Origin of the sequence: Kitasatospora sp. NPDC057500 (genome assembly GCF_042802195.1) — a bacterium.
Lineage (GTDB): Bacteria > Actinomycetota > Actinomycetes > Streptomycetales > Streptomycetaceae > Kitasatospora.
In genome coordinates, this window is the sequence record NZ_JBHVER010000026.1 from 1 (window position 1) to 57,065 (window position 57,065).

The 57,065-nt window shown below is 75.0% G+C and carries 48 protein-coding genes; 25 read left to right on the forward strand and 23 right to left on the reverse strand.

Annotated elements, in window-relative coordinates; all coding sequences use genetic code 11:
- Positions 1 to 51: 51 nt before the first annotated feature.
- A complete protein-coding gene (locus tag ACFU74_RS08610; protein ID WP_380753832.1) occupies positions 52 to 408 on the reverse strand; it encodes a hypothetical protein in 357 nt (118 codons plus the stop codon).
- 219 nt (positions 409 to 627) lie between these two features.
- Between ACFU74_RS08610 and ACFU74_RS08615 the strand changes: the two genes are divergently transcribed.
- From ACFU74_RS08615 to ACFU74_RS08695, 17 genes are all read left to right on the forward strand, one after another.
- Positions 628 to 822, forward strand: coding sequence for a hypothetical protein (locus ACFU74_RS08615; protein WP_380753834.1), 195 nt, complete (start codon positions 628 to 630; stop codon positions 820 to 822).
- A 104-nt stretch (positions 823 to 926) separates the two neighbouring features.
- Positions 927 to 2,606, forward strand: a complete 1,680-nt coding sequence (locus tag ACFU74_RS08620; protein ID WP_380753837.1) for a hydrogenase maturation protein — start codon at positions 927 to 929, stop codon at positions 2,604 to 2,606.
- Positions 2,607 to 2,738: 132 nt separating this feature from the next.
- Positions 2,739 to 3,794 (forward strand): hydrogenase expression protein HypE, encoded by a 1,056-nt coding sequence (locus tag ACFU74_RS08625; protein ID WP_380753839.1) that lies wholly within the window; start codon positions 2,739 to 2,741, stop codon positions 3,792 to 3,794.
- A gap of 78 nt (positions 3,795 to 3,872) precedes the next feature.
- On the forward strand, positions 3,873 to 5,657 hold the full coding sequence (locus ACFU74_RS08630) for a nickel-dependent hydrogenase large subunit (protein ID WP_380753842.1): 1,785 nt from the start codon (positions 3,873 to 3,875) through the stop codon (positions 5,655 to 5,657).
- Complete coding sequence (locus tag ACFU74_RS08635) at positions 5,654 to 6,145, forward strand: thioredoxin (RefSeq protein WP_380753844.1); 492 nt, start codon at positions 5,654 to 5,656, stop codon at positions 6,143 to 6,145. The genes ACFU74_RS08630 and ACFU74_RS08635 overlap by 4 nt, the downstream gene beginning before the upstream one ends.
- Positions 6,142 to 6,795: a DUF5947 family protein gene (locus ACFU74_RS08640; protein WP_380753847.1), complete on the forward strand. Its 654-nt coding sequence runs from the start codon at positions 6,142 to 6,144 to the stop codon at positions 6,793 to 6,795. Before ACFU74_RS08635 ends, ACFU74_RS08640 begins: the two co-directional genes overlap by 4 nt.
- Positions 6,792 to 7,436 (forward strand): DUF6084 family protein, encoded by a 645-nt coding sequence (locus tag ACFU74_RS08645; RefSeq protein ID WP_380753849.1) that lies wholly within the window; start codon positions 6,792 to 6,794, stop codon positions 7,434 to 7,436. Before ACFU74_RS08640 ends, ACFU74_RS08645 begins: the two co-directional genes overlap by 4 nt.
- The gene (locus tag ACFU74_RS08650) at positions 7,433 to 8,800 is read left to right on the forward strand and encodes a hypothetical protein (RefSeq protein WP_380753852.1); all 1,368 of its coding nucleotides are present in this window, start codon (positions 7,433 to 7,435) and stop codon (positions 8,798 to 8,800) included. Before ACFU74_RS08645 ends, ACFU74_RS08650 begins: the two co-directional genes overlap by 4 nt.
- Entirely contained in the window at positions 8,797 to 9,303 is a 507-nt protein-coding gene (locus ACFU74_RS08655; protein ID WP_380753854.1) for a hydrogenase maturation protease, read from the forward strand. The genes ACFU74_RS08650 and ACFU74_RS08655 overlap by 4 nt, the downstream gene beginning before the upstream one ends.
- Entirely contained in the window at positions 9,300 to 9,401 is a 102-nt protein-coding gene (locus tag ACFU74_RS08660; RefSeq protein WP_380283557.1) for a DUF6893 family small protein, read from the forward strand. Before ACFU74_RS08655 ends, ACFU74_RS08660 begins: the two co-directional genes overlap by 4 nt.
- Positions 9,402 to 9,518: 117 nt before the next feature.
- Positions 9,519 to 9,905, forward strand: a complete 387-nt coding sequence (hypA, locus tag ACFU74_RS08665; RefSeq protein WP_380753857.1) for a hydrogenase maturation nickel metallochaperone HypA — start codon at positions 9,519 to 9,521, stop codon at positions 9,903 to 9,905.
- Between the two features lie 4 nt (positions 9,906 to 9,909).
- The gene (hypB, locus tag ACFU74_RS08670) at positions 9,910 to 10,680 is read left to right on the forward strand and encodes a hydrogenase nickel incorporation protein HypB (RefSeq protein WP_380753859.1); all 771 of its coding nucleotides are present in this window, start codon (positions 9,910 to 9,912) and stop codon (positions 10,678 to 10,680) included.
- Positions 10,677 to 12,962, forward strand: coding sequence for a carbamoyltransferase HypF (hypF, locus tag ACFU74_RS08675; protein WP_380753862.1), 2,286 nt, complete (start codon positions 10,677 to 10,679; stop codon positions 12,960 to 12,962). Before hypB ends, hypF begins: the two co-directional genes overlap by 4 nt.
- A 13-nt stretch (positions 12,963 to 12,975) precedes the next feature.
- Positions 12,976 to 13,266 carry a HypC/HybG/HupF family hydrogenase formation chaperone gene (locus ACFU74_RS08680; protein ID WP_380753864.1) on the forward strand — a complete coding sequence of 97 codons (291 nt, stop codon included), beginning with the start codon at positions 12,976 to 12,978 and terminating at the stop codon, positions 13,264 to 13,266.
- Entirely contained in the window at positions 13,263 to 14,423 is a 1,161-nt protein-coding gene (gene hypD / locus ACFU74_RS08685; protein ID WP_380753867.1) for a hydrogenase formation protein HypD, read from the forward strand. The genes ACFU74_RS08680 and hypD overlap by 4 nt, the downstream gene beginning before the upstream one ends.
- 76 nt (positions 14,424 to 14,499) lie before the next feature.
- Positions 14,500 to 15,489, forward strand: a complete 990-nt coding sequence (hypE, locus tag ACFU74_RS08690; protein ID WP_380753959.1) for a hydrogenase expression/formation protein HypE — start codon at positions 14,500 to 14,502, stop codon at positions 15,487 to 15,489.
- A 187-nt stretch (positions 15,490 to 15,676) separates the two neighbouring features.
- Entirely contained in the window at positions 15,677 to 16,498 is an 822-nt protein-coding gene (locus tag ACFU74_RS08695) for a lipase family protein (RefSeq protein WP_380753870.1), read from the forward strand.
- A gap of 38 nt (positions 16,499 to 16,536) precedes the next feature.
- Here ACFU74_RS08695 and ACFU74_RS08700 read toward each other — a convergent pair whose 3' ends face one another.
- Entirely contained in the window at positions 16,537 to 17,403 is an 867-nt protein-coding gene (locus tag ACFU74_RS08700; protein WP_380753873.1) for an alpha/beta fold hydrolase, read from the reverse strand.
- An 88-nt stretch (positions 17,404 to 17,491) separates the two neighbouring features.
- Positions 17,492 to 18,712: a CapA family protein gene (locus ACFU74_RS08705; protein ID WP_380753876.1), complete on the reverse strand. Its 1,221-nt coding sequence runs from the start codon at positions 18,710 to 18,712 to the stop codon at positions 17,492 to 17,494.
- A 210-nt stretch (positions 18,713 to 18,922) separates the two neighbouring features.
- Between ACFU74_RS08705 and ACFU74_RS08710 the strand changes: the two genes are divergently transcribed.
- From ACFU74_RS08710 to ACFU74_RS08745, 8 genes are all read left to right on the forward strand, one after another.
- Positions 18,923 to 20,788 (forward strand): peroxidase family protein, encoded by a 1,866-nt coding sequence (locus ACFU74_RS08710; RefSeq protein ID WP_380753879.1) that lies wholly within the window; start codon positions 18,923 to 18,925, stop codon positions 20,786 to 20,788.
- Between the two features lie 97 nt (positions 20,789 to 20,885).
- Positions 20,886 to 21,845, forward strand: coding sequence for a formylglycine-generating enzyme family protein (locus ACFU74_RS08715; RefSeq protein ID WP_380753882.1), 960 nt, complete (start codon positions 20,886 to 20,888; stop codon positions 21,843 to 21,845).
- Positions 21,846 to 21,940: 95 nt separating this feature from the next.
- Positions 21,941 to 22,507 carry a PadR family transcriptional regulator gene (locus ACFU74_RS08720; protein WP_380753885.1) on the forward strand — a complete coding sequence of 189 codons (567 nt, stop codon included), beginning with the start codon at positions 21,941 to 21,943 and terminating at the stop codon, positions 22,505 to 22,507.
- 122 nt (positions 22,508 to 22,629) lie between these two features.
- On the forward strand, positions 22,630 to 24,204 hold the full coding sequence (locus tag ACFU74_RS08725; protein ID WP_380753888.1) for a sulfatase: 1,575 nt from the start codon (positions 22,630 to 22,632) through the stop codon (positions 24,202 to 24,204).
- Positions 24,205 to 24,228: 24 nt separating this feature from the next.
- Complete coding sequence (locus ACFU74_RS08730; protein WP_380753891.1) at positions 24,229 to 25,587, forward strand: MFS transporter; 1,359 nt, start codon at positions 24,229 to 24,231, stop codon at positions 25,585 to 25,587.
- A gap of 36 nt (positions 25,588 to 25,623) precedes the next feature.
- On the forward strand, positions 25,624 to 27,063 hold the full coding sequence (locus ACFU74_RS08735) for a sulfatase-like hydrolase/transferase (protein ID WP_380753894.1): 1,440 nt from the start codon (positions 25,624 to 25,626) through the stop codon (positions 27,061 to 27,063).
- A gap of 6 nt (positions 27,064 to 27,069) precedes the next feature.
- A complete protein-coding gene (locus ACFU74_RS08740) occupies positions 27,070 to 27,441 on the forward strand; it encodes a YidH family protein (RefSeq protein WP_380753897.1) in 372 nt (123 codons plus the stop codon).
- A complete protein-coding gene (locus tag ACFU74_RS08745) occupies positions 27,438 to 27,710 on the forward strand; it encodes a DUF202 domain-containing protein (protein ID WP_380753900.1) in 273 nt (90 codons plus the stop codon). The genes ACFU74_RS08740 and ACFU74_RS08745 overlap by 4 nt, the downstream gene beginning before the upstream one ends.
- Before the next feature lie 74 nt (positions 27,711 to 27,784).
- Here ACFU74_RS08745 and ACFU74_RS08750 read toward each other — a convergent pair whose 3' ends face one another.
- From ACFU74_RS08750 to ACFU74_RS08845, 20 genes are all read right to left on the reverse strand, one after another.
- On the reverse strand, positions 27,785 to 29,257 hold the full coding sequence (locus ACFU74_RS08750; protein WP_380753903.1) for a DUF6519 domain-containing protein: 1,473 nt from the start codon (positions 29,255 to 29,257) through the stop codon (positions 27,785 to 27,787).
- 38 nt (positions 29,258 to 29,295) lie between these two features.
- Entirely contained in the window at positions 29,296 to 31,527 is a 2,232-nt protein-coding gene (locus ACFU74_RS08755; protein ID WP_380753906.1) for a hypothetical protein, read from the reverse strand.
- Positions 31,524 to 35,300: a putative baseplate assembly protein gene (locus ACFU74_RS08760; protein WP_380753909.1), complete on the reverse strand. Its 3,777-nt coding sequence runs from the start codon at positions 35,298 to 35,300 to the stop codon at positions 31,524 to 31,526. The genes ACFU74_RS08755 and ACFU74_RS08760 overlap by 4 nt, the downstream gene beginning before the upstream one ends.
- On the reverse strand, positions 35,297 to 38,509 hold the full coding sequence (locus ACFU74_RS08765; protein WP_380753912.1) for a putative baseplate assembly protein: 3,213 nt from the start codon (positions 38,507 to 38,509) through the stop codon (positions 35,297 to 35,299). The genes ACFU74_RS08760 and ACFU74_RS08765 overlap by 4 nt, the downstream gene beginning before the upstream one ends.
- On the reverse strand, positions 38,506 to 38,913 hold the full coding sequence (locus ACFU74_RS08770) for a GPW/gp25 family protein (RefSeq protein WP_380753915.1): 408 nt from the start codon (positions 38,911 to 38,913) through the stop codon (positions 38,506 to 38,508). Before ACFU74_RS08770 ends, ACFU74_RS08765 begins: the two co-directional genes overlap by 4 nt.
- Entirely contained in the window at positions 38,910 to 39,242 is a 333-nt protein-coding gene (locus tag ACFU74_RS08775) for a hypothetical protein (RefSeq protein WP_380753918.1), read from the reverse strand. The genes ACFU74_RS08770 and ACFU74_RS08775 overlap by 4 nt, the downstream gene beginning before the upstream one ends.
- Before the next feature lie 39 nt (positions 39,243 to 39,281).
- Complete coding sequence (locus ACFU74_RS08780; RefSeq protein ID WP_380753921.1) at positions 39,282 to 39,791, reverse strand: phage baseplate assembly protein V; 510 nt, start codon at positions 39,789 to 39,791, stop codon at positions 39,282 to 39,284.
- A gap of 30 nt (positions 39,792 to 39,821) precedes the next feature.
- Positions 39,822 to 40,979, reverse strand: coding sequence for a hypothetical protein (locus tag ACFU74_RS08785; protein ID WP_380753924.1), 1,158 nt, complete (start codon positions 40,977 to 40,979; stop codon positions 39,822 to 39,824).
- Complete coding sequence (locus ACFU74_RS08790; protein WP_380753927.1) at positions 40,972 to 41,349, reverse strand: hypothetical protein; 378 nt, start codon at positions 41,347 to 41,349, stop codon at positions 40,972 to 40,974. Before ACFU74_RS08790 ends, ACFU74_RS08785 begins: the two co-directional genes overlap by 8 nt.
- Positions 41,346 to 42,005, reverse strand: coding sequence for a hypothetical protein (locus ACFU74_RS08795; protein ID WP_380753930.1), 660 nt, complete (start codon positions 42,003 to 42,005; stop codon positions 41,346 to 41,348). Before ACFU74_RS08795 ends, ACFU74_RS08790 begins: the two co-directional genes overlap by 4 nt.
- Entirely contained in the window at positions 41,998 to 42,588 is a 591-nt protein-coding gene (locus ACFU74_RS08800; RefSeq protein ID WP_380753933.1) for a HEAT repeat domain-containing protein, read from the reverse strand. The genes ACFU74_RS08795 and ACFU74_RS08800 overlap by 8 nt, the downstream gene beginning before the upstream one ends.
- A 31-nt stretch (positions 42,589 to 42,619) precedes the next feature.
- A complete protein-coding gene (locus ACFU74_RS08805; protein ID WP_380753936.1) occupies positions 42,620 to 48,823 on the reverse strand; it encodes a DUF4157 domain-containing protein in 6,204 nt (2,067 codons plus the stop codon).
- Positions 48,820 to 49,134: a hypothetical protein gene (locus ACFU74_RS08810; RefSeq protein WP_380753939.1), complete on the reverse strand. Its 315-nt coding sequence runs from the start codon at positions 49,132 to 49,134 to the stop codon at positions 48,820 to 48,822. Before ACFU74_RS08810 ends, ACFU74_RS08805 begins: the two co-directional genes overlap by 4 nt.
- Entirely contained in the window at positions 49,125 to 51,077 is a 1,953-nt protein-coding gene (locus ACFU74_RS08815; RefSeq protein ID WP_380753942.1) for an ATP-binding protein, read from the reverse strand. The genes ACFU74_RS08810 and ACFU74_RS08815 overlap by 10 nt, the downstream gene beginning before the upstream one ends.
- A gap of 19 nt (positions 51,078 to 51,096) precedes the next feature.
- The gene (locus tag ACFU74_RS08820) at positions 51,097 to 52,365 is read right to left on the reverse strand and encodes a DUF4255 domain-containing protein (protein WP_380753945.1); all 1,269 of its coding nucleotides are present in this window, start codon (positions 52,363 to 52,365) and stop codon (positions 51,097 to 51,099) included.
- Positions 52,366 to 52,381: 16 nt separating this feature from the next.
- Positions 52,382 to 53,092 (reverse strand): hypothetical protein, encoded by a 711-nt coding sequence (locus tag ACFU74_RS08825; protein ID WP_380753948.1) that lies wholly within the window; start codon positions 53,090 to 53,092, stop codon positions 52,382 to 52,384.
- The gene (locus ACFU74_RS08830; protein WP_380753951.1) at positions 53,085 to 53,816 is read right to left on the reverse strand and encodes a hypothetical protein; all 732 of its coding nucleotides are present in this window, start codon (positions 53,814 to 53,816) and stop codon (positions 53,085 to 53,087) included. The genes ACFU74_RS08825 and ACFU74_RS08830 overlap by 8 nt, the downstream gene beginning before the upstream one ends.
- Positions 53,817 to 53,826: 10 nt before the next feature.
- The gene (locus tag ACFU74_RS08835) at positions 53,827 to 54,351 is read right to left on the reverse strand and encodes a phage tail protein (protein ID WP_344345620.1); all 525 of its coding nucleotides are present in this window, start codon (positions 54,349 to 54,351) and stop codon (positions 53,827 to 53,829) included.
- Between the two features lie 7 nt (positions 54,352 to 54,358).
- Positions 54,359 to 56,206 (reverse strand): phage tail sheath family protein, encoded by a 1,848-nt coding sequence (locus ACFU74_RS08840; protein ID WP_380753954.1) that lies wholly within the window; start codon positions 56,204 to 56,206, stop codon positions 54,359 to 54,361.
- A 217-nt stretch (positions 56,207 to 56,423) separates the two neighbouring features.
- Entirely contained in the window at positions 56,424 to 56,717 is a 294-nt protein-coding gene (locus tag ACFU74_RS08845; protein ID WP_380753957.1) for a hypothetical protein, read from the reverse strand.
- Positions 56,718 to 57,065 lie beyond the last annotated feature (348 nt).

Below are 57,065 nucleotides of genomic sequence, written 5' to 3' on the forward strand. Positions count from 1 at the left end.
GGCACCACCCGGACGGGCCACGGCGGCCCCGGGGCTCGGCGCGGCGGATCGTCAGGCAGGGATCACCCGGTAGCTCAGGGCCGCCGCGGGGAGGTCGGACTGGGCCAGCGAGCCGGAGGCCCACGGGTGGACGCCGGTGCAGCCGGCCCCGGTGAAGAGCAGCACCGAGGCGGACCCGTTGACGATCTGGACGGAGCGGACGGGCTTCGCCAGGGTGTGGCAGGTGCCGAGGTCGCCGAGGTCGACCACGCTCACCGCCCCGGTGCCGTTGGCGCCCGCGTAGAGGTACCCGCCCTCCTGGAGCGGGGGCCACCCGGCCGCGGCGTCCGCCGTTCCGGCGCCGAGGCCGACCAGGGCCGCCGTCGCGGCCGCGGCCGCCGTGCGCAGTGCCGTCCGGAGGCTGATCATGGGCAACCACTCTTCCCTTCACACGGGTGACGCGGGGCCGCCGTGCTCACCGAGCGACCGGCCTCGCACCGGCCCGACCGGGCCGGTGGCAGCAGAGCCTGGCACGGGCGACCGGGCCGCAGGGAGTGCAGAACCGGTCAAACACCCGCCTCGTCACCGTCTTGACAGGTGATGAAACGGGGGCGCATCCTGAGTCCGTCCGCAGTCCGGAGGGTGGTCATGAGCAGCAATCGCACCGACGATCCCGCCGCCGGGGCGAGGCACGCCCGCTTCGGCAGGCTCCCCGAGCGCATCCGTTTCGAGGACATGACGGAGGAGAGGCCGACCGGACCGGGCGAGGGGCCGGGCGACACCTACGACCCCGAGGGCGCCTTCAGGTTCTACAACTGCCTGGCCGTCGACTTCGGTCCGTAGCCGGGCCGCCGCCCGGGTAAACCGGCGGAGCGGCGCGGCGCGGCCCGTGCGGCCCGGGGAGATGATCGCCGGGTTCACGGGTGCCCACACCGCCGGAGGCGCACATGCGGATCCTGCTCGTCGCGAGCGCGTTCAACAGCCTCACCCAGCGGGTCCACGCCGAACTGCGCGACCGGCGCCACCGGGTGGACGTCCACCTGGCCGGGGACGACGGGGCGCTGCGCACGGCGGTGCGGGACCACGCCCCGGAGCTGGTGATCGCACCGATGCTCACCACGGCGCTGCCGCGCGACGTCTGGTCGGCCGTCACCTGCCTGGTCGTGCACCCCGGCCCGCCGGGCGACCGGGGCCCGTCCGCCCTCGACTGGGCGCTCCACGAGGGCGCGACGCGGTGGGGCGTGACCGTGCTCCAGGCCGACGAGGTGATGGACGCCGGCCCCGTCTGGGCCTCGGCGTCCTGCCTGCTGCCGCCCGCGGCCAAGAGCGACCTCTACCGGGGCGAGGTCTCCGACGCCGCCCTCGACGCCGTGCTGCGGGCCGTGCGGCGGTTCGCCTCCGGCACCTTCACCCCCCGCCCGCAGAGCGGCCCCGACTGGCGGGCGGCCGACCACACCCGCCCCTACCTGCGCCAGGGGCTGCGGCGGATCGACTGGGAGCGCGACACCACCGACACCGTGGTGCGAAAGCTCCGGGCCGCCGACTCGCGGCCCGGCGTACTGGACGACCTGCTCGGCGGCGAGTGGTACCTGCACGGCGGCCACCCCGAGCGGACGCTGCGCGGACGCCCCGGCGAACCGCTGGCCACCAGGGCCGGGGCACTGTGCCGGGCGACCGCCGACGGCGCGGTGTGGATCCCGGAGCTGCGCCGGCGCCGCCCGCCCGGCGGGCCCGCCACCGTCAAGCTGCCGGCCGTCACGGCCCTCGGCGACTCGCTGCCCCGCCTGCCGGAGCTTCCGGCGCCGCTGATGCCGGCCGCGGACGACCCGGTCTGGTCGGACATCCGCTACGCCGAGGACGGACCGGTCGGCCTGCTGCGCTTCTCCTTCCCCGGCGGTGCGATGAGCACCGCCCACTGCCGCCGCCTGCTCGACGCCTACCGCTACGCGCTGACCCGCCCGACCACCGTGCTGGTGCTCGGCGGCGGCCGCGACTTCTTCTCCAACGGCATCCACCTCAACGTGATCGAGGCGGCCGACGACCCGGCGGCCGAGTCCTGGGCCAACATCAACGCCGTCGACGACCTGGCCGAGGCCGTCCTCACCACCACCGACCGCCTGGTGGTCGCCGCCCTCGGCGGCAACGCGGCGGCCGGCGGCGTGATGCTCGCGCTGGCCGCCGACGAGGTCTGGTGCCGCCGGGGCGTCGTGCTCAACCCGCACTACCGGCTGATGGGCCTGCACGGCTCCGAGTACTGGACGTACAGCCTGCCGCGCAAGGTGGGCGCGGAGCAGGCCCGCCGGCTCACCGAACGGGCGCTGCCGGTGAGCGCCGCGGCCGCCCTGCGGACCGGGCTGGTCGACCGGGTGCTGCCCTGCGGCCCGCAGCAGTTCGAGGCCGAGGCCGCCCGGCTGGCCCGGCTGACCGCCGCCTCGCCGACGGTCCACGGCCGGATCGCCGCCAAGAAGGCCGCCCGCGAGGCCGACGAGCGCATCCGGCCGCTCGCCGACCACCGGGCGGCGGAGCTGGCCGTGATGCACGCCCAGTTCTTCGACCCGCGCGCGCCCTACCACGCGCTGCGCGCCGCCTTCGTCCGGAAGACGCCCGCCCCCGCCGCCCCCGCGTGACCCGGACGGCCCACCGGGATCGCGGCTGTTCGGACGCTCCGGGCGGCTCCGTGGACCGGCGGGACGGGCCGGGGACTGTTATGACGGTTCTGAGCCATTTCGTCCGGCTCCCGGTTCCGAGGAGGCATCCTCATGGGTGCTGCAACAACGAACGCCACCGCCACCGACGTGGTGCACATTCTCTGGATCAACGCGGGCCTGAGCTGCGACGGCGACTCGGTCGCGCTGACCGCCGCCATGCAGCCGAGCATCGAGGAGATCGTCACCGGCGCCCTGCCCGGCCTGCCGAAGGTCGCCGTGCACTGGCCGCTGATCGACTTCGAGTGCGGCCCGGTCCAGGGCGCCGACAACTTCGTCGAGTGGTTCTTCAAGGCGGACCGCGGCGAACTCGACCCGTTCGTCCTGGTCGTCGAGGGGTCCATCCCCAACGAGCGGATCAAGGAGGAGGGCTACTGGTGCGGCTTCGGCGACGACCCCGCCACCGGCCAGCCGATCACCACCAGTGAATGGCTGGACCGCCTCGCCCCCAAGGCCACCGCGGTCGTCGCGATCGGCACCTGCGCCACCTACGGCGGCATCCACGCGATGGAGGGCAATCCGACCGGCGCCATGGGCGTGCCCGACCACCTCGGCTGGGACTGGAAGTCCAAGGCCGGCCTGCCGATCGTCTGCGTGCCGGGCTGCCCCATCCAGCCCGACAACTTCGCCGAGACCCTGACCTACCTGCTCTACCAGCTGGCCGGCTCCGCGCCGATGATCCCGCTGGACGACAAGCTGCGCCCGACCTGGCTGTTCGGCGCCACCGTGCACGAGGGCTGCGACCGCGGCGGCTACTACGAGCAGGGGCAGTTCGCCACCGACTACGGCACGCCGGAGTGCCTGGTGCGGCTCGGCTGCTGGGGCCCGGTCGTCAAGTGCAACGTCACCAAGCGCGGCTGGATCAACGGCATCGGCGGCTGCCCGAACGTCGGCGGCATCTGCATCGCCTGCACGATGCCCGGCTTCCCCGACAAGTTCATGCCGTTCATGGACCCGCCGCCCGGCTCGACGGTCTCCACCAAGGTCAGCCGGACGTACGGCTCGGTGGTCCGCCGGCTGCGCGCCATCACCCTCCGGACGCTCGACAAGGAACCCAGGTGGCGCCACCCCGGGCGCACCCTGACCACCGGCTACCGCCCGCCGCGGTGACCGGACGGGCCGCCGCGCCCCGGGCGCGGCGGCCCCGCCGCCTCCCCTCCCCGCCTCCAGAAGGGCACGACAGACACGATGACGACGACGAGCAGGGCGGCCGGGGACGGCAACGGCCTGGTGGAGATGTCCTGGGACCCGATCACCCGGATCGTGGGCAGCCTGGGCATCCACACGAAGATCGACTTCAAGCAGAAGAAGGTCGCGGAGTGCTACAGCACCTCCTCGGTCTTCCGCGGCTACAGCGTCTTCATGCGGGGCAAGGACCCCCGCGACGCCCACTTCATCACCAGCCGGATCTGCGGCATCTGCGGCGACAACCACGCCACCTGTTCGGTCTACGCGCAGAACATGGCCTACGGGGTGAAGCCCCCGCACCTCGGCGAGTGGATCATCAACCTCGGCGAGGCCGCCGAGTACATGTTCGACCACAACATCTTCCAGGAGAACCTGGTCGGGGTCGACTACTGCGAGAAGATGGTCCGCGAGACCAACCCCGGCGTGCTGGACCTCGCCGAGCGCACCGAGGCGCCGCACGCCGGCGACCACGGCTACCGCACCATCGCCGACATCATGCGCTCGCTCAACCCCATCGAGGGGGAGTTCTACCGCGAGGCGCTCCAGGTCAGCCGCTACACCCGGGAGATGTTCTGCCTGATGGAGGGCCGCCATGTGCACCCCTCCACGCTGTACCCCGGCGGGGTCGGCACGGTGGCCACCGTCCAACTGTTCACCGACTACCTCACCCGGCTGATGCGCTACGTGGAGTTCATGAAGAAGGTCGTACCGCTCCACGACGACCTCTTCGACTTCTTCTACCAGGCCCTGCCCGGCTACGAGGAGGTCGGCCGCCGCCGCGTCCTGCTCGGCTGCTGGGGCAGCCTCAACGACCCCGACCACTGCGACTTCACCTACCGCAACATGACCGACTGGGGCCGGCGGATGTTCGTCACCCCCGGCGTCGTCGTCGACGGCAAGCTGGTCACCAACGACCTCACCCGGATCAACCTCGGCATCCGCATCCTGCTCGGCAGCTCCTACTACCAGGACTGGGAGGGCCAGGAGCAGTTCGTCACCCACGACCCGCTCGGCAACCCCGTCGACCCCCGCCACCCCTGGAACCAGCACACCATCCCCGCCCCGCAGAAGCGCGACTTCGACGACAAGTACAGCTGGGTGATGTCCCCGCGCTGGTTCGACGGCACCGACCACCTCGCCCTCGACACCGGCGGCGGCCCGATCGCCCGCCTGTGGTCCACCGCCCTGTCCGGGCTGGTCGACATCGGCTACGTCAAGGCCACCGGCCACAGCGTGCTGATCAACCTGCCGCGCTCGATGACGAGGCCGGAGACCACCTTCGAGTGGAAGATCCCGCAGTGGAGCAACGCCCTCGAACGCAACCGCGCCCGCACCTACTTCCAGGCCTACGCGGCCGCCTGCGCCCTGCACTTCGCCGAGAAGGCGCTGGACGAGGTCCGGGCCGGGCGCAGCCGGACCTGGGAGCGCTTCGAGGTGCCGGACGAGTCCATCGGCTGCGGCTTCACCGAGGCCGTGCGCGGCGTCCTGTCGCACCACATGGTGATCCGGGACGGAAAGATCGCCAACTACCACCCGTACCCGCCCACCCCGTGGAACGCCAGCGTGCGCGACAGCCTCGGCACCCCCGGGCCCTACGAGGACGCCGTCCAGAACACCCCGATCTTCGAGGAGAACCCGCCGGACGAGTTCAAGGGCATCGACATCATGCGCGCCGTCCGCAGCTTCGACCCCTGCCTGCCCTGCGGCGTGCACATGTACGTCGGCGGCGGACGCACCGTGCAGAAGATGCACGTGCCCACCGGCCTGAGCGGGCTCACCGCATGACGGCGGAACAGACCGGACTGCGGATCCAGGAGGCCCTCGACCGGCTCGACGGGATCGACGGGCCCGGCGGTGCCGGCGCCGCCCAGCAGGCCGGCGAGCAACTGGTGCGCGACCTCATGGACTTCTACCACGAGGGCCTCACCCGGATCGTCACGGCGCTGCCCGGCCCCGCCCTCACCGCGCTGCTGGACGACCCGGCCGTGGCCGCCCTGCTCGTCCTGCACGAACTGCACCCCGAGGACACCGCCGCCCGGATCCACCGGGCGCTCGCCGCACTGCCCGAACCGGTCGAGCTGACCGGCTTCGACCCCGCCACCGGCACCGCCAGGCTGCGCCGCACCCGCGCCGGCTGCGGCTGCTCCGAGGAGGACATCGAGGCCGCCGTCGCCTGCCACGCGCCCGAGGTGACGGCCGCGGTGTTCGAACGCGCGCCGCAGCTGCTCCAGATCGCCACCCGCCCGGACACCCCGGCGGAGGCCGCCCGGTGAACACCCGCCAACCCGCCCGGCCCGGCACCGCCCTGCTGCACCGGCTGCGCGAGCCCGCACCCCCGCAGCCCGAGCGCTGCGCCTTCTGCGGCCAGGGCGTCCCCCCGTCGCACCGGCACCTGGTCGACACCGAGGAACAGACCCTCACCTGCGTCTGCACCGCCTGCGGCCTGCTGTTCCGGCAGCCCGCCGCGGCCGGCGGCCGCTACCGCCACGTCCCCGACCGCCACCTCACCGACCCCGACCCGGAACACCGGATCGACGAACAGGCCTGGAGCGCCCTCGGCATCCCGGTCGGCACCGCCTTCCTGTTCCGCAACGCCCGGCAGGACCGCCTCGTGCTGCTCTACCCCGGCCCCGGCGGCGCCACCGAGAGCGAACCCGACGAGGCCGCCTGGCACACCGCCCTCGGCACCAGCCGGCTCGCCGCCGCCCTGGAACCCGACGTCGAGGCGCTGCTGCTGCGCCGCACCGGCACCGGCGTTCACTGCCTGCTGGTGCCGATCGACGCCTGCTACGAACTGGTCGGCCGGCTGCGGCGCTGCTGGAAGGGGTTCGACGGCGGGGCCGAGGCCAGGGCCGAGGTCGACGCCTTCTTCGCCAGGCTCGCCGAACGGGCCCGCCCGCTGCGAGAGGACGCCCCCCGGTGACCCCGCTCGCCTTCTCCTGCACCGCCGTCCGGGCCGCCGAACACGCCGCCGGCCCCACCCTGCTCTTCCGGCTGCGGATCACCGCCCCGCCCGGCACCCGGGTGCACGCCCTGGCGCTCCGCTGCCAGCTGCGCATCGAGCCCGCCCGGCGCGGCTACGACGCGGCGGAGGCCGGGCGGCTCACCGACCTGTTCGGCGAACGCGCCCGCTGGGCCACCACCCTCAACCCGGTCGAGTTCGCCCAGGTGCCGCTGATGGTCCCCGGCTTCACCGGCGAGACCGAGCTGGACCTGCCCGTCCCCTGCACCTACGACCAGGACGTCGCCGCCCCCCGCTACCTCAGGGCGCTGGAGGACGGCGACGTGCCGTTGCTGCTGCTGTTCTCCGGCACCGCCTTCGCCGGCCCCGGCGGCTTCCAGGTCTCCCCGGTGCCCTGGGACCGGGAGGCCGCGGTGCGGATGCCCGTCCGGGTCTGGCGGGAGGCGATCGACCGGCACTTCCCCGGCTGCGGCTGGCTGCGGCTGCCCGAGGAACTGATGGACGCGCTGCTCGCCTACCGCTCGCGCCGCGCCCTGCCCTCCTGGGAGGCGACCGTGCGCCAACTGCTGGCCGGCGCCCCGGTCGAGGAGACGGCCCGGTGAGCGCCTCCGCCCTCCCCGCCGCGACCGGGACCGCCTTCGCCCACGCCCGGCAGATCGCCGACGCCGTCCTGTTCGAGGGCTACGTCCTCTACCCCTACCGGGCGTCCGCCGCCAAGAACCGGCTGCGCTGGCAGTTCGGCGTGCTCGTCCCGCCCGGCTACGGCGCCGACAGCGGCGAGCACTTCCACCAGCGCACCGAATGCCTGATGGAGCCGCGCCCCGGCGACCGGCTGGCCGTCGAACTGCGCTTCCTGAGGGCACGGCGGCGCACCGTCGAACGGGCCCTGCCCGGCGGCGGCTACGAGGAGACCGACGCACTCGAACTCGCCGACCGGGTCCTGGTGCCGTGGGACGAAGGCGTCGAGGAGAGAATCGAACTCGTCGTCCCTGTCGACGAGTTGGGCGACGAGCTGGTCCGGCCCTTCCACCTCCCGGCCGGCCGGTGGACCGAACCGCTGCGCGCCGACGGCGCCGTCGTCGGCCGGCTGCTGCGCCGCTGGGAGCGGACCGACGGCCTGCTGCGGCTGAGCACCCGGGAGGTCCCCGGCCCGTACGGGGTGCGGCTGCTGACCGCCGTGGTGGAGAACACCACCGACTGGGCGCCGCGGCCGGACGACGGACGGGAGACGGCGCTGGCCCGCTCGCTGGTCTCGGCACACCTGCTGCTCGGCCTCGAACGCGGCACCTTCCTGTCGCCGACCGACCCGCCCGAGTGGGCCAGGGACGCCGCCGCGGAGTGCCGCAACGAGCACACCTGGCCGGTGCTGGCCGGCCCGCCCGGCCCCGACCGGGTGGTGCTCTCCTCGCCGATCATCCTGGAGGACCACCCGGCCGTCGCCCCCGAGAGCCCCGGCACGCTCTACGACGCCACCGAGATCGACGAGATCCTCGCCCTGCGCACCGCCGCCCTGACGGACCGCGAGAAGCGGGAGGCCCGGGGCACCGACGAGCGGGCCGGCGCGGTGATCGACCTCGCCGACTCGCTGCCCCCGGAGGTGCTGGAACGGCTGCACGGCGCCGTCCGGGGCCTGCGCGAGATCACCGGCAACGCGCCCGGGCAGCCCTGGTGGGACCCGGGCGACGACCCCGGGGTGGACCCCGAGCGGGACCGCGTCCTGGTCGACGGCCGCGAGGTCGGCGCCGGCAGCCGGGTCCTGCTGCGGCCCGGACGGCGGCGCACCGACGCCCAGGACCTCTTCCTGGCCGGCCGCACCGCCGTGGTGGAGGCCGTGCTGCACGACGTCGACGGCTCGGTGCACCTGGCGGTGACCCTGGAGGACGACCCGGGCGCGGACCTGTGGCGAGCCCAGGGCCGCTTCCGCTACTTCCAGCCGGACGAGATCACCCCGCTGGAGGGGCCGTGACACCGGGAAAGGTGCTGGTCGCCGGGGTGGGCAACATCTTCCTCGGCGACGACGGCTTCGGGGTGGAGACCGTGCGCAGGCTGCGGGAGCACCCGCTGCCGCCCGACGTCGAACTGCTCGACGTCGGCGTGCGCGGCGTCCACCTGGCGTACCGGCTCCTCGACGGCTACCGGACGCTGGTGCTGGTGGACGCCACCTCGCGCGGCGGCGAGCCGGGCACCGTCTACCTGATCGAGGCGGACGCCGGGCCGCTGGAGGCGCCGGTGCTGGACGGGCACCGGATGGGCCCGGACGCCGTGCTCGCGCTGCTCGGCACGCTGGCCGCCGGCACCGGCGGCTCACCGCCGGACCGGGTCCTCGTGGTGGGGTGCGAACCGGAGTCGCTGGAGGAGGGGATCGGACTGAGCGCGCCGGTGGCCGCCGCCGTCGAGGAAGCGGTCCGGCTGGTCCTGCGGACCGTCGGCGCGCACGCCCAAGCCAAGAGAGAGGTCTCACCGTCATGAGGAAGCTGCTGTGCGCGGCCGTGCTCGCCGCCGTCGTCGCCCTGGTCGTGCAGAACCTGGACGACCTGAAGCGCTATCTGCGCATCCGCCGGATGTGAACGGGGCGTTGGTGCGTCCGGCGTAGTCCCGGGGGCGGCGGCGGCGCGGCTTCGGGCCGCTGCCGCCGCCGCGGCCTGTAATGGGGCCCGTTGCCTCCCAGCCGGGAACGGGGCCCCATGCACGAGATGTCGATCGCGACGGCCGTCGTCGAGCAGGTGGACGCCGCGGCGCGCGAGCACGGGGCGGAGGCGGTCGCGCGGGTCCGGCTGCAAGTGGGCGAGCTGGCCGGGGTGGTGCCCGAGGCCCTCGACTTCTGCTTCGAACTGGCCTGCGCCGGAACGCTGGTGGCGGGCGCCGTGCTGGAGACCGAGGCAGTGCCGGCGCGGGCCAGGTGCCTGCCGTGCGCGGCCGAGTGGGCCGTCGGTATGCCGCCCGACCTCGGCTGCCCGCACTGCACCGGCGGCCGGGTCGAGCTGCTGGCGGGCCGCGAACTGCAGATCCTCGGCGTCGAGTGGGCCGGACGCCCGCCGGGCGCCGCGGCCGGTGCCGGACAGGAAGGCTGAACCCATGTGTCGCTCGGTGGAACTCCGGCAGGCGGTCCTCGCCCGGAACGACGACGGGGCCCGCGAACTGCGCGCCCGGCTGCTCGCCCGGGGCACCGTCGCGGTGAACCTGCTCTCCAGCCCCGGCAGCGGCAAGACGGCTCTGCTGGAGGCCGAACTCGGGCTGGCCAGGGAGCGCGGGATCGCCGTCGCCGCGCTCACCGCCGACCTCGCGACCGAGAACGACGCGGTGCGCCTGGCCCGTTCGGGCGTACCGGTGAAGCAGGTGCTCACCGACGGGCTCTGCCACCTGGAGACCGCCATGCTCAGCGGGCAACTGGCGGGCTGGCTCCCGGAGGGGACCAGGCTGCTGTTCGTGGAGAACGTCGGCAACCTGGTCTGCCCGGCCTCCTACGACCTCGGCGAGTCGCTGCGGGTGGTGCTCGCCTCGGTCACCGAGGGGGAGGACAAGCCGCTGAAGTACCCGACGGCGTTCGGGCTCGCCAACCTGGTGCTGGTGACCAAGGCCGACCTGGCGGCGGCGGTGGAGTTTGACGAGGCCGCCTTCCTGGCGAGCGTCGAGCGGGTGAACCCGGGCGTGGAGGTGGTGTTCACCTCGGCCAGGACCGGGCAGGGCGCGGGGGAGCTGCTGACCCGGGCCCTCGCGGTGCTGGACGGCGCGGACGTCCACCGGCCGGTGATGGCGGGCGCGCCGCAGCACGGCCACGGCCACGGGCACACTCACGGGCACGGGCACGGGCACTCGCACGCGGGTGCGGCGGCGGAGCGGGCGTGACGGTACGGCGCCGGGTGGCCGTCAGCGGCGTCGTCCAGGGCGTCGGCTTCCGGCCCTTCGTCCACGCGCTCGCCACCGAACTGGGACTCGCCGGAACCGTCACCAACACCGGCGAAGGCGTGCTGGCCGAGGTCGAGGGCGGGCGGGAGGCCGTCGAGGCGTTCTGCCGCCGGATCGCCGGCGACGCACCGCCGCTCGCCCTGGTCGCCGCCGTGGAGCACCTGCCGCTGCCCGCGACCGGCGAGCAGGGCTTCGCCATCACGCCCTCCCGGGACGGCGGACCGCACCGCACGCTGGTGCCGCCGGACACCGCCACCTGCGCCGACTGCCTCGCCGAACTCGCCGACCCGGCCGACCGCCGCCACCGGCACCCGTTCATCAGCTGCACCAACTGCGGACCGCGCCACACCATCGTCACCGGGCTGCCCTACGACCGCGCCAACACCACCATGGCCGGCTTCCCGCTCTGCCCGGACTGCACCCGGGAGTACACCGACCCCGCCGACCGGCGCTTCCACTCCCAGCCGCTCTGCTGCCACTCCTGCGGCCCCCGGCTCGCCCTCACCGTCCCCGGCCGGCCCGTCGTCGAGCGCGAGGCCGCCCTCGACGGCGCCCGCCGGCTGCTGCGCGAGGGCGCCGTCCTCGCCGTCAAGGGCATCGGCGGCTACCACCTGGCCTGCGACGCGCGGAACCCGCAGAGCGTCACCCGGCTGCGCGAGCGCAAGCGGCGCGGCGCCAAACCCTTCGCCCTGATGGCCCGGGACCTCGGGGAACTCGCCGCACTGGCCCGGACCGGCCCGGTCGAGGAGGAACTGCTCACCGGCCCGGCCCGGCCGATCGTGCTGCTGCGCCGCTCGGGCCCGGGCCCGGAGGCGGTGGCGCCCGGCAGCCCCGACCTCGGGGTGATGCTGCCCTACACCCCGCTGCACCACCTGCTGCTCGCGCCGCCCGGGCCCGCCCTCCTGGTGATGACCAGCGCCAACCTGTCCGGCGAGCCCATCGTGACGGACGACCGGGAGGCCCTCACCCGGCTCGCCCCGCTGGTCGACGGCTGGCTGACGCACGACCGGGCGATCCACGTCCCGTGCGAGGACTCGGTGGTCCGGGTCGTCGACGGCGAGCGGCTGCCGCTGCGCCGCTCGCGCGGCTACGCCCCGCTGCCGCTGCCGCTCCCCGTGCCGGTGCGGCCCGCGCTGGCCGCCGGCGGGGACCTCAAGAACGCCTTCGCGCTGGCGGCCGGGGGCTACGCCTGGCTGTCCGGCCACATCGGGGACATGGACGACCTCGCCACCCTGGGCGCCTTCGACCGCGCGGTGGCCCAGTTGGGGGCCGTCACCGGGGTCCGGCCGGAGGTGCTGGCGGTGGACCGCCACCCCGGCTACCGCTCGGCCCGGCACGCCCGGCGCACCGTCCCGGCGGCCGAGACGCGGACGGTGCAGCACCACCACGCGCACATCGCCTCGACGATGGCGGAGCACGGCCTCGACGGCCGCCGGCCCGTCATCGGCGTCGCCTTCGACGGCACCGGCTACGGCGACGACGGCGCGGTCTGGGGCGGCGAGGTGCTGCTCGCCGACTACGACGGCTTCCGCCGGTTCGGCCACCTGGCCTACGTGCCGCTGCCGGGCGGCGACGCGGCGGTGCGGCGCCCGTACCGGATGGCACTCGCCCACCTGTGGGCGGCGGGCCTGCCGTGGAGTGCCGCCCTGCCCGCCGTCCGGGCCTGTCCTGGCGATGAACTCGGCATTCTGGAGCGGCAGTTGGAGCGCTCGCTGAACTGCGTGCCGACCTCCAGCATGGGGCGGCTGTTCGACGCCGTCTCTGCGCTGGCCGGGGTCTGCAAACTGGCCGGGTACGAGGCCCAGGCGGCGGTCGAACTGGAGGCGGCGGCGCTGGAGCACGGGCCGGCCGAGGGGTACGCCTTCGCGCTCCGCCGCGAGGGCGGCGTCCTGGTCGGCGATCCCGGGCCGGTGCTGGCGGCGGCGGTCGGGGACCTCGCCGCCGGGGCGTCGGCCGGACTGGTCGCCGCCCGCTTCCACGACGCGGTGGCCGGCCTGGTCCGTGCGCTGTGCCGGGCCGCCCGCGCGGAGTGCGGCCTGGAGACGGTCGCGCTGACCGGCGGGGTCTTCGCCAACGCGCTGCTCTCCGCCGACTGCGGGCGCGGCCTGCGGGCCGACGGCTTCACCGTGCTGCGGCACCGCCGGGTGCCGCCCAACGACGGCGGACTGGCGCTCGGCCAGCTGATGGTGGCCGCCCGGGCCGGCGACCCGGGCGCCGGTTGAGAGGAGAGGGCCCATGTGCCTGGCGGTGCCCGGCAGGGTGATGGAGATCGAGGAGCGGGACGGCACCCGGATGGCGGTCGTCGACTTCGGCGGCGTCGTCAAGGACGTCTGCCTGGAGTACCTCCCCGATCTGGCGGTGGGTGAGTACGCCATCGTGCACGTGGGGTTCGCGTTGCAGCGGCTGGACGAGGAGTCGGCCCGGCGGACCCTCGACCTCTTCGCGGAACTCGGCCTGTTGCAGGAGGAGTTCGGCGACCCGTGGGAGGCAGTGGCCGGGCAGGCCGGAACGGAGGAGCGGAGTTGAGGTACCTGGAGGAGTTCCAGAACCCGGAGTTGGCGGGCGGGCTGCTCGCGGACATCCGGGCGACGGTGACCAGGCCGTGGGCGCTGATGGAGGTGTGCGGCGGTCAGACGCACAGCATCATCCGGCACGGGATCGACCAACTGCTGCCCGAGGAAGTCGAGTTGATCCATGGGCCGGGCTGCCCGGTGTGCGTGACCCCGCTGGAGGTGATCGACCGGGCACTGGCCATCGCCGCCCGGCCCGGGGTGGTCTTCTGCTCCTTCGGCGACATGCTGCGGGTGCCGGGCACCGACCGCGACCTGTTCCGGGTGCGCGGCGAGGGCGGCGACGTACGGGTGGTCTACTCGCCGCTGGACGCGCTGCGGATCGCCAAGGAGAACCCGGACCGCGAGGTGGTGTTCTTCGGCATCGGCTTCGAGACCACCGCCCCGCCGAACGCGATGGCCGTCCACCAGGCGAGGAAGCAGGGCGTGCGCAACTTCAGCATGCTGGTCTCGCACGTGCGGGTGCCCCCGGCCGTGGAGGCGATCATGAACGCGCCGGACTGCCGGGTGCAGGCCTTCCTCGCCGCCGGGCACGTGTGCAGCGTGATGGGCGTCGAGGAGTACCCGGACCTGGCCGAGCGCCACCGGGTGCCGATCGTGGTCACCGGCTTCGAGCCGCTGGACATCCTGGAGGGGATCCGGCGCACCGTACGGCAGTTGGAGCGCGGCGAGCACACCGTCGACAACGCCTACCCGAGGGCCGTCCGCCCCGAGGGCAACCCGGCGGCGCGGGCGATGCTGGCGGACGTCTTCGAGGTGACCGACCGGGCCTGGCGGGGCATCGGCGTCATCCCGCGGAGCGGCTGGCGGCTCTCGCCGCGCTACCGCGACCACGACGCCGAGTACCGCTTCGACGTCTCCGGCATCACCACCCGGGAGCCGGCCCAGTGCCGCAGCGGCGAGGTGCTGCAGGGCCTGCTCAAGCCCGACCAGTGCGGGGCCTTCGGCACCGTCTGCACCCCGCGCACCCCGCTCGGCGCGACCATGGTGTCCAGCGAGGGGGCCTGTGCCGCGTACTACCTCTACCGGCGGCTGGGCGTGCCGGGCGGGTCCGGTGCGCCGGGCGTGCCGGGTGTGCCGGACGCCTCCCGGGAGGCGAGCCCCGTTGGCTGACACCGGGACCCTGACCGGGCCGGACCTCTCCGGCTGGAGCTGCCCGCTGCCGCTGCGCGACCACCCCCGGGTGGTGATGGGGCACGGTGGCGGCGGGGCGCTGTCCGCCGAACTGGTCGCGGGACTCTTCGCCCCGGCCTTCGGCGGCCGGACGCTGGCCGGCCTCGCGGACTCCGCCGTGCTCGAACTCGGCGGCGCCAGGCTGGCGTTCTCCACCGACTCCTTCGTGGTGCGGCCGCTGTTCTTCCCCGGCGGCAGCATCGGTGACCTCGCCGTCAACGGGACGGTCAACGACCTCGCGATGAGCGGGGCGCGGCCCGCCTACCTGTCCTGCGGCTTCATCCTGGAGGAGGGGGTGGAGCTGGCGGTGGTGGACCGGGTGGCCCGGGCCCTCGGCGCCGCCGCCCGGGCGGCCGGGGTGGAGGTGGTCACCGGGGACACCAAGGTGGTGGAGGCCGGCCGCGGCGACGGCGTCTACCTGAACACCGCCGGCATCGGGCTGGTCCCGGCGGGCGTGGACATCAGGCCGCAGCGGGCCGTGCCGGGCGACGTGGTGATCGTCAGCGGGGACGTCGGCGTGCACGGCGTCGCCGTCATGAGCGTGCGCGAGGGCCTGGAGTTCGGGGTCGCGATCGAGAGCGACTGCGCCGCGCTCGGCGGTCTGGTCGAGGCGATGCTCGCGGTCACCCCCGATCTGCACGTGCTGCGCGACCCCACCCGGGGCGGGCTGGGCGCGGCGCTCAACGAGATCGCGGCGGCGGCCGGGGTGGGCGTGGTGGTGCGCGAGCGGTCGGTGCCGGTGCCGCCCGAAGTGGCCAACGCCTGCGCCGTGCTGGGCCTCGACCCGATGTACGTCGCCAACGAGGGCAAGCTGGTCGCCTTCGTGCCGCGCGCGGAGGCGGACGCGGTGCTCGCCGCGATGCGGGCGCACCCGCTGGGCGCGGGCGCGGCGGTGATCGGCGAATGCGTGGCCGACCACCCCGGCGCGGTCGTCGCCCGGACGGCGTTCGGCGGCACCCGGGTGGTGGACCTGCCGATGGGGGAGCAGCTGCCGAGGATCTGTTAGCCCCCGCCGCGTGCAGGGCCCCGGCGGACGGTGTGTCGTTCGCCGGGGCCGCGCCGTCTCCGGTCGCCCACGAACCACGGGCGCGGTAGCGTCACCTGCGGTCACCGGTCCGTCGCGGAGCGCATTCCCGGGGCGGGTGCGCGGGTGGCCCCGCCGTCCACCCGTCGATCCGACAGGAGCGTTCCCCGTGGCCGTACCCACCACCTTCGACCAGCGCGCGACCGGCTTCGGCCTCCCGCTCGCGTACAACCTGGCCAAGGCCGCCGAACTCGCCTACAAGGACGAGGCCACCATCGAGGCGCAGGCCCGCGACTGGGGCTTCGGGACCGTACGCCACCACCGCACCCGCTTCACCCCGCCGTTCCCGCTCCAGGACACCCAGGCCTACACGATGGCGGGGGAGCACATGATCGTCACCGCGTTCCGGGGCACCGAGGCCCAGCAGATCCGCGACTGGCTCACCGACAGCACCACCCCGCCGTGGCCCGGGCCCGCCCGCACCGGATACGTCCACTACGGCTTCGCGGAGGCCCTGGACTCCGTCTTCCCCGACGTCGCCAAGACCCTCGCCGACCTGCGCACCGGCGAGCAGAGCGTCTGGTTCACCGGCCACAGCCTCGGCGGGGCGCTCGCGATGCTCACCGCCGCCCGGCTGAGCCTGGAGGACCCCCGGCTCCAGGCCGACGGCGTCTACACCTTCGGCCAGCCCCGGACCTGCGACCGCCTGCTCGCCGCCGCGTACGACAAGGGCCTCCGGGGCCGCACCCACCGCTTCGTCCACGACAACGACATCGTGCCCCAACTGCCCCCGGAGCCGGCCTTCACCCATGTGGAGACGCTGCACCAGATCGACTCGGCCGGCCGCGTCCGGGAGCGGACCGGGCTGGTGGCGGGCCTGACCGACCGCGCCAAGGGGCTGGGCGCCGCCGCCTTCTCGCCGGACGGCGAGGGCATCCGCGACCACCTGATGCGCAACTACCTCGCGGCCCTGGAGAAGGCGCTGGGCTGACCCCCGGCGGCCGCCTGGCGTGATCCGAAGGAGAGGGCCTACGCGCCGTCAGGGGTCAGGAAGCCGTCGACCAGCGCCACGAAGCGCCCGGGCTCCTCCGCCCACGGGCGGTGGCCGGACTCCGCGAGGACCTCCAGCCGGCTGCCGGGGTGGGCGGACGCCGCCGCGCGGGCCGGTGCCGTGCCGACCATGCCGTCCGAGGCGCCGGCCACCACCAGGACGGGCGTGCGGGCGGCCCCCAGCCGCGCGACCCGTCCGGCGAGGGTTCCCGGATCGGCCGACCCGGCGTAGAAGGCCTCCCGCAGCCACGGGTGGGGGGACGCGTAGTGCGGCGGGTACTCGGCCAGGCGCTCCTCGGTCCAGCGGTGCCAGAAGAACGGCAGCACCCGGCGTTGCAGCGCCGCGAGTTCACCACCCGTCCGGCCCCCGCGCGCCAGCAGCCGGTCCGCCTCCGCGGCGTCGGCGTACCAGGGCTCGGCGGACCGCGCGGCCCGCAGTCCCGCGAGTTCCGTTGCGTCGACCTCGCGCCCGGCCCGGCCGACCGGGGCGACCAGCACGGCGCGGCGCGCCCGGCCGGGGAAGGCCGCCAGGTACTCCTGCGCGGTGAGGCAGCCGGCCGAGTGCGCCAGCAGGTCGAAGCGCTCCAGCCCCAGGTGGAGGCGGAGCGCCTCCAGGTCGCGGGCCTGCTCGACGAACGACACCGTCCGCCGGTCCGCCGGGACCCCGGACCGCCCGGCCGCCCTGGCGTCCGCCGGTACCAGGCGCCGCCGCCGGTCGAGGCCGCCGAGGTCGCCGAGGTAGCGCAGGTCCATCCCCGGTCCGCCGGGCAGCACCAGCAACGGCTCGCCCTCGCCGTGCACTTCGTAGCGGATCGGGCAGTCGTCGTAGGACCGGAAGCTCGGCATGATCGCCAGCCTTCCACGGCCCCGTCGAGTCGGCCGCCGGATCCTCGTCCAATCAGATGATTCCGGCGGCTTTGTCGTTATCCGATCGTCATTCCTGCTGGGGGGCCATGGTCAGCCCGGCCGAGGCGGCGCCGCGGCTGAGCACCACCGTGCGGATGTGCTCCAGGGCGCGGGCGTAGTCGGCGCGGCCGGGGTCTCGGCGGGCGGCCTCCCGGAGGTCGAGGACGCGGTAGGGCGGGCCGAGGTCGGTCACCTGGGGGACGAACTCGGCCTTGGCGACCGTCCAGCGCTGCCCGGGAGCGGCGGGCGGGGCGAAGGTGAACCGGGCGATCGAGCTCCAGTTGCCGCGCGGATCCTCGGCGCCGTCGTAGGTGAACATGTGGCCGGCGAGCTGGTCGCCGAGGCCGTACACGGTCCAGGTCCCGTTGATCTTCTCGTAGGCCTGCGGGATGTGGGCGTGGGTGCCGAGGATCAGGTCGATGTCCGGTCCGCCGCCGGCCTGCCCGCCGGTCTGCCCGGCGTCCGGCCCGGCGGCCAGTTCGCGGGCGAGCGTGAGCTGCTGCTCGTTCGGCGCGTCCTGCCACTCGGTGCCCCAGTGCAGGCTCACCGCCACGACGTCGGCACCGGCCGCGCGGGCGGCGCGGGCGTCGGCGAGGATCCGGTCCCGGTCGATCAGGTTCACCGCCCAGGGGCGGTCCGCCGGCAGCGGGATGCCGTTGGTGCCGTAGGTGTAGGCGAGGTGGGCGACGGTGGCGCCGCCGGCCCGCAGCAGCGCCGGCCGGCCCGCCTCGGCCTCGTCGCGGGCGGATCCGGTGTGCGCCAGGCCGACGGCGTCCATGGCGTCGAGCGTGCGCCGGATGCCGGCCGGGCCGTCGTCGAGGGTGTGGTTGGAGGCGGTGTCGCAGGAGGTGTACCCGGCCTCCTTGAGGGCCCGGGCGACCTGCGGCGGCGACTTGAACGCCGGGTAGCCGGTGAACGGGCCGCCGTCCGGGCCGTAGACGGTCTCCATGTGGCAGACGGCGAGGTCGGCGCCGCTGATCAGCGGCGCGACGCCGGCGAGCATCCGGCCGAAGTCGTAGCCTTCCCCGCCGGCGTCCTCCGCGGCCTGCCGGATGATCTCGGTGTGCGGCAGCACGTCACCGGTGGCGACCAGGGTGAACGCCCGCGGCCCGGTCGGGGCCGCGGTGGCGGTGACGGCGGGGCCCGGTTCCTCGCCCGCCGGCGGCGGAGCGGCGGGGGAGCCGCAGCCGGCGGCGGAGAGGAGCAGCGGGACGGCCATCGCGATGACCGGTCGGCGGGGCAGGCGCATGGTCGACTCATCTCATGATCGGAAGGCGTGACCGACCTTCCGACTATGCGCCGCCCCGACGGCTCCCCCTCGGCCCCACGCTCCGAGGTCACCCGGGGGACCGCACCCGCCTCCGCACGGCGCGCGGGCGGGCGGGCGCGCTCCTATCGTGGAGGTCGATCGCCCACAGAGCATCATCACCGCGCGTCACCGCACCTCCGGAGGGTCGACATGGCCACGCCCCGCAACGCGCGCCGCTCCGCGCCCGCCGCGAACGGTGGCGGATACCGCACGTCGCTTCCGTGGCGGCTCCTCACCGACGCGGCCGAGTACGTCGACCGCCGCTTCGGGTGGGACAGGCTGCCGGTCCTGCCGGGCCTGCTGACCCTCCTCGGACTGCGGATCCGACTGCGGCAGCGGAACCTGTACGACACCGGGCAGCTGCCCGCCGTCGACCCGCCCACCGCCGGGCCGCCGTCCGCGGGCCACCGGGTCAACCGGACCGCCGACGGCAGCCACAACGACCTCGGCGACCCGGCCATGGGCATGGCGGGCACCCGCTTCGGCCGCAACGTCCCGCTGGACCGGATCGCCCCGGCCACCGCCGAGGACGTGCTGTCCCGGCCGAGCCCCCGCGAGGTCAGCCGCGCGCTGCTCACCCGCCACGAGCTGGTCGCCGCCGAGACGGTCAACTCGCTGGTCGCCGCCTGGCTGCAGTTCATGATCCGCGACTGGTTCAGCCACGGCACGAGCCCCGTGGACCGCCCCTGGGAGGTGCCGCTCCTGGACGACGACCCGTGGCCCGAGCGGCCGATGCGGATCATGCGGACCCCGGACGACCCGACCCGGGACCCGCAGGCTCCCGCCGGGACCCCCGACACCCGGGTCAACGTCTCCTCCCACTGGTGGGACGCCTCCCAGGTCTACGGGAGCAGCGAGGAGGAGCAGCGGCTGCTGCGCACCGGGGAGTCGGGCCGGCTGCACGTGCGGGACGACGGGCGGCTCCCGCCGAACGCGGACCCGGCCCGCGACCCGTCCCGCATCCCCGGCTTCTGGCTGGGCCTGGCCATGATGCAGCAGCTGTTCGCCCGGGAGCACAACGCGATCTGCGACCACCTGCACCGCTCCTACCCGGGCTGGGGCGACGAGGAGCTGTTCCAGCGGGCCAGGCTGGTCAACGCCGCGCTGCTCGCCAAGATCCACACGGTGGAGTGGACGCCCGCCGTGATCAGCCACCCCACCACCGTCGCGGCGCTGCGCGCCAACTGGTGGGGCCTCGCGGGCGAGCGGGTGCACAGGCTCTTCGGGCGGATCAGCGGCAGCGAGGTCCTCAGCGGCATCCCCGGCGGCGGGACGGACCACTACGGCGTGCCGTACTCGCTCACCGAGGAGTTCGTCGCCGTCTACCGGATGCACCCGCTGATCCGCGACGACTGGCACCTGCGCTCCGTCACCGACGACGCCACCCTGCGGCAGTGCACCTTCCGCGACCTGGCCGGACCCGAGGCCCTGGAGGTCCTGGCCGCCGTCGGCCCGGCCGACCTCCTCTACAGCTTCGGCACCCTCCCGCCGGGCCTGGTCACCCTGCACAACTTCCCGCGCTTCCTCCAGGAGTACCAGCGCCCGGACGGCAACCTCCAGGACCTCGCCGCCACCGACATCCTGCGCAGCAGGGAACTCGGCGTCCCCCGCTACAACGAGTTCCGCCGGCTGCTGAGGCTGCGGCCCGCCCGGACCTTCCGGGAGCTGACCGGCAACCCGGAGTGGGCCGAGGAGATCGAGCGGCTCTACGAGGGCGACATCGAGAAGGTCGATCTGACGGTCGGCATGTACGCCGAGAAGCTCCCGGCCGGATTCGCCTTCAGCGACACCGCGTTCCGGATCTTCGTCCTGATGGCGTCCCGCCGGCTGAACAGCGACCGCTTCTTCACCGAGTACTACACCCCCGAGGTCTACTCCAAGGCCGGCCTGGCCTGGATCGACGACAACACGATGGTCACCGTCCTGCTCCGCCACCACCCGGAGCTGCGCACGGCCCTGGCCGGCCTGACCAACGCCTTCACCCCCTGGCACCCCGCCGGCCCGGCGACGTCGTGACGGCTGCCCTGCTCTTGGCCCGGTGGCGGGTGATATGTACGTTAGAACATAAGTGCCGGGGGTGATGGGCCCAGGCCGGAGCAAGAAGGACCCGAGCATGACCGACGCCACCGCGCCCGCCCGCTGCTGCATGCCGTCCGGAGGGGGCGCGCCGGCGCCGTCGGTCCCGCTGCCGCTGCCGTCGCCCTCGGCGCGCCGGGACGGCGCGGACGGGACGGTGCTGCTGCCCGGGGGCGACTTCCTGATGGGGACCGAGGACGCCGAGGGGTTCCCCGGGGACGGGGAGGGGCCGGTGCGGGCGGTGCGGCTGAAGCCGTTCCGGATCGACACCCGCGCGGTGAGCAACGAGCGGTTCGCCGCGTTCGTCGCCGACACCGGGTACCGGACCGAGGCGGAGCGCATCGGCTGGTCCTACGTGTTCGCGTCCTTCCTGCCCGCCGCGCTGCGCCGCGCCGCCCCGCGCCCCGAGCGGACGCCCTGGTGGTGCGGGGTGGAGGGGGCGGCCTGGAACCGGCCGGAGGGTCCGGGCAGCGGCGTCCAGGGGCGCGGCGACCACCCGGTGGTGCACGTCTCCTGGAACGACGCGGCGGCGTACGCGGCCTGGGCGGGCAAGCGGCTGCCCACCGAGGCGGAGTGGGAGTACGCGGCGCGCGGCGGCCTGGAGCAGGCGCGCTACCCGTGGGGCGACGAGCTGGACCCGGCGGGGGAGTACCGCTGCAACATCTGGCGCGGCACCTTCCCGGCGAAGAACACCGCCGCCGACGGCTACCGCGGCACCGCGCCCGTCGACGCCTTCGAGCCCAACGGCTTCGGGCTGTTCAACGTGTCGGGCAACGTCTGGGAGTGGTGCGCCGACTGGTGGACCACCGACCACCCGGCCGACCGCCCGCTGGTCGACCCCGCCGGCCCCGCCGCCGGCACCGACAAGGTCATCCGGGGCGGCTCCCACATGTGCCACCGCTCCTACTGCAACCGCTACCGGGTGGCCGCGCGCACCGCCAACACCCCGGACAGCTCCAGCGGGCACTCGGGCTTCCGCTGCGCGGCGGACGACTGAGGGGCGTCGACCCGGAGCGGAACCGGAGTATTGACATCCGGCTACCGGGGGGTAAGTCTTTGGTGCATAAGTTCCTCAGAACATAGGTGCCGCTCATGCAGCTCGACTATGTGATCCTCGGGGCGCTGACCCTGCGCCGCCTGTCCGGCTACGACCTGCGTCGCTGGATGGAGGGGCCGGGCCGCTTCATCGGGTACGGGGTCCAACTCCCGCACATCTACCGCCGCCTGGCCAAGCTCGTGGAGCGCGGCTGGGTGGCCTTCGAGGTCGACCCGCGCGAGGGCCGGCCGGACGCCAAGGTGTACCGGCTGACGGAGGAGGGCCACGCGGCCGTCCTGGAGTGGGCGCGGTCCCCCTACGTCCCGTCCCCGCGGCCCAAGGACCCCGACTTCGCCCTGCGCTTCGTCCTCGCGGGCCAGCTCGGCCCCGAGATCGCCCTGGACGTGGTCACCACCGAGCTGGAGTACCGGCTCAAGCAGCACGCCGAACCGGGCGCCCTGCCGCTGCCCGGCGCCTACGACCCGCAGGTCCCCGAACTCGACGAGGCCTGGGCCCGCGAGGTCCACACCATGGCCCACGAGCACGGCTACGCCTTCGGGGCCTCCCACATCGCCTGGCTCCAGCTCACCAAGGCCCGCCTGGAGGCGCGGCTCGGCCGCTGAACCCCCGGCACCCCCCGGCCCCACCCCCCCCGACGTCCCACCCCCAGCCACCGGTCGTCCGGCGTCCCCCCGCCGGCCGCACCGGTGCGAACCCTGCCCGCTCCCCTCCCCGGAGTCCCCTCATGCGCATCATCTACGTCGACGTGGACACCCTCCGCCCCGACCACACCACCCCCTACGGCTACCACCGCCCCACCACCCCCAACCTCCAGGCGCTCGCCGACAAGTCGGTCGTCTTCGAGCGCTACTACTGCTCCGACTCGCCCTGCCTGCCCTCCCGCACCGCCCTGACGAGCGGCCAGTTCGGCATCACCAACGGCGTGATCGGCCACTTCGGGCCCGCCGCCCAGTTCCGGCTCGACTCCGGCCACGGCCCCGAGCCCGACCGCCCCCTGCTCGGACAGCTCCTCGGCTTCGCCGGCCACTACACCGCCGCCGTCTCGGTGTTCGCCGAGCGCCACCGCGCCTACTTCTTCCACGCCAACTTCCGCGAGTCCATCCGCGCCACCGCCCGCCTCGGCGACGAGGAGGCCCAGGACGTCAACCGCGCCGCCGTCGACTGGATCCGCCGGCACGCGGACGACGAGAACTGGTACCTGCACCTCACCTACTGGGACCCGCACACCAACTACACCCAGCCCGCCGAGTGGACCGAGAAGATGGCGGCCTCCGGCCCGGTCCAGGAGTGGCCCGACGAGGAGACCATCGCGGCGCACGCCGAGGTCTACGGCCCGCGCAGCGCCCTCGACCTGCACTACTCGCTGACCGGCGACGGCACCTCCCCGGTCCCGCACAACATGCCCGACGCCATCCGCTCCCGCGCCGACTTCGAGCACCTGATCAACGGCTACGACGGCGCGGTCCACTACTGGGACCACTACTTCGGCCAGCTGATGGCCACCCTGGAGGAGCTGGGGATCGCGGAGGAGACCGCGGTGATCGTCAGCGCCGACCACGGCGAGTCCTTCGGCGAGCAGGGCTCCTACGCGGAGCACGGCCTGGCCAACGAGCCCACCCACCGGGTGCCGCTGATCGTCCACTGGCCCGGCGTCACCGACCGGCTGCCCGCCGAGGCGCGGCGCAACGACGCGCTGCTCTACAGCATCGACCTCGCCCCCACCCTCTGCGACCTGCTCGGCGTGCCCGTCCCCGCCGGCTGGCAGGGCACCTCCTTCGCCCCCGCGGTGCGCGGCGAGGCCATCGAGTCCCGCCCGTACCTGGTCCTCGGCCACGGCGCCCACACCTACCAGCGCGCGGTGCGCACCCGCGACCACCTCTACATCCGCACCTACCACCCGGGCGCCTTCCGGGCCGAGTGGGAGCAGCTCTTCCACGTCACCGAGGACCCCTACCTGACCCGCGACCTGCTCGAAGAGGAGCCCGAACTCGCCGCCGTCATGCGCTCCCACCTCGCCGAGTGGTGGAACGAGTACGCCGGGCGCCCCGGCTGCCTGCCCGACCCGATGCAGGCCACCCTGCAGACCGGGCCGACGTACTACAACGACCCCGCGCGGTACGCCCGGCACCTGCGCGACACCGGCCGCGAGCACCTCGCCGAGGACCTCGAAGCCCGCCTCACCTCCCTGAACGTCCCGGTCTCCTGGCACGCCCCTGACCGCCCGCGCACCGCCGAACTCGCGGCCCGCTGGGCGGCCATGATGCAGACCCGGGACCAGCGGTCCGTCCGGCCCAACTGACGCGCCACGCCGAGGGAGTTCCGCATGACCGCCAATTCCCCGCCGCCCGCCGCGGTGACCTCCCCGCCCGCCACCGCCACCGCCACCGCCGCCGGAACGGGCGGCAAGGGCCGCTGGCGCCAACTGGGCCTGCTCAGCGCCGCCATGGGGACCGACAGCGGCGAGCAGGGTGCCGTCTCGGTGCTGTTCCCCGCGATGCGCTCCGCCCTGAACCTGCCGCTGGCGGCCCTCAGCCTGCTGGTCGCCCTGGGCAAGATCATCGGGGTGGTCTTCGGGCCGATCTGGGTGAGCCTCGCCCAGCGCTACCCGCGCAAGTACGTCCTCGCCGTCAGCTCCGGCCTGTGGGGCGTGTGGACCATAGCCACCGGATTCGCCCAGAACTACCTGCAACTCGTGCTGCTCTTCGCGACCGCCGCCGCCGGCGTCGCCGGGAGCGGACCCCTGATCAACGGCATCCTCGCCGACCTCTTCGACGACCGGACCCGCGGCCGGGCGGCCGGTGTCCTCTTCGGCACCGTCGCCCTGGTCACCGGGCTCCTCGGCCCGCTGCTCGGGCAGCTGTCCCGGGTCGACGGCGGCTGGCGCTACGGCTTCTTCGCCGTCGGTGCCCTGCAAGTGCTGGCGGGAATCGCCATCCTGCTGTTCTTCGAGGACCCGGGCGTCGGCGGGGCCGAGCACCAGCTCGCCGCGCTGAAGGCCGGACCCGCCGCACCGCGCGGCCGCGCCTTCGACCGGGCGAGCCTGCGCCGGCTGGCTGGCATCCGCAGCTTCCCGCTGATGTGCCTGCAGCGGCTGCTCAGTGCCCAGTTCGTGATGGTCGCCTTCGGTGTGGTGTTCCTGGTCGACGTCCGCGGGTTCAGCAACGCCGAGGCCTCCTTGGTGGTCCTCCCCTCCGCGCTGTCGTACCTGATCGGGACCCTCTCCGGCGGGCTGGCCGCGGACCGCGTGCAGCGCCGCTTCCCCGGCTCGGGCCGCATCGCCGTCCTGCAGAGCGCGATCCTCGGGTACGGCGTCGTCGCCTACGTCGCCACCCAGATCGCCTGGACCCACCTCGGGATCTACGCCGCCCTCTTCTCGCTGCTGGGCCTGCTGCAGGGCTTCCAGCCGTCGGTCAACCGGCCGGTCGTCATGGCCATCACACCGCCGGAACTGCGCGGCGCGGCCTTCGCCGTCTTCCTCGGCATCGAAGGGGCCGCCTGGGCCGTGATCACCCTGCTCGTCGGCTACCTCGGGGACACCATCGGGCTGCAGGGCGCCTTCCTGTGGATGGTGGTCGTGGTCCTCCTCGCCAACGGGGTCCTCACCACGCCGCTGCACCGCACCTACGGCCGGGACGTCGCCGCCGTCCAGACCGAGCTGGACCGTCGCGCCACCGCCGGCTGACCGCTCCCGAACGAAACGCAGAACCGGGAAACACACATGACCAACCGCCCCAACTTCGTGATCCTCATGCCCGACCAGCTACGGGCCGACGCCGTCGGCGCGTTCGGCAACCCGTACGTCAGCACCCCGCACCTGGACGCCCTCGCCGCCCGCGGCACCACCTTCCACCAGGCCTACGTCCAGCACCCGGTCTGCTCGCCGAGCCGGGCGTCCGTCCTCACCGGCTGGTACCCGCACACCGCCGGCCACCGCACCCTCACCCACCTGCTCAAGGAGCACGAGCCCAACCTGCTGCGCATCCTCAAGGACGCCGGCTACCACGTCACCTGGGCGGGCGCCCGCGGCGACACCTTCGCCCCGGGCGTCACCGAGGCGAGCGTCCACGAGTACGGCTTCTCGACCATGCCCACCACCGGCTACGGCGGCGACTACCCCGACGGCGTCTGGTCCCGGCTGTTCTACCGGGGCCCGGTCCCCGACGACGGGCGGATCGACCCGGACGAGGCCGCGGTCCGCTCCGCCGAGCGGTTCCTGGAGAACCCGCCCGAGCGGCCCTGGGTGCTGTTCGTGCCGCTGGTGGCGCCGCACTGCCCGTTCCAGGTCGAGGAGCCCTGGTTCTCGATGGTCGACCGGGACGCCCTCCCCGACCCCGCCGCCCCCGGCGACCCGTCCGGCGAGCCGCGCTACATGGGGGCCATCCGCGAGCGCTACGGCATCGGCGAGGTCGCCCCGGAGCAGTGGCGCGAGGTCATGGCCACCTACTACGGGATGATCGCCCGCCTCGACGACCAGCTCGGCCGGGTGATGGGCGCGGTCGCGGGCGCCGGCGCCGCCGACAGCACCGTGACCCTGTTCTTCGCCGACCACGGCGAATACCTCGGGGACTTCGGGCTGATCGAGAAGTGGCCGTCGGCGATGCACGACTGCATCACCCGCGACCCCCTGATCATCAGCGGCGGCGGCTTCGACGGCGGACAGGCCAGCGACGCCATGGTGGAGATGGTCGACGTGCTGCCCACCGTGCTGGAGCTGGCCGGGGTCGAGGCCCCGCACCGCCACTTCGGCCGCAGCCTGGTCCCGCTGCTGCGCGACCCCGCCGCCCAGCACCGCGAGTACGCCTTCACCGAGGGCGGCTTCACCGTCGAGGAGGAGCCGCAGATGGAGCGTCCGGGCTTCCCCTACGACCTCAAGGGCGCCCTCCAGCACGAGGACCCGGAGCTGGTCGGCAAGGCCGTCGCCGTCCGCGACCGGGAGTGGACGTACGTCTGGCGGCTCTACGAGGCCCCGGAGCTGTACCACCGGGCGGAGGACCCGCAGGAGCGGGTCAACCTGGCGGGCCGGGCGGAGCACGCCGGGACCGAACGGCGGCTGCACGACGCCGTGCTGCGGTGGATGGTCGAGACCGCCGACGTCATCCCGCCCGGGCCGGACCCGCGCCTGCCGCAGGTGGCCCTGCCCGCGCCCGGCAACCGGTAGCCGGCCGTGCCGAAGGCCGGTCGCCGTGACGCACCGTGGTACGAGGAGGGCGAGGAGCCTGACTACCGGTTCTCGCTGGCGAACGAACGGACGTTCCTGGCCTGGTTCAGGACCGGACTCGCCCTGATCGCGGCGGCGCTGGCCGTGGCCCAGTTCGTCCCGCCGCACGCGCGGGGGACGGCGGGAGCGGTGCTCGGCGCGGTGTTGGCGGTGGTGGGCTCCCTGATCTGCGCGACGGCCTGGTTCCGGTGGCGCGCCGTCCAGCGGGCGATGCGCCACCAACGGCCCCTGCCGCACAGCCGGATGCTGCCGGTGCTGGCCGTCGGCGCGGCGGTGGCCGGTCTCGGCCTGCTCCTGCTGATCGTCCGGACGCCATGACCCCGCGCGATCCCGGGCTCCAACCCGAACGCACCGCGCTCGCCGGGCGGCGGACCGCCCTGTCCGCGGTGGTCGCGGCCGTCCTGGCGCTGCGCGGCGCCCTCGCCCACCGGAGCACGGCCGAGGCGGCGGCGGGCGTCCTGCTCCTCGTGGTGGCGGCGCTCTCCGTCACCACGAGGACCGGCATCCGGGTCAGGCAGCTCGCGATGGCGGCCTGCGCGGCAGCGGCCGGCCTGCTGATCGCCGCGCAGTTCGCCCCGCACACCTGACGGACCCCGGTTCGGCTGTCCTCCTTCGTCCGGGGACCGTAGCCGGCCCGGGGCCGCCGACGGCGGCCCCGGGCTCAGGCCCGTTCCCGGGAAGGGGCGGGGGCCGTCAGCGGGCCGAAGGTCCGCCGGAGGTCGGCCGCCGCGGCCGGGCCGGTCACCCAGGCGAGCGGGGCGTGGTGGAGCCGGATTCCGGCCGGGTGCCGGAGCAGGGCTTCGCCGGCCGGGTTGCGCGGCCACTCGACCTCCCCGGTGGCGGTCCGGGCCGGGACGAGCCAGTAGTCGCCCCGGGTGTACGCGCCGCCCGGCCCGAAGTACACCTGGACGCCGTCCTCCAGGTCGAGCCAGGCCCCCTCCCGGAGCCGCAGCGCACCGCCGGACAGCGGCAGGGCGTCGCGGCCGCGGGGCGCCCGGTGGTCCCAGCGGCGCAGGTAGGGGTGACGCTCGGGCAGCCGCCCGACCTCCGGCCCCGGTTCGGCGGACAGCCGCACCCGGCGGCCCGGCAGGTCGGTCTCCTCCACCTGGAGGAGGTCCTGGAGCGGGTCCGCCGGCTCGCCCCGGCTGACCGAGGCGCTGTCCGTGACCTCGACCCAGTCGCCGACCGTGAGGCCGGACCTGTCGTCGTCGCCCAGTGTGGTGAGATCGACCCAGACGCCCTCGACCGAGGTGACCGGCAGGACCACCGAGCCGTTCTCCCGGGACCACTTGAACGTGGCGTCGCACCCGGCCGAACCGCCGTGGTGGACCTCCACCCGGTACAGCTGGTTCTCCGGGCCCCGGTAGGCGGCCTCGGGATGGGCCAGGCACGGGTCCTCGCTCGCCCGCTCCGGCCGCCGGGCGCGCGCCGCCAGCCGGGCGGTGGGTCGCTCACGCGGTTCGGCCCAGGCGTCGAAGGCCTCCCGCACCTCCCGCACCCGCGACGCGCCGTCGCCGGCGAGGCCCAACTCGGCGCCGGGCAGGGCGAGCACCTGCCAGACGACCTTGGCCCTGGCCGCCGTGTCGGGCATCGCCGCACCGAGCGCGACCTCGCGGATCTCCGGGTCCTCGACCGCGGTGACGCTGCGCTCCCAGACCTTCAGGTAGACCAGGAACGGGAACTCACCGGGGAGCCGGTCGCCGGGGCGCTCCTGGTCCCGGTAGGCGTCCGGCTGGTCCCAGTACGTCCAGCCGGCCGGCTCCTGGGAGGGGTCGCCGTTGCCGAGGTGATCTCCGCCGCCTCCGCCTCCGCCTCCGTCGTCGTCGGGGGCGGCGAGGCCGGGCTCGGGCCGGCGGGCCTCGCACAGGATGCCGTCCACGTAGTACCGGCCGTCGCCGATGACGAGGTCGTCCACGTCGTGGCTGCCCGGCACATGGCCGATCGCGAACCCGGCGGCCGCGGCCGGCCCGCCGTGGCGGCCGATCAGGTCGGCGGCGAGCGTGCGCAACTGGTACCGCTCGATCGCGGCCTGCTCGTTGGCGTCGGCGTCGAGCTGGACCCGGCCCTGCTGGGTCAGCACCGCGGAGTAGTGCTTGCCGGGCCGGAAGGTCAGGCGCGAGAAGTCTGCGTGCACGGTTTCCCTCTCACAGGAGATGACGGGGGCGGGGCGGGTCAGGAGACGAAGAAGACGCCGGCGTCGGTGCCGGCCGGCGTGTACTCGGCCAGCCGCGCCCGCAGGTTGTCCTCGCGCTGGGGCTGGAACAGGTCGTGGAAGACGCCGAGTTCGGAGCGGTCCTCGGCGCCCCGGGTGATCTCCGGCGCGCACCCGGCGGCGAACCGGCCGTAGTCGGGGGTGCCGTAGCGGAGGCTACTGAACACCGGGCGGACCCGCGCGGTCTCCACCTCGCGCAGCCGGGCGGCCGCCGCCGGGTCCAGCTCGCCGCGCTCGACCAGCTCGGTCACCGCCGAGCGCACCAGGTCGGGCTGGCAGGCGTAGCGGCGCGGGGTGCGCGAGCCCGGCGGGACGTAGCAGAACCGCAGACAGCCGAGCGCGCGGCGGGCCACCCGCAGGCGTCCGGTGAACACGCAGTCCTCGGCGACGGTCACCGCGTGGGCGTGCACCTCACCGACCACGGTGGAGCGGTGCGCGTGCAGCAGCGCGTGGGCGGGTACGCAGTCGGGCCCGGCGAGGGCCGGGCGCGAGGGCCCGGTGGCGTCCAGGATGCTGTCGCTCAGGTGGATCTCCAGCGGTTCGGCGTCCACCTCGTCGCCGACCACCTGGATCGCGCCCAGGACCGTGCGCTCGATCCGGACGCAGGCCGTGGTGTGGTCCAGCACCAGGCTGGGCTCCTGCGGCGCGTGCGGTTCGCAGTGCGGCTCCAGCGACCAGCCCGGCACCAGGGTGCAGTGCCGCAGGGTGACGGAGGCCAGCGGGCCGGTGACGTTGACGCCGCGACCGCTGATCAGCAGGCCGTCCAGGACCAGCCGCCCGCCCGGGCACACGCCCCGGACGTTGAGCGCGTCCGGCCGGTTGCTGTACCAGTCGAGCAGCCGGACCACCGGACGGGCGCCCTCGGCGGCGCGCAGTTCCAGGCGGTCGTCGGCCGCCAGGTCGAAGTCCAACTGCTCCTGGTAGGCGCCGCTGTGGGTGATCTCGATGACGGCGGCGCCGCCCGCCCGGCCGTCCTGCTGGTCGGCGCGCCACTGCCGGTAGGCGTCGTTGATCCGGTCGAACGGCCGCCCGGGGCCGACCCGGTAGACCGTCCGGTGCCGCTCCCGCGGGCGGTCGCGCGGGTACTCCCCGCCGCCGGTGTCGTCGGCGAACGCGTAGTGGTAGTCGACCCAGACGCCGCGGCGCGGGGCGGTGCGGGCGCCGAAGGCGATCCGGCCGAGCACCGGGTCGACGGCGACCTGGCCGCGGCCGGGCCGGTAGGTCCAGCCGGTCAGGTCGGCCACCGTGATCTCGGCGGGCGGGACCGGCTCCGTGGCACCGTCGCGCCAGATCGCGAAGCTCTTGCCCGGCCCGTAGTGGTCGGCCGGGCGTTCGGCCAGCTGCCGGCGCCGGATCGGGGCCGGTACGTTGTCGAGCGCCGCGAGGTGGCCGGCCGAGGGCTCCGGCTCGGGCCGGGTGACCAGCGGGGTGTCGTTCCCGAGGACCGAGAAGGTGAAGAGGTTCCTGGCCCGGTCGATGCAGTAGGCGGGCGCCCGGGTGACCGGGTACGGCTTCAGCCGCCAGACGTACAGCGCCACCCCGGCCGGGGTGTGGCCGCCCTGGCGGCGCGTGGAGGCGGCCCGGCGGACGTCGGCGGTCTGAGCCTGCCCGTCGAACGGCCCGCCGAGCAGGTCCAGCGCGGCGCCGTGCCGCACGTCGACCAGCCGGCCCCGGCCCAGCCGCAGGCGGTCGGCCGGCTCCTCGTCCGGGCGCAGCAGCCGCACCGGCTGGGTGCCGCCGAGCAGCCGGGACAGCTCCACGGCCCGGGCCGGCCAGTCGGCGACCGCGGCGGACAGCTCCTCCAGCAGGGCGAGCGTGCCCTTGCGCCGGCGGTGGGCGACGGTGTTCGCGACGTCCCGCCGCGGCGCCAGCCGGGCGGCCAGCCGGTCGCGGGCCGCCGTCCGCTCCGGGCCGGCCCCGCCGTGCAGACCGGTGGCGAGCACCTCCTCGTAGCCGGGCAGGATCCGGTGGCCGACCAGGTCGCCGAGGTAGGCGACGGCCCAGTCGGCGGCGGTCTCCACGAACCAGTCCCGGTAGCCCTGGTCGATGCCGGCGCGGACGACGTCCACCTGCTCGGCGACGACGGCCAGCAGGGCGCGCAGCGGTTCGCCCGCCTCGGCGTCCCGCAGCCGGTGCCACTGCGGGAGCAGTTCCAGCAGGCCGTCCGGGTCCCGCCCGTCGTGCTCGGTCATGCGCGGACCTCCTTGAGGATCAGCGTGTCGGGCAGGTTCGGTGCCAGCACGGCGAGTTGGGCCGGGCGGACGCCGCGGAAGACGGTCAGCACCCGGCCGGGCGGCAGCGGGCGGGTGTCGGTGACGGAGGGGTTGAGCCGCAGCAGTTCCGCGACCGGGATTCCGTAGCGGGCGGCGATCCCGGTGAGGGTCTCCCCGGCGGGGTCCCGCACCCGGTGGCGCTGCTCCTCGAAGCGGGCGAGCCGGGCGGGGACCAGCGGCTGCGGTCGGGCGAGCTGCTCGGAGAGCCGCTCCAGGCCCTCCGGGGTGATGCTGCCGGGCACGCCGGTGAAGGCGTCCACGTCGACCCGGTCCACCCCGGGGACGGCCTGGGCGGTGGCGAGCACCTCGGACAGGTGGGCGCTCTGGCCGAGGCGGCGTCCGGCGAAGCCGAGGCGGCCGAGCAGGGCGCGGCGCAGCGCCGGCTCGACCAGCTCCCAGGAGTGGTCCGGGGCGACCTCGACGCTCACCGCGACGATCAGCAGTACGAGTTCGCGCAGCGCCACCTCGACCGGCAGCCGCGGGTCGCCGTGCGCGGTGAGCGCGGAGCGCAGGGTGCGGATCAGGTCGGAGTCGCCGGTGAGCGGGATGTCGTCCACCCCGGCCACCGTGAGGTGGACGAGTTCGCGCCCGCCGTCCGGGAGCCGGGTCGCGGAGGCGAGTCCGATGCCGGCCCGGGAGCGGGTGAAGTCCTCGTAGTCGCGGACCGAGACCAGCCGGTCCAGGGCGGTGACGGCGAGCGGGATGGTGCGCCTGGCGAGGCCGGGGCCGTCCGGCCCGGCGCCGCCGGTGGCGGGCAGCGGGTTGACGACGGCGGAGACGCCGAGCGGGCGGGTGGTGAGCTGGGTGATCCGGCCGGCGCCGACGTTTCCCGACTCGCCGATGCCGATCCGGTAGCGGGCGCGCACGTTCTCCCGGCCGGTGGGCAGGCGCGAACCGTGCACGCCGTCGCCGAAGGTGACGGTGGTGCGGCCGTCGGCGGCGGTCGCGGTGACGTACACCCGCTCGGCGGCGCCGCGCCCGGCGAGGCTGTCGACCTCGTGCCAGCGCACCCCGTCGACCCGCACCTCCAGGGTGCTGCGCGCGCCCCCGGGGGTGTCGGCGGCCAGCCAGGTGAGCGGTGACTGCCAGAGCGTGAAGCGCTGGCCCGGGAGGCCGGCGTCGCCGCTGCCGATGGCCTCGTCCCGGGTGGCGCCCTGGGTGGCGCGGACGACGTTGCCGAGGACCTGGACGGTGTCGCGCCGGTAGCGGTGGGTGAGCGGGGCGCTGAGGGTGATCACGGTGCGGACGGTGTCGCCGGGCAGCCGGGGGTCGACGCTCTGCTCGACGCCGGCGATCATGGCGAGCTCGGTGCCCCGGACGCCGGTGGTGTGCGGGATGTCGGTCCGCTCGCCGCCGACCGCGATCAGCCGGCCGGGGGCCAGCCCGTCGTGGAGCCGGGCGAGTTCGATCCGGGCGCCGTGCACGTCCTCGGTGACGGGCTCGTCGGCGAGCCGCAGCGACTCGCCGCGGGCGTAGACGGTGGCGTCCCGGATGTGCGAGAGCTGGGTGTCCTGGTCGTCCAGCCAGGGCTGCTGGAGGGAGAGTTCGGTGACCTTGCCGGTGATGCCGAAGTCGGCGCGGGAGATCACCCGCACATCGGTCACCCGGGTGATGACCTCGGCGAGGTCGCGGCTGCCCGGAACGCCGCCGTCGAGCCCCTTGCGCGGGCGCTGGACGACCACCCAGCTGCCGGGCGCGATCTGGTCGTAGACGGCGTCGAGGGTCAGGACGGTGCCGGAGACCGGCTGCAGTCTGGTGGTGAACACCACCTCGACGGCGGGCGGGGACTGCTCGGTGGCGGCGTAGCGGTGCATCCGGACGTTCAGCTCGCCGGAGTCGCCGGTGGTCTCCTGGCCCGCTTCGAGGTGGTGGTCGAGGGCGGGGCCGGGACCGCCGTCGATCCTCACGTGCACACGGCCGTCGGCCTGCGGGCGGGACACCAGGACGGTGCGTTCGGGCAGCCTGGCCAGGAACCGCGCGGTGACGCCGGGCTCCCGGTCGGGTACGGCGGCGGACTGCTCGGGTTCGCCGCCGGCGTGCGGGTCGGGCGGCGGCGGCTCGGTGGTGACCACCTCGACCTGGCCGGGCCCGAACGGGAAGGTGTGGTCCCACGGCAGCGAGAAGCCGCTGTGCAGCAGGCTGCCGGCCTCGACGTAGGTGAAGTCGGCGGTGGCGGGCACGGTGCCGGTGGTGTCGAAGGTGACCCGGACGCCGATCAGGGTGCTGCCGGAGAGCGGCCAGTCCACGTAGCGGTCGATCCGGCCGTCGGCGCCGTACACGGGCTTGAGCGGCGCGGTGGCGCCGAACGGGGTGGCCACCACCCGCATCGCCTGGATCTCGTGCACGGCGAGCGGCGCCGTCAGGTCGACCCGGCGCCAGGCGGGGTAGAGGTCGTCGCGCAGCCGGGGGTCGAGCGCGGACAGCAGCCGCACCCCGAGGTCCGAGCCGGGCGCGAACAGGCGCCGCGGGTCGCGGGCGAGGTCCCGGGCGCTGAGCGGGGGCCGGGCGGGGGTGGTGCGCAGCGCGGCCAGCAGCGGGCCGAGTCCGCGCACGGCCGGGTCGGCGGCCCCGGTACCGGGCGGGTGGGGCCCGGGATCCTCGGGGGCCTGCGGCGGCTCCAGTTGGTGGGCGCGGCCCCGCAGGGTGGTCAGCTCCTCCCCGAGCCGGCCGAACCACTCCGCCACCGGCCGCTGGGACCGGGCCAGTTCGGCGGCCTCGGCGGCCCGGTCGATCACCGGGGCGAGCCGCTCGGCGAAGCCGGCCGGGGTGCTCAGCGGACCGGACGGCAGGTCGAGGTCGGCGCGCAGCGGGGCCAGCACCTGCGCGTCGAAGTCCCGGACGATCCGGCTCCGCCCGGGCCTGGGGTTCGGGGCGTCCGCGGAGACCGTGATCCAGTCCGCCAGTTCGGCGCGCAGGTCCTTGAGGGTGCGCAGGTCCCGGGGCAGTCCGATCACCGTGACGTCGTTCTCGCGGTCGATCCGCACCTCGGGCACCAGCCGCAGCACCCGGTGGACCGGGTCGGCGGCCCGGTCGGCGCTGAAGACGAACAGCAGCCGGTCGCCGGGCCTGATGTTGTTGGCGGTGCCGGCGGCGAACAGCTCGGCCCGTCCGCCGGGGTTCAGCTGCCCGGGCGTCAGCTGGTAGGGGCGGCGGCGCAGCACGGCCAGTTCGTTCCAGTCCGAGCGGGCGGCGAGGTCCTCGGCGGTCTCGAAGGACTGCGGGTCCTCGCCGGGGCCGGGGACGCTCTGGCTGCGGGCGCCGCGCGGGACGACCACGGTCGGGTCCTCGGCGGCCCGCGGGTCGCGGTCGAGGGTGTAGGCGAGGTAGGTGTCGGCGGCGACGCCGGGCCGGGGCCGGTGCCCGACCAGCCGGCCGAGCAGGGTGAGCGAGGCCTCCTCGGTGGCGGTGCGCAGATAGCCCTCGTTGGCGATCCGCTCCGAGTAGAAGGTGAGCACGTCGGCGAGCACGGCCCAGGAGTCGAGCAGGGCGATCGCCGGGTCGTCCGGGGTGCGGACCGTCAGGCCGCGCAGCGCCGGGTGGGCGGGGCCCGACAGCCGCGCGAGCAGGCTGTCGAGGAACTGCCCGTAGCGGCCGACGCGGTAGCCGATGGCCTCCAGCCCGGGCGGGTTGAACAGCGGGGCCGGGGTCGCGGTCGCGGTGCCCGAGCAGCCGCAGGTGCACTGGCCGTTCACCGGCCGCCTCCGATCACGATCGTGAGCCGGCCGTTCTCCGGCCGGTCGGGGTCGTTGTCGCAGCCGGCGATCTCCAGCGCGCCGATCCGCAGCAGCCCGGCGGCCGGTTCGCCGTCGTCCCGCCCGAACTGCCGCCGCAGCCGGGTGACCTGGGCACTGAGCACGCCCGGCACGGCCGCCGCCGCGGCGACCAGCCGGGAGACCCGCACCGGGTCGCCGAAGCCCAGCGCGTCGGGGTGGAAGAAGCCGAGGCGGCCGTCCGGCAGGGCGCGGTTGCCCAGCACCCGCCGCAACTCGGCGAGCACATGCCCGCGTTGGTGGCCGGGGAGGGCGCAGATCCGCAGTTCGAGGTCGAGCGGCACCAGCAGGGCGGGGCGCACCACCAGGTCGTGGCCGATCCGGCGGTAGGCCTCCAGGCCGTGTCCGACCGCCTCCAGCAGGGCGGTGTCCGCGGTGGCCCGCCCGTGCGGCTCGACGGCGACGTGGACCTCCTGGCCGCTGCCGGTCCAGCGGAGTTCGGCGGCGGCCCGCCGCACGCCCGGCAGGGTGGCGGCCAGCTCCGCGTAGTCGGCGGCGGTGACGGCGCGCAGCCGGGTGCGGGCGAGCGCGAGCGGGGCCGACTGGCGGACCTGGTCGAGCGGTTCGGGTTCGGTGCCGCCGGTCGCGGGCAGCGGGTTGCGGACCCGGAGCACGGCGTCCTGCGGCCGGGGCCGGGCGGGGTGGGCCCCGTCCTGGCAGACCACCAGGTGGTTGACGGCCTCCGCGCCGACGTTCCCGGCCGTGCCGTTGCCGATCCGGTAGGCGACCCGCAACTCGGCGCCGGGCCGGGGCGGCAGGCCGTGGCGGCCGTCGCCGAAGCGCAGCGCGAGCCGGCCGTCGTCCTCCAGCTCGCCCACGAAGTGCCGGTCCCGCCGGCCGTCGGAGAGCAGGTCCCGGCGGGGCGTCCACTCCAGTCCGTCGGCGGTGGCGCGGACCGCGGGCAGCGCGGCGCGCGGGTCCTGGACGGCGATCGCGCCCGCCGGGCCGGCCAGCGCGGGGGAGTCGGGGTCGAGCCCGGCGGCGTAGCGGGGGCCCCAGGTCTGGGCCACCTCCCAGACGCCGGAGCGCCGGAGCACCGTGCCGGCGCGGGCCCGGGCGGTGAGCACCTCCAGGCGGCGCAGCTTGGCCGCGAGCAGGCGGGTGCGTCGGGCCAGCAGTTCGCGCAGTCCGGCGGCGGGCCGCTCGGCGAGTCGCAGCTCGCGCACCACCCGGGCACCGAACAGCAGGGTCAGCTCGGCGAGTTCGGCTCGGGACAGGTCGTGGCCGCGGCTCGCCCGGTGCCACAGCTCCTCCAGCCGCTGCCGGACCCGCTCGGGGACGGCGGCCAGCAGGCCGGCCTGTCCGGCGCAGACGTGCGCCGGGTCCGGGTGGACGGCCGCCTGGGTGACCGGCGTGTGGCGCAGCAGCGGGCGGAAGGGCCGCGGCAGGACGGGGTAGCGGGTTTGGTCGAGCAGCGTCTCCAGTGCCGCCGCCTGGGCGTCGGCGGTCGGCGGCTCGACCACGGCGCCCCCGCCGTCCTCGCCCTCCGCGCCCGCCCCGGGCGCCAGTCGGACGCTCAGCCCGGCGCGCCGCACCGCCGCCTCGCCGAGCAGCGCGTCCAGCTCGCGGACCTGCGCCGGGCCGAGTTGGCGGCCGCTCCTGGTCCGGTCGAGCAGCGCGTGGATCGCCTCGGCGGCGGGGCTGCCCTCGGTGCGGTCCGCGCAGCCGGAGGCACCCGGCCCGCACGGCGGCACGAGGACGGGCTCCGGCGGCACCGTGAAGGCCTCCGGGGCGCCGCCGCAGAAGGTGAGGGAGCGGCCGTGGTCGACCAGGACGACGTTGCCCCGGGCGACGCTCACGTCCTCGATCGGGCCGCAGTCGCTCCCGCCGTGCGCGGACAGGCAGACCGGGAAGGCGAGCGCGTCCTCCGGCGCCCAGGCGACCTCGACCAGGGGCTGCTCGTACAGCTCGTCGACCAGCGGGGTGACCTCGGTGAGCCGGACCGCCTGGCGGTGCGCGGGGTCGGCGTCGGCGGCGGCGCCGGTGCGCGGGCCGAGCACCTCCTCGACGACCAGCAGGTCGCCGGGGCGCAGCGCCAGCCGCCGGGTGCGCGCGGTACCGGGCCGGCCGTCGTCGGGTCCGGCGGCGTGGTGCCAGTCGTCGCGCAGGGTGGCGGAGGTCGCGCCCCTGGGCAGGACGCAGTCCTGGTCGCCCCAGGTCCAGAACCGGATGGTGTTGTGCGCGGGGCGCAGCACCAGGTCGGCCCCGCCGAGCGGCTCGAACACCTCGACGGCGGCGGTCGCGGCGAGCGCGTCCAGCTCCTCGTCCGGGATCACCGTGGACAGCTCCGGGCGGTCCTGCGGGCCGAGCCGGCCGACGTCGACGGCGGCGAAGCGGAAGGTGCCGTGCCGCAGGGTGAGCGGGCGGTCCGCCGTCAGCGCGACGAACGCCCGGGCGTTGCAGCCGTCGTGCATCGCGTAGTCGATCAGCCGCACGTGCCGGCGCACCGACACCCGGAGGCGGGCCGTGTCGAGGTACGCCTCGGTGGCCACCGCGTCCTGCTGGTAGGAGAGCTGATCGGCGGTGTGGGCGAGCAGTTCGACCAGGGTGACGCCGAGGTCGGGCAGGTGCCGCTCGGTCCAGCCGGGGGCGGTGAGGCTCATCCGGTCCAGCACGAGCCGCCGCAGGCTCTCGTAGTCGCGGGCGGTGTAGTCGATGACGGGGGCGGGCCGGACGGCGGGCGGGCAGTCCTCCTCGCTACGGCAGTCGAAGGGGGAGGGACAGTCCGGGCCGAAGGAGAAGCCGGTGTGCGCGTACCTCGGGTCGAAGCCCGGGTACGGGCGGGTGCCCGGCCGGCCGTGGGCGTCCGCCTCGACCACCGTCAGCCGGTACCGGGAGGTGTCGCCGGGCCGGTCGAGGACGACGTGCATCCGGTCGTCCAGCTCCGGGTCGTCGGCGTGCTCGATCTCGACCGCCAGGGCGCGCAGGCCGGTGATCCGCCGGCCGCCGTCGACCCGGAGGTTCTCCGGGCCCAGCCCGTCCGGCGCCCGGCCGAGGAAGGTGACGCTCAGCGTGCGCCCGTCGTCGTCGACCTCCGCGCCGTCCAGGCCCAGCAGGTGCGCCGTGCGCACATCGGCGCGCCGCGCCTGCGTCCCGCACCGGGCCGTCGGTCGTTCGGATCCGCCGGTCATGCCGCCACCCCGCCCTCGAACACGTCGCTGCGCCGCGAGCCGGTCCGGCGGACCACGTACGCCAGCTCGACCCGCACCACGTTGTCCTCGCTCGTCACGTCGAGCGAGGCGACCTCGATCACATCGCCGAGCCACCGTTGCAGCGCCGCCTGCACGGACAGCCGCAGGGTGGCCGCCAGCTCGGGACTGTTCGGGGCGAAGACCAGGTCGAGCAGCCCGCAGCCGAGGTCCGGGTGCATGACCCGCTCGCCGGGGCTGGTGAACAGCAACTGCTCGATCAGGTCGCGGACGTGGTCGTCGTACGCCGCCTCGGCGGTGCGCCCGCGGCTGTCGATCCGGAACGGGAACGCCAGGTCCGTCCGGGCCGGACCGGCGCGGTGTCCGGGGTACCCCGCGGTGCTCATGCGCCCTCCGCCCGCTGCTGGACGACGGTCACGACCGGCGGGCCCTGCGGGACCTGCTCGGCGCTCTGGCACAGTCCGACGGCGGAGCGCGGCAGCGCGGGGGAGCCGTTCACCCGGATCCGGGCGGACGGCACCACCCAGCGGACCGTGACGCAGGGCTGCGGCTTGCCGGCCACGGTGAACGGGCAGCCGGTCACCGTGTAGGGGTCGGCCGTGCTGGTGACGGCCTGGCCGGTGACCAGCACCCGGGCCTGGGCGGGCCGGGCGGTCGCCTGGGCGCCGTGCGGGCAGGTCACCGTCGCGTTGACGTGCAGCAGATTTCCGGGCACGAGACTCTTCCCGTCGGGTCGGGTGTCGGATGGGCGGGCTCAGGTCACGCTGAAGGCGTCCTGGTTGATGGAGACGGTGGCGCCGACGAGCGAGATCGTGGCGCCCTGGCCGTTGCTGATCCGGATCCCCGAGTCGTTGACCACGATCGAGGCCCCGCTGGGCGTACGGAGGGTGATCCCGGTGGTCGGATCGTCGGACAGCACGATCACCCGACGGCCGGAGGTCTCCAGCACCATGTTCGGCGCGCCCGGCGGGCCGGTCGCCGCCTCCACCGGGACCTCCGAGACCGCGCCGTACCAGCAGCCCGTCCAGATCGGGTAGCTCTGGTCGCCCTGCTCGAACTCCAGCCAGACGCCCGCCCCGACCGGCGGGACGGCGTAGTGCCCCATGCCGGGGCCGGCCACCGGGAAGCACGGCATCGCCCAGGTCGACACGGCCTCGCCCAGCACGTCGGGCACCTGGGCCTGGATGCGGCCGATCCCGAGCGGATCGGCGTTGTTCACCACCGTCCCCCTGAACTTGCCGAGGTAGCGGGTCGGTTCGGCCATGGCGGTGACTCCTGACTGGGGCGGCTGCTGCTACGGGACGACGGCCGGCTGGAGGGCGATCAGACCCTCGCGGGTCAGCGTGAAGTTCTGGGTGTACGAGCCGCGTTGGAGGTTGTGGGTGACGCTCTTGACGAAGTACAGGCCGTCGTAGGTGATCCCGGCGCCGCGCACGCCCACCAGCTCGCGCGGCCGCAGCACATGGCCGTACCGGACGACGTCGAGCCGGCCGGAGCCCGAGACGGCGTCCGCCGACTGCATCGCCTTGGCGATGATCTCGGCCACGGCCTGGGTGGTGTCCTTCTTGGCGGTGTCCGCGACGACCTTCTTCTTCAGCGCGGGCGCCGGCCGCAGCGCCAGCGGCGGGCGCAGGATGCTCACCTCCGGCACCGGCAGCACGGAGGACACCTTGGTCGCCGGGAGCTGGATCCGGGCCTCCGGCTCCTCCCGGGCGGTCCCGTCGAAAGCGAAGGTGAGCTGGTCGACGTTGGACAGCGCGTCCATGTTCACGTTCAGCGCGTGCTGCGGCACGCCGATCCGGTTCTCCGGCCCCCAGTAGGCGCGGCTCACCCCGGGGACCGGGCCGGGGTCGAGGTAGAACACGTAACCGTTGGCCTTCGCCAGCTCGTTGACGTACCCGAGGTCGGTGCCCTTCTGGAAGTCGATCCGCCGGGTCGGCATCGGCGTCTGCGGCACCAGCTCGGGGATGACCAGCGGCGCGATGCCGTACTGCCCGTACTTGCCGATGATCGCGGCCACCCGGGCCGCCGGGGACATCGCCGGGAACGGCACCCCGGCCTGTTCCTCCAGGTCCATCAGCACCGTCAGGTCCTCGCCGGTGACGGTGAGCGTGGACTGGCCCGGCTGGTTGCTGATGCCGACCTCCTGGCGGATGATCACACCGTCCATCAGCACGCTCGGGGTGCCCGTGACGGTCGCCGTCAGCACGACCCTGATCTTGGGGTCGAAGAAGCCGCCCGGCAGCAGGGCGGTGTTGATCAGCCCCCGCTTCGACAGGTCGAAGGCGAGCTGGAACCCGCTGCGCTGCCCCGAGGCCACCGTGACCTGCGCCGACAGCAGGGCGTCGGTGACCGGCTGCGGCACCGGCACCGGGATGTGCGGGCCCATCAGCAGGCTGAGGTGGATCGAGCCGACCGGTCCGGCGCCCGTGACGGCCGGGGCGTCAGGCACGGCCGGCCCCCGGTGCCGATCCGGGCAGTGCTCCGGGGAACGGTCCGGGCAGCGCGATGACGATCCGCCGGCCCGGCGTCGCGGTCAGCTCCCGTGGGTCGAGCACCGGATCGGCGTCGGCGATCCGCCACCACTGGTCGGCGCTGCCGAGGTAGCGGTGGGCGAGCAGGTCGAGGCGGTCGCCCGTGCCGACGACGTGCTCGGCGAGCGGCGTCGCGCCGTCCGGACGCGGCAGCAGCCGCCGCTTCAGACAGGGCACCTGCCGACCGTCCGGCTCCGTGTGCACCGTGACCGGAACGCCGTGGTACCGGCTGGTCAGCGGGTACGGCGAGGGCGCCGGCAGCGCGTCGAGAGGGTGGTCGACGGTCACTGGAACCCCCCTCCCAGGCCGAGCGAGCCCAGTCGGCCGTCCCCCGCGGCGCCGACCAGCCGCTCCTTCTGCGCCAGGTGCGCGAGGTAGAGCTCGGCCCCGCGGTGGCCGGTCGGCAGGTCGGCGACGGTCAGGACCCGCAGGCCGATCGCGACGGCGGCCCTGATCGGGTTGAGGTCGATGTCGAACGCCTCCTCGGTGATGGTGAGTTCGGTCAGCCGCACCGGCAGGATCCGCTTGCCGCCCCAGGTGAACAGGGTGAGCGGGGCCTCGACCGGCGTGATCTCCAGGGTGCCGAGCGCGGCGAGCGCCTGATGGGCCCGCAGCTGCGCACTGGTCGGCTGCACCAGCGACTCCAGCGTGGCCAGCTGCGGATGGACGCCGTTCGGGGCCGGCACCTCCAGCTGATCGGTGGCGTCCAGCTCCGCCGTGAACTTCCAGGTCTCCACGGCCGGCCCCTTCAGCCGCAGCGCCTCCGTCCGGTCCCCGCCGCCGTCCGCGCCCGCGGCCTGCGGGGCCAGCGACCGCTCCAGGCTGTCCGGATTGAACTGCAGCACGACGATCCGCTGCGGGGTGCCGCGCTGCGGGTCGATGACGACCAGCCCGGACCGTACCGGCCTGGGCGCGTCGGTGTAGCGCGGGGACGGGCTACTCATGGCGCTCCGCCAGCACCCGGAGGGCGATCTCCGCCTCGCGGAGGACCTCCGGGTCCGCCTCGTGGGCGGCCAGCTCCGCCAGCGGCTGCCGGTACTCGGGCCACTCGGCGTACACCATGGCCTGGACGGCGGCCCGCCGCACCCGGGGGTCCTTGTGCCGGAGCGCCTCCAGGACGCGCATCACCACGGAGTCCACCGCCCGCTCCGGGGAGCCGGCGCCCAGCAGCAGCACCGACCTCGCCTGCTCGAACGGGTAGACGCAGACGTCGAACTCGGTCTCCAGGTCCTCGACGCTCCACACGTCGAGCGCGGCCTCCACGCGCGCCGACACCTCCCGGACCCGGGCGCCGTCGTCACCCGAGACCACCAGGTACCGGGCGTCGATGAACTCGTCCGCGACGAAGTGGGCCGACAGCCCGCCGGGCAGCGACCACTTCGCCTCGTAGAAGGCGTGGTTCGCCGGATCGCGCTCGATGTCCCCCCGGTAGGTCCATCCCTCGGCCCCGGCGAAGGCCCGGATCCCGGCGTTGTCCACGGAGTCGCGAAGAATCAGACGACGGCCCGTGTGCGGTCCGACGGCCATGCGGCCTCCCCTTTCCTGTCTGCTCCAGGCCTCAGAGGCCGTAGATGGTGCGGATGTGGTTGCGGATGCGGGCGAACAGGGCGTCCTTTCCGCCCTGGTCGGCGAAGTCGAGTTGGAGCGTCGCGGCCCAGGCCTGGAGGAACGCCACCTCGCGTTCGGCCATGGCGTCGGCCTCGCGCGTGGTGCGCACCTCCCCCTTGCGGGCGGCCTCCCCCCAGGCGTGCTGGACGTAGGCCTGCTTCCACGACTCCACCTTGGCGCGCGCCTCCTCCCGGCTCTCCGCGGTCGCGTTCTTGTCGTTCATCACGGTCCGGACGGCCTTGCGCTCCTTGGCCGGGATGCCCTGGGCCGTGAGGAAGCGGGCCTCGCTGACCCCGGTCATCTTCTGGAGCTCGGCCGGTCGCAGCCCCTCCTGCGCCGCGAGCGCCTGCATCCGCCGGGCGAGCACGGCCGGATCGTCGGTGGTCGACTTCAGCTCCTTGAACTTGAGGGCGAGATCGAGCTGCCGGGCCCCGGCCTGGGCCCCCTTCGGCGCCAGCGGCAGCTTGTTGACGGCTTTGTCCAGGTCGGTCATTCCTGCGGCGACCTGCTTCTTGTCGAACTTGCGGGCGTCCTCCGTCGCGATCTTGTAGGCCATGGCCCGGTAGACCACATCGCCGGGTGCCCGGTTGTGCTCCACGGCGGCCAGGGTGTGCAGGAACACCCGCCTGCTGTCCGGGACGGCGTCCGCGCCCTGCGGCACGGGCCCCCCGCCCAGATCGGCGAGCATCGCGCGGGCGATCCTCTCCTGTTCCGCTCCCGGCATTCCGCTGAACATGCTCGGGTAGTCGTGGGCGAGCCTCTCCTCGGCGCTTCCCTGCGGCGAAACCACCTGATTGCGTGGACTGTTGAACCCCTGTTTGAGTCCCGCGGCGGCGCCGTTCGGGCCCTCCACCCGCTGGTAGCTCCCGTCCGGGAAGGCCCGCTTGCGGAACTGGTTCGCCAGCGACACCGAGTCGATCCGGTCGCCGGTGGAGATCCGCCGGTCCTGGTCGTCGTACCCGATGCGCTCGGTCCGCTCGACGTGCCGGGCCGAGCCCCGGACCTCGTCCGCCACCCGGCGGATGAACTCCAGGAGTTCGGTGCGGTCGAGTTCCACCCCCGCGACGGCGACCTTCTCCGGGTTCAGCAGCGCGCGGACGACGAACCGAGGCAGACCGCTCAGCTCCAGCCCGGTCAGCCGGTACCAGGCGCGCAGCGCCCGCAGCACCGCCCGCAGGACCTGCCGGCGGACCCCCTTGCCGAGCAGCCGTTCCAGCCGGGGCCGCAGGCGGGCCACGATCAGGTCGAGCCGCTGGTCCTTGGCCTGCGGAGAGTTCTCCTGCGCGCGGCGTTCGGCGCGCTGCTGCCGGCGCTTGCGCTGCCAGTCGCGCAGGCGGTCGCGCTGCCGGCGGTAGGCGTCGCGGATCCGGTGGGCGCCGTTGGTGAGGGCACGGCCGAGCCTGCTGCCGAGCAGCCTGCGGCCGAGGGCGCGGGCGGCGCCCCGGACGCGGTTGAGGGCGGCCTTGACGGTCTGCCGGGAGGCGTTGAGCGCGCGGCCGACGGGGGAGGCGGGGCGGCGCCGGGGCGGTGCGGAGGGCTTGGGGCGGGTGACCTCGCGGCGCGGGCGGCCGACGGCGGTCGTAGCGGTGGTGGCGGGGGCCGGGCGCTGCTCGGGGCTGCGGCCGGCGCGCTGGACGGTGTGGCGGGCCGCTCCGGTGCGGTCCGCTCCGGTGCGGGCGGCTGCGCTTCGGGAGTGGCCCGTCCGGCCGGGGGAGGGGCGTCGGCGGAGCGTTCGAGTAGCCCGGCGCAGGCTCGCCCGGGCCTTGTTGACGGCGCTTCCGGCCGCCCTGCGGGCGCCGCGGCCGGCTCTGGCCAGGCCCTTCAGGATCCTCTGGGCGATCCCCTTGAGCCGGGTGCCGACCGCCTTGCCGGCCCCCTTGAGCCGGCTGAGCAGGAAGTTGGAGATGAAGTCCAGCAGCGCGACCACGCCCGCCGCGACCGCGTCGGCGAACAGGCAGGCGGCCGCCCCGGACTTGACCGCCTTGAGGAAGGCGACGAACTTCCCGATCGCGGCGACGATCCTGCTGACGGTGTTCCACGCGGCGACCAGGCCCTGGATGATCGTCATGATCGCGCCCGCGGCCGGCACGATCAGCGACACCAGCTTCTCGACGACGATCGAGACGATGATCCCGGGCAGCGAGGCCACGATCGCCTGCCAGGCCATCCGACCGATCTGCGCCATCGAGACACAGCCCTTGACCAGCACGCTGACCAGGGTGGAGGTCAGCCCGACGACCGACTCGACCTTCTCGTCGAACCACTGCCGCACCGCACTCCTGATCGCACCCCACAGGTGGTTCCGGATGCCGTCGACCGCCGCGGTGCCGAGCTTCTTCAGCCACCCGCCCGGGTCGGAGGCGATGTCGCCGATCAGCACCGCGAACTCACCGAAGACCGCGATCGCCTTCCGCACGAAGTCGATCGCGTCCAGTACGGCCCTGCGGACCGACTCGATCGCGGCCTTCAGCCCCGCCTCAAGCGCGTTCAGCAGCGCGTTCAGCCCGGCCGCCAGCGCGTCGAGCAGCCGGTTGACGGCGCTCTTGAGCCGGTCCGCCCACGCGTTGACCCCGGCGACGGCCTTGTCCCGCCACTCCTCGATCCGCCGGCGGAACCGGTCGCGCAGTTCGGGGAAGGCCGCGAGCAGGACGTCGCAGATCCTGATCAACGCGTCCGCGAGCTTGTTGATCAGGTCGACGGCGAACTTCCGGGCCTGGTCGATCGCCCAGTTCGCGAACGCGCGGAAGCCGTCGATGATGTCGTTGACCAGGCCGCGGAAGAAGTCGAAGACCCTGGTGACCGCCTCGACCAGCGCGTCGAAGGCGGCCTTGACCTTGGACTTGACCCAGCCCCACCAGCCCTCGGACTCCTCCTTCTTGCGGTCCTTCTCCTTCTGCGCCTTCTCCTCGGCCTCCCTCCGCTTGTCCTGGATCTTCTGGTTGTCCTCCTTCCGGCGGTCCTCGACGTCCTGGTCGGCCTCGGTGCGCCTGCGGTCGATCCGGCCGGTCGTGTCCCGGTGCTCCGCGCCCGCGTCCCGGTCCGCGTCGGAGACCTCGCGGTCCTGCTCGGTGCGCCACTGCTCGCGCTCGGCCCGGACGTTCGCCGCCGCCTCGCCGCGCTCGCCCGCCTGGGCCTGGGCGTTGTCGGCCACCGCCCGGTCGATCTCGGCCTGGTTCCGCCGGCGCGCCTCGCTCTCGCCCTGCCGCTGCTCCGCCTGGGCGGAGCCCAGCCGGCCCCGGCCCTGGGCGACCGCGGCCTGGATCTGCGGGCCGCGCTCCTGCTGGGCCACCAGGCCGATGCCGGGCTCGCCGCCGGCCGCGCCGCCGGCACCGGCGCCCCCGGGCCTGCCCCCGCCACCCGGCACGGAGGCGGTGAGGGTCTCCTGCGGCACGTCCGGGTAGATCCGGTCCTCGCCCATCGGCTTGGCGGCGTCCTCCCGGCCGACGCCGAGGATCCGCGCGGAACCCTCCTTGAGCCGCGCCGCCTGCGCGTCGGTCCGCTCCGGGTCGCTCTCCCCGGTCAGTTCGACCCTGGGCGCCCGGCCGACCGTGGTGTTCAGCGCCGGATCGGTTGAGGGCACGCCGTCGACCGCGCCCTGCAGCCGCTGCACCTCCTGCGGCGAGACCTGGCTGCCCGCGTCGTCGGCGACGTGCGGCGCGGCGACCCGGTCCCCGGGGTTGCCGCCCTCGACCTTCCTCCGCTCGACCTCCTGCTGCGCGCCGTCCGCGCCCGGGGGGCCGACCCGCTCCAGCCGCTCGGTGACCGCCGCGGCGGGCGGTGCGGCCTCGGGCGGGCCGGACCGGGCCTGGGTCTGCGGGGCTCCGGAGGGCCTCTGGACGGTCGGCGGGGCGGCTTCCAGCCGGGCGTGCTGCTCGGCGACCGTGCGGTCCACCGACGCGTCCACGCCGTCCAGCGTGGCGGCCATCCGGTCGGGCGGCAGGCTCGCGGCGGTGGCGAGGGCGCTCTGCGGGTCCTGGCCGGAGACGTCGGGCGTGGCGGGGCGCTCCTCCTGCCCGGCGGGGGCGCCCGCGCCGCTTCCGCCGCCGGCCCCGGCCGTGCAGCCGCCGCCGGCGGCGCCGTCCGGCTCCGCCTCGGTGGTGGGCTGCTGCGGGCCCGCGCAGGCGCCGCCGCCGGCCTCCAGGGAGGCGGCCGGGTCGGGGCGGGTGGCGAGCCCGGCCGGGGCGTCGGCCTGCTCGGCGGCCGGGCCGGGGGCGGCGTCGGGTGGTGCGGTTCCGGGGGCGGCGTCCGGGACGCCGGGGGGTCCGCCGAGGTCCTCGCCGCCGACCGGACCCGCCGCGGCGGGGGCGGCGGCGGTGCGCTCCGGGGCGTCCGGTTCGGGCTCCCGTGCCTCCTCGGTGGGGGGCTCCGGCTCCTGGCCCGGCTCCCGGTCCGGCTCCCGGTCCGGTGGTTCCGGGGTGGTGGGTCCGGGCGCCCGGGCACTCCGGTCCTGGGCCGGGTCGGGGCCGATCTCCTGCTCGACCGGACGCTCCGGCTGGAGGTCGCGGCCGTCCCGCTCCTCGGGCTCCTCGCTCCCCTCGGGCTGTGCGGCCTCCTCCGCAGCGGGCGCGGGCCCGGGGGGCGGCGCCGCTTCCTCGTCGGCCCCGGGCCGGCTCTCGCGCTCCTCCTGGACCTTGTCCGCCCTGGTCGCGGGCGGCTCGGGGAACGCCGGTTCGTCGGCGTTCGCGGCGGGCACGCCCTCCGCTGCCGTCGGGATCCGATCGACGGTCGGGACGGCGGACACCTCGGGGTCCGACGAGGGCAGGAAGTCCGCCGGTCCCAGTTGCGGCTCGTCGGCGGCCGACGGCTGCTGCCGGTCCCGCTCCGCGCCGGGGGAGTCGTCGACCTCGGCGTCCGCGCCGGGCTCCAGGCCCAACGGCCGTTCCTCGTCGCGGGCCTGGTCCTGCGGGCCGTCGCCCTCCGCCAGCCCGTGCCGGGTGAGCGGGCTGTCCGGGGCCTGCGCGATCGCGTCCAGGCGCTCGGGCCTGACCGGCGCGGGCTGCGGGGGAGGGACGGCGGCGGGCTCCTGCGGCGTCGTTCCCGCCGAGGGCTGGGCGGCGGTGTCCGGCTGCCCGGCCTCCGGCGCGCCGACGACGGGGGCAGGGGCGGGGGCGGTCGCCCCCGGCTCGGACGCGGGCTGCTCCGCCGGCCGGGCGTCCGACGGTGCCTGCTGCCCGGTCCCGCCCTCCGTGGGCGGTTGCTGCTCCGCGTCCTGGGCCGCGTCCTGCTCCGCGTCCTGGGTCGCGTCCCGGTCCGCGCCCTGCTGCTCGTCCTGCTGCTCGTCCGGCCGGTCCGCCTCCTGGACCGGTGGCCGGGCGTCCTCCTCGTGGACCGGTTCGTCGCCGTCCGGCTCGCGTTCCTGCTCCGGTCGGTCGGCGGCCTCGGTGACCGGCTCGGGCGTCTGCGCGCCGTCCACGTCGGCCGGGCGGTGCTCGGCGGCCTCGACCAGCTCCAGCAGCCGGGCGTGGTCCGAGGAGGGCAGCCGGTCCGCCAGCCGTTCGAGCACGGAGGCCTGCAACTCCGGGGCGAAGCGAGCGAGTTGAAGCCGGACCCGGCCGGAGGAGTCGGTCGGGTCACCACGCAGCGAGCGCAGGATGCCGGCCGCCAACCGGTCGACCAGTGTGGCCGGATCGAGCCGCTCGGTGCGGAACCGGTCGGCGTCGACGGTCGCGTAGCGGAGCCAGCCCGGCGTAGCAGTGGGCGCCGCCGCCGACCGGTCGTCGCGCGCACCGTGCTCGGCCTCCTGTTCGATCGCGTCCTGCGGGAGGCTGACCGCGCCCAGGTCGCGACCGGCCCGCAGCGCGCCGAGCGGGTTCGGGGCCTGGACGGTGTGCAGCAACTCATGGGTGAGCAGCCGCCGGCCGTCCTCGGCGGCCGGCCGGTACTTGCCCTCGCCGAAGAAGACGTCGGGGCCGACGGCGACGGCGTCCGCGCCGATCAGCTCGGTCAGCGCGGCGGAGTCCCGGTCGGTGTGCACCCGGACCCGACCGAGGTCGTGACCGAGCCGCGCCTCCAGCTCCCGGCGCAGGCCGGGATCGAGCGGCTGACCTGCGCCGGAGACGATCTCCTTCGGCTCGGGCGTACGGGCCCTCGGCGTCCGCCCCCGCCGCTTGGCCGCGTCCTGCGCGGACTCCCTACCGGTGGCGATCCGGGTCATGCCCGCCCCCGTTCCGGCGGCCGGCCACCGCCGGACAACCCGACGTGCACGGCCCGGGCGAGCGCCGCCCCGAGCCGCTGCGGAGAGGTGTCCGCCGGCAGCGCCGGCAGCCCGGCGAGCAGGTCCAGCTCCCGGTCACCGCCGTCCGCGAGCGCCACACCGCGCGCCTCGACCAGACGCGCCAGCTCGCCCCGGAACGCCACCACCAGCCGTTCCTGATCGACCCGCGCGAACCCGTCGAGGACCAACTCGCCGATCTCGACCTCGATCCGCCCGCCCCCGGCCTCCCCCTGCCCCTCGGTCAGGTCCATCCGCAGACCTCCGAGGGCGTCAGTGGGCGTTCGAGCTTCAGGTACTCGGTGCGTGCGGCGGCCAGGAGGTGCCGCATCTGCAAGGGGCAGTCCTCGTCGGCGGCCTGGAAGGCGGCGGACAGGGCGATGTTGCGGATCGAGCCGCCGGTCACGGTGAGCTGGGCCAGGCGCTGCGGATCCAGGCCCTGGCTGGGGGTCCGCCCCGGGATGACCCGGCGCCAGATCTCGGCGCGCTCCGGGACACCGGGGAAGGGGAAGTCGACCACGAATCTGATCCGCCGCATGAACGCCGGGTCCAGTGCCTTCTTCATGTTGGTGGTGAGTACCGCCAGGCCCCGGTAGGCCTCCATCCGCATCAGGAGGTAGCTGACCTCCAGGTTGGCGTAGCGGTCGTGGCTGTCCTTGATCTCGCTGCGCTTGCCGAACAGCGCGTCGGCCTCGTCGAACAGCAGCAGGGCGCCGCCGCGTTCGGCCGCGTCGAAGACCCGCCGGAGGTTCTTCTCGGTCTCGCCGATGTACTTGCTGACGACCTGGGAGAGGTCGATGACGAACAGGTCCACCCCGAGCTGCCCGGCGACCACCTCGGCCGCCAGCGTCTTCCCGGTGCCCGACCCGCCGGCGAAGAGCGCGGTGACGCCGAGGCCCCGGCGCAGGACCGACTCGAAGCCCCACTCCTGGTAGACCGTGCCGCGCCGGCGGACGTGGGCGACGATCTCGCGCAGCGTCGAGCGTTGGCGCTCCGCCAGCACCAGGTCCTCCCAGTCGGCGCGCGGCTCGACCCGCCGGCCCAGCTCGTCCAGGGACATCCGGGCCTCCGCCAGTCCGGCGTGCCAGGCCAGCGGGCTGATGTCCCGACCGTCCTCGGCCGCCCGCCGGGCGGCCGTCGCAGCGGAGCGGATCACATGGGCGGGCAGCGAGAACTGCGCGGCCAGTGAGCGGAGTCCGTCCTCGGTGATCCCCGGCTCGCCGTCCAGCGCCGCCGTCCAGATCGCGAGCTGCTCCTCGGGGCCGAGCGGGGGCACGGTCAGCCGGGTGCGGTCCGAGACCCCGGCCGGCGGGGGATCGTCGCCGGAGACGACCAGCGGAACCGCGAGGCTGGCGAGGAAGGACTCGGTGCCGTTCGGAGCCGTCGGGCGGTCGCCGCTCTCCACCAGCAGGGCGGCCGGGACCAGGATCGCCTCGCGCTGCCAGAGCCGGGCGAGCCGCTCGCGCTCGGCGGGGTCGGTGGGCAGGTCCTCGCGGTGCGCGGCGTAGAGGCCGAGGCCGGCGCGGCGGGCCGCCGTCGCCGCGATCTCCCGGCGGGTGCGGCGGTCGGCTCCGGTCAGTTCGACGTGCGGCGGTCCGGCCGGTCCGGCCGGTCCGGCCTCGGTCCACTCGCGCGCCAGCTCGGCCGCGCACCGCTCGTGCGGGCCGGGCAGCTCACCCGGCGGCCCGATCCGGGTGAGCAGCCCGTGCAGCCGCACGTCCAGGTAGGGCACGCCGACCAGGTAGTGCAGCACCCGCTCGTCGATCCGCAGCCGGGCGGTGGTGAGCGCGGTCTCGTCGTCCGGCTCGACCAGCCGGAAGCGGCGCAGCGGGCCGACCGGGGTGAGCGCGCTCCAGTGCGGTCGGTCGAGGGCGGCGAGGGCGAGCGAGAAGGTGGGGTAGGCGCGGCCGGGGTCGCCGCAAGCCGCGGCGCACCGGGCGGCGGCGGTGGGGTCGATCGAGGGGGCGGCCGCCAGCACGAGGATGTCGCGCTCGAACGGGGTGAGCGCGAAGGAGGCGGTGAGCGTGTCCAGGGCGGTGGCGGCGCGCGCGGGCTCACCGGAGGACGGCCGGCCGTCGGTGCGGCCGGCCGCGTGCGCGTCGACCCGTTCGAGCACGGCGGCGACCGCGGCCGACAGCGCCCGCCGGTGCGGCTCGTCCGTCGGACCGTCGCTGCTCCGCCCTCGGCGCGTGCTCATGTCTCCCCCCGTCCTGCGGTCAGTGCGTCAGGTCCACGACGGGCCCGGTGAAGGACCCGTCGGCGGACACCGTCAACTCGCTGGGCACGCCGTCCACCTGGAGCCGGGCCAGGTACGCCGTAGGGCGGACGCCGACGACCGGCACCCGGACCTCGAACGGGTCGCCGCGCGGCCGCCTCGGCGCCGGTACCCGGAACTGGTGGCTCGCCCCGGGCCGCCCGGCGGGCGGGTGCAGCTCGTCCAGCAGCAGCAGGACCTGCTGGTCGTCCCGGAGCGGCAGGTCCAGCCGGACGACCAGCCGGGCCGAGACCCCGGCCGGGCCGTTGCCGCGGTCCGCCGTGCCGATCGGCGCGACGATCCTCGGCTGCCGGGCGAAGGTCTGCGCGTTGGACTCCACCGCGAGGTGGTCGGCGGCGGGCCGGCCGTCCAGCGCCAGTCCGTGCAGCACCTGCACCTGGTACACGCCGGGCGGCAGGTCCTCCGGTACGGCGACCACCAGGCGGTCGTCCCGGACGCCACTTGGTGCGACCGTCACCCGCCGCTCGCCCAGCCGGGCCACGACCAGGTCGGCGCGCAGTCCGGAGCCGTCCACCACCAGCTCGCGGTCCTTGGTCACCGGCCCTTCGACGGGCGCGCCCCGGGACCCGGCCGGCCGGGAGAGCACCCGTTGGACGACCGGTCCCCGGGACGGCACGGCCCGCACGGTGCGCCGCAGCACGGGCTTGCCGGCCACCGGGTCGGTCCTGCCCTCCAGCAGGACGGCGGTGGCCTGGTAGACGACGGACAGCGCGTACGGCGTCTGGAACAGCGTGGTCCACAGCTTGGACATCTCGTCGACGTCCATCGGCGAGGGCGTGAAGCGCACCCGCTGCGGCGAGGCGGCCAGGTCCGTCCCCAGCAGGTACGGCTGGGCGGCCGCCTCGTCGATCAGCTGCCGGGACAGCACCGGCTGTTCGGCCAGCGCCCGGACCACGCAGCCGAGCAGCCGCTGGCCGACCAGCTGGGACTCCTCGCCGTAGCAGCTGATCAGGTAGTGCAGGTCGAGGACGGCGGTCGGCCGGGTCAGCAGGGTGCCGTCCGTCGCGCGGGTGGGCGCGTCGAGGTTGCGCAGCGAGGCGTTGGGCGTGACCTGGTAGAGGAAGACGGTGATGGCCGGGTCGCTCGGCGGCTCGGTCGGCGGTTTGCGGGCGCCGACCTCGACGGCGAACGGGATGTCCGGCGAGAGCGCGCGGGTGATGAGCAGCCGCAGCGCCTCGCTCACGGTCGCGATTGCGAGGTGGTTGCTCATGGGCCCGCCCGTCCGGTCATGAGGGCTCCCGGTCGAGGTACCGGTCGAGGCCGAGGGCCGGGGCCGGTCGGCTCGCCTCCGGTCGGCGCGGGACGGCGGGGGCGCGTTCGGCGGCCCTGACCTCGACCCGCCCGATCTGGACCCGCACCACCCGCTCGACCGGCTGCTGCCGTCGGCGGGCGCGCCCGCCGACGGTGCGGCCCGGGGCGGTCGCCGCGGTGGCCCGCCGTCCGGGCGTCGGCGCAACGGCGGGCCGTGGCGCGGCGGAGGGTGCCCCGGCGGACGGCTCGGGGGCGGCCGTACGGGGCGGTGCGGTGAGGGGTGCCGGGTTGTCGGGCGGTGCGGCCGTCGGACGGGCGGCCGCCGTCCGCACCAGTGGCTCGACGGTCGCCGCGGCGGCGGGGGCGATCGGCGGCGCGACCAGCAGCGGTGTGCGCGGCAGCGGAAGGCCGGGCGCGGCGGCCGGCCGACGGTCGCCGACCGTCACCCGGGGTGCTCCACCGGTCGGGGCCGGAGCCGGTGCCGCCGGCCGGGGGAGCACCCCGGGAGCGGGCGGCCGGCCCGGGACGACCGGCTCATCGCCGACGGCCACCGGCGTCCGCGCCGGCCCGGGCGTCTCGATCCGTTCGAACGGCCCCGGCAGGCGCGGGCGCACCCGTACCCCGGTCCCGGCCCGGTCCGGGACCGGGTCGCCCTTGTTCAGCAGGCGGTCGAAGTGGTCAGGCATCTGCACACAGCTCCAGGTAGTGGCGGCGCCGCAGCGGGGTGAGCGCCAGGATCTCCGTCTCGTTCCAGCCGTAGGCGGTGGCCAGCAGATGGACGTCGAGCAGGGTGGCCCGGGCCCAGTCGTCGAGCTCCTCCCAGAGGTAGGAGGCGATGTCCAGTTCGGCGAGGGCGTGCCCGCCGCACCCGGGGCAGCTGAGGTTCAGCCGGACATCGGCGCAGGGGTCGGCGGCGGAGGCGGCCTCGGCCATCCGCTGCTGGACCGGTTCGGGGAGCTGGCGGGCGGCCACCGGCCGCCCGTCGTGCTCGGCGGTCAGCACGCACCGCTCCAGCAGGACGGCCCTGGCCAGGCCCGCGGGGGCCCGTTCGGCGGCGGCCAGGTCCCCGGGGGTGGCGGGCCGGAAGCCGACCCGCCAGCCGTCCAGCTCCACCCGCAGCGGCCCGGTGGCCGGCGGCGCGGCACCGGTCACCTGTCCGGCGTCGAAGGTGAACTCCATCTCCTCCCGGCAGCCCGGGCAGCCGATCCGCATGGCGAGCCGCTCGCCGAACAACTCGGCGCGCAGTCCGAACAGTTCGGCGTCCCGCTGTCCGAGCGGTACGGCCAGCAGCTCCTCCGCCCCGGCGTCGGGCCGGGCGACGGTGTGCAGCAGCAGTGCCCGCCCGGTGCGGCCGGCCGCCAGTCCGGCCTCCCAGGTGGCCAGCAGTGCGGCCTGTCCGGTGGTTTCCATGGCGCACCGCTCAGGCCGGCTGCTGGAACGACGGTTCTTCCGGCTCGGGCGTCTCCTCGTCCCGCTCCCAGCCCTCCACCTCCAGCTTGAGGCTCTGGATCGCCACCGCGTTGGCGTTGGCGTCCAGTTCGCCGAGCACCTGGTACTCGCTCGGCCAGGCCCGGTACAGCTTGTGGGCGACCGCCACCTGGCCGGCCTCGTTGAGCACCTGGATCACCAGGTCCTTGCGGAAGTCCCGCAGCGAGACCTCGGCCCCGCGGCCCGCGCCGACCATCCAGACCTTGTTGGCCCAGCGGTCGAACTCCGGGTCGTGGGTGACTCCGCGCTCCAGGGTGACCGCCTCGAAGTCGGTGCGCCCCGGCGACTTCCGCGGCGCGCTCGGATCGCCCCCGCTGCGGTGCTTCACCACCTCGGTGGTGCGCTTCAGCGGGCTGACCTTGCTGATTCCGGCGACCACCCGGCCGTCCCAGACGACCAGGAACTTGAAGTTCTTGTACGGATCGAATCGCTGCGGATTAACGGTGAACTCGACCATGGAGATCCTAAACCTCGAACTGTCCGGCGAGCTGCTCGATCTTGACGATCACGAATTCCGCGGGTTTCAGCGGCGCGAATCCGACCACGACGTTCACCACCCCGCGATTGATGTCGTCCTGCGTGGTGGTGTCCTTGTCGCACTTGACGAAATAGGCCGAGCGCGCCGAGGTGCCCTGGAACGCGCCCTGCTGGAACAACGAGTGCAGGAACGCGCCCACGTTCAGCCGGATCTGTGCCCACAGCCGCTCGTCGTTGGGCTCGAACACGACCCACTTGGTGCCCCGGTAGAGGCTCTCCTCCAGCATCAGCGCGAGGCGCCGCACCGGGACGTACTTCCACTGCGAGCCGAGCGCGTCGGCGCCGGCCATGGTCCGGGCGCCCCACGCGACCGGGCCCACCACCGGGAAGGTCCGCAGGCAGTTCACCGCGAGCGGGTTCAGCAGCCCGTTCTCCCGGTCCGTCAGCGGGACGGTCAGCGCCCGCACTCCCGGCAGGACGGCCTCGGTGCCCGCCGGCGCCTTCCACACGCCGCGCTGGGCGTCGGTCCGCGCCATCACCCCGGCGAGGGTGCCCGACGGCGGGAAGGCGCGCAGCCGGCCGGTGAGCGGGTCGACCAGCTCCAGGTGCGGGAAGTAGAGCGCCGCGTGGTCGCTGCGCACCGAGTCGAAGGCGGACAGGCCGGCCCGGGCGGCGTCCAGCGTCGTCCACGCCTGCGGCGGGTCGACGATCAGGAACATCCGCTTCTCCACGCAGAGCGCCTGGGCGGCGGAGACGACCGTGACGGCGTCGTCGATGTCGGGGTAGCCGGCCAGTTCCGGCAGTACCAGCAGATTGACGTCCTGCACGTCGCGCAGGGCCTGGATGCCGGTCTTGGCCGCCTCGCTGCCGATCAGGTCGGTCAGTCCGGGCGCCCCGCCGTCCTGGCCGCCGGTGAGGGCGAGCACCGGCGGGTTGACCGAGCCCTCCAGCCCGAGGTTGTTGGCCGCCTCACCGAGGAAGCGCACCACGTCCGCCGGGTCGGTGGAGCCCGCGACGACCTGGAGCTGCCGGCCGGACACGCTCACCCTGGTGCCCGCGTAGGCCCGCCGGCCCGGGGCGTCGGGCAGGGCGCGCAGCTTGCGCTCCAGCAGCAGGGCGAGTTCGGCGACGGTGGCCGGGGCGGCGCCGTCCACGGCCGGCTCGTGGATCCTGAGGGTCCGCGAGACGTCGCCGATCTTGACCTGGATCTCCTGGGTGAGGTCCGGCAGCGTGGCCGCGAACGGCTTGGAGACGGTGCCCACCGGGTCCGGCCGGCTCTCCGTCAGGACCTTCACCCGTACGACCGCGGAGCCGCCGTTCACCACCGTTTCGGCGAACCGGGGGTCGGCGGCCCGGACCGAGAGGTCCGCGAAGGACTCCCGGACCGCGCCCGAGGTGTCGAACACCTGGAGGTTGAAGGTCTCGGCGGGGGTCGGCGTCCGGTAGTCCACGGCGACCCGCAGCGCCGCGCCCCAGAGCCCCGGCTCGACGGCCGTGACCTGCAGTGCCGGCGTGGCGGTGGAGGTCTGCGTCGAGTCCAGCGTGACGCCCGCGGCGGTGCCGGTGCCGGCCGCCGCGACCCGCACCACGACCCCGATCGAGCCCCCGTTGAGGAAGAACTGCTGGACGGCGTAGCTGACCGGGCTCTGGCTCGCGAGCCCGCCGAAGCGGCGTTCGAAGTCCGCGAAGCTGGTGATGGTGACGGGCTGGTTCAGCGGGCCGCGCCGGGTGGCCCCGACGAAGGCGGTGACCGAGGTGCTCACCGTGGTGATGGTGCGGACACCACTGGGAAGCTCTTCGATGTAGACGCCGGGATAGGTCGGTGTCGTCGGCAATTCCCCCTCCGTTCACTTCGTGCGTCAAGGGTCTGGGAATTGACGGCCCCCGACTTCTTGGTGCGTGGTCGGCAGGGTAAGTTTCATATTCGTCCCGGCCGCCCGTCAACCGGAATTTAAAAGAGTAATTGTATTACCGGAACCCTTGAATCTTATTGCCCGGGGTTGCGGAGCGAAATGGTCCGCAACCCCGCGCCGGTGCCCGGTGTGCGGCCGGTCAGCCGCCTTCGGGCACGTTCCGGTGGTCGGTCGGGGCCGCCGTGGCCCCCGCGGGCGCCGGCGGCCGGTAGGACGGCGGCCGGGCCGCCCCCAGGAACCAGCCCCAGGAAGCGCCGAACCGGTGCTCCAGGTACCGGAACGCCGCGTAGTAGACCGTGCCGAAGCCGGTGACCAGGGCGGCGGTGACGGAGGCGTCGTCCAGCCGGATGCCGAGCCGCGCCCCCTGCACCACGAGGAACGCGACGACGTACGGCACGCACGTGCGCCACAGCGAGAGGGTGAGTTGGTACATGCGGTCCTCCTCGGCCGACGCCGGCCGGACCGGGTCGGCGAGTTGATGCCGGGTATGCCGCCGACCTGCTGCCCGCCGCAACCGCCGGGTACACCCCGTCCGCGCCCGTCCGTGCCCGCCCCGCGGAACCTCCGCCCGCCGGCCCCGGCGGAGCGGGCCGTCCGCACACCCCCGATGCGCCCCGTCGGGGTGCCGCACTGCCGTTGCCGCGCCCGCCGCCCGCCGTCCCCCGGGTCCGCCGCCCCGCCGACCCGGCGCGCGGAACGGCGTGCGGAATCGAGCCGGAGGCCCCGCCCCGGCCCGCGCGCCCCCCGTGCACCGGCGTCGGCGGGCGACACGCCGCTGCCC

Coding starts and splice junctions, on each gene's coding strand:
- ACFU74_RS08610 (WP_380753832.1), bottom strand. CDS start 408: ATGATCAGCCTCCGGACGGCACTGCGCACGGCGGCCGCGGCCGCGACG.
- ACFU74_RS08615 (WP_380753834.1), top strand. CDS start 628: ATGAGCAGCAATCGCACCGACGATCCCGCCGCCGGGGCGAGGCACGCC.
- ACFU74_RS08620 (WP_380753837.1), top strand. CDS start 927: ATGCGGATCCTGCTCGTCGCGAGCGCGTTCAACAGCCTCACCCAGCGG.
- ACFU74_RS08625 (WP_380753839.1), top strand. CDS start 2,739: ATGGGTGCTGCAACAACGAACGCCACCGCCACCGACGTGGTGCACATT.
- ACFU74_RS08630 (WP_380753842.1), top strand. CDS start 3,873: ATGACGACGACGAGCAGGGCGGCCGGGGACGGCAACGGCCTGGTGGAG.
- ACFU74_RS08635 (WP_380753844.1), top strand. CDS start 5,654: ATGACGGCGGAACAGACCGGACTGCGGATCCAGGAGGCCCTCGACCGG.
- ACFU74_RS08660 (WP_380283557.1), top strand. CDS start 9,300: ATGAGGAAGCTGCTGTGCGCGGCCGTGCTCGCCGCCGTCGTCGCCCTG.
- hypA (WP_380753857.1), top strand. CDS start 9,519: ATGCACGAGATGTCGATCGCGACGGCCGTCGTCGAGCAGGTGGACGCC.
- hypB (WP_380753859.1), top strand. CDS start 9,910: ATGTGTCGCTCGGTGGAACTCCGGCAGGCGGTCCTCGCCCGGAACGAC.
- ACFU74_RS08680 (WP_380753864.1), top strand. CDS start 12,976: ATGTGCCTGGCGGTGCCCGGCAGGGTGATGGAGATCGAGGAGCGGGAC.
- hypE (WP_380753959.1), top strand. CDS start 14,500: ATGGGGCACGGTGGCGGCGGGGCGCTGTCCGCCGAACTGGTCGCGGGA.
- ACFU74_RS08700 (WP_380753873.1), bottom strand. CDS start 17,403: ATGCCGAGCTTCCGGTCCTACGACGACTGCCCGATCCGCTACGAAGTG.
- ACFU74_RS08705 (WP_380753876.1), bottom strand. CDS start 18,712: ATGCGCCTGCCCCGCCGACCGGTCATCGCGATGGCCGTCCCGCTGCTC.
- ACFU74_RS08710 (WP_380753879.1), top strand. CDS start 18,923: ATGGCCACGCCCCGCAACGCGCGCCGCTCCGCGCCCGCCGCGAACGGT.
- ACFU74_RS08715 (WP_380753882.1), top strand. CDS start 20,886: ATGACCGACGCCACCGCGCCCGCCCGCTGCTGCATGCCGTCCGGAGGG.
- ACFU74_RS08720 (WP_380753885.1), top strand. CDS start 21,941: ATGCAGCTCGACTATGTGATCCTCGGGGCGCTGACCCTGCGCCGCCTG.
- ACFU74_RS08725 (WP_380753888.1), top strand. CDS start 22,630: ATGCGCATCATCTACGTCGACGTGGACACCCTCCGCCCCGACCACACC.
- ACFU74_RS08730 (WP_380753891.1), top strand. CDS start 24,229: ATGACCGCCAATTCCCCGCCGCCCGCCGCGGTGACCTCCCCGCCCGCC.
- ACFU74_RS08735 (WP_380753894.1), top strand. CDS start 25,624: ATGACCAACCGCCCCAACTTCGTGATCCTCATGCCCGACCAGCTACGG.
- ACFU74_RS08745 (WP_380753900.1), top strand. CDS start 27,438: ATGACCCCGCGCGATCCCGGGCTCCAACCCGAACGCACCGCGCTCGCC.
- ACFU74_RS08755 (WP_380753906.1), bottom strand. CDS start 31,527: ATGACCGAGCACGACGGGCGGGACCCGGACGGCCTGCTGGAACTGCTC.
- ACFU74_RS08765 (WP_380753912.1), bottom strand. CDS start 38,509: ATGACCGGCGGATCCGAACGACCGACGGCCCGGTGCGGGACGCAGGCG.
- ACFU74_RS08770 (WP_380753915.1), bottom strand. CDS start 38,913: ATGAGCACCGCGGGGTACCCCGGACACCGCGCCGGTCCGGCCCGGACG.
- ACFU74_RS08780 (WP_380753921.1), bottom strand. CDS start 39,791: ATGGCCGAACCGACCCGCTACCTCGGCAAGTTCAGGGGGACGGTGGTG.
- ACFU74_RS08795 (WP_380753930.1), bottom strand. CDS start 42,005: ATGAGTAGCCCGTCCCCGCGCTACACCGACGCGCCCAGGCCGGTACGG.
- ACFU74_RS08800 (WP_380753933.1), bottom strand. CDS start 42,588: ATGGCCGTCGGACCGCACACGGGCCGTCGTCTGATTCTTCGCGACTCC.
- ACFU74_RS08805 (WP_380753936.1), bottom strand. CDS start 48,823: ATGACCCGGATCGCCACCGGTAGGGAGTCCGCGCAGGACGCGGCCAAG.
- ACFU74_RS08810 (WP_380753939.1), bottom strand. CDS start 49,134: ATGGACCTGACCGAGGGGCAGGGGGAGGCCGGGGGCGGGCGGATCGAG.
- ACFU74_RS08815 (WP_380753942.1), bottom strand. CDS start 51,077: ATGAGCACGCGCCGAGGGCGGAGCAGCGACGGTCCGACGGACGAGCCG.
- ACFU74_RS08820 (WP_380753945.1), bottom strand. CDS start 52,365: ATGAGCAACCACCTCGCAATCGCGACCGTGAGCGAGGCGCTGCGGCTG.
- ACFU74_RS08825 (WP_380753948.1), bottom strand. CDS start 53,092: ATGCCTGACCACTTCGACCGCCTGCTGAACAAGGGCGACCCGGTCCCG.
- ACFU74_RS08830 (WP_380753951.1), bottom strand. CDS start 53,816: ATGGAAACCACCGGACAGGCCGCACTGCTGGCCACCTGGGAGGCCGGA.
- ACFU74_RS08835 (WP_344345620.1), bottom strand. CDS start 54,351: ATGGTCGAGTTCACCGTTAATCCGCAGCGATTCGATCCGTACAAGAAC.
- ACFU74_RS08845 (WP_380753957.1), bottom strand. CDS start 56,717: ATGTACCAACTCACCCTCTCGCTGTGGCGCACGTGCGTGCCGTACGTC.